At 45.2% G+C, this 57,671-nt stretch carries 57 protein-coding genes and 3 pseudogenes; 27 read left to right on the forward strand and 33 right to left on the reverse strand.

The window, feature by feature from the left end; translation table 11 throughout:
- Positions 1-330: 330 nt before the first annotated feature.
- Both AB4371_RS06680 and AB4371_RS06685 read right to left on the reverse strand, forming a co-directional pair.
- Positions 331-798, reverse strand: a complete 468-nt coding sequence (locus AB4371_RS06680; RefSeq protein ID WP_102393339.1) for a YjiG family protein — start codon at positions 796-798, stop codon at positions 331-333.
- Positions 798-1,535 carry a nucleoside recognition domain-containing protein gene (locus AB4371_RS06685; RefSeq protein WP_017061525.1) on the reverse strand — a complete coding sequence of 246 codons (738 nt, stop codon included), beginning with the start codon at positions 1,533-1,535 and terminating at the stop codon, positions 798-800. The genes AB4371_RS06680 and AB4371_RS06685 overlap by 1 nt, the downstream gene beginning before the upstream one ends.
- A 525-nt stretch (positions 1,536-2,060) precedes the next feature.
- Here AB4371_RS06685 and AB4371_RS06690 point away from each other — a divergent pair.
- Together AB4371_RS06690 and nhaD are read left to right on the forward strand one after the other, a co-directional pair.
- On the forward strand, positions 2,061-2,237 hold the full coding sequence (locus tag AB4371_RS06690; protein WP_017061524.1) for a hypothetical protein: 177 nt from the start codon (positions 2,061-2,063) through the stop codon (positions 2,235-2,237).
- A gap of 254 nt (positions 2,238-2,491) precedes the next feature.
- A complete protein-coding gene (nhaD, locus tag AB4371_RS06695) occupies positions 2,492-3,931 on the forward strand; it encodes a sodium:proton antiporter NhaD (RefSeq protein WP_017061523.1) in 1,440 nt (479 codons plus the stop codon).
- Positions 3,932-3,945: 14 nt separating this feature from the next.
- On the opposite strand, the pseudogene AB4371_RS06700 reads toward nhaD, so the two are convergent.
- From AB4371_RS06700 to AB4371_RS06710, 3 genes and pseudogenes are all read right to left on the reverse strand, one after another.
- Positions 3,946-4,331: pseudogene (locus AB4371_RS06700) on the reverse strand (hypothetical protein).
- Positions 4,332-4,502: 171 nt separating this feature from the next.
- Complete coding sequence (locus AB4371_RS06705; RefSeq protein WP_017061521.1) at positions 4,503-4,985, reverse strand: methylated-DNA--[protein]-cysteine S-methyltransferase; 483 nt, start codon at positions 4,983-4,985, stop codon at positions 4,503-4,505.
- A 25-nt stretch (positions 4,986-5,010) separates the two neighbouring features.
- Positions 5,011-6,376 (reverse strand): annotated as a pseudogene (locus AB4371_RS06710) (AlkA N-terminal domain-containing protein).
- A gap of 236 nt (positions 6,377-6,612) precedes the next feature.
- Here AB4371_RS06710 and AB4371_RS06715 point away from each other — a divergent pair.
- Positions 6,613-6,816: a hypothetical protein gene (locus AB4371_RS06715; RefSeq protein ID WP_017061519.1), complete on the forward strand. Its 204-nt coding sequence runs from the start codon at positions 6,613-6,615 to the stop codon at positions 6,814-6,816.
- 183 nt (positions 6,817-6,999) lie between these two features.
- Here AB4371_RS06715 and AB4371_RS06720 read toward each other — a convergent pair whose 3' ends face one another.
- Positions 7,000-7,890: a LysR family transcriptional regulator gene (locus tag AB4371_RS06720; protein ID WP_372149290.1), complete on the reverse strand. Its 891-nt coding sequence runs from the start codon at positions 7,888-7,890 to the stop codon at positions 7,000-7,002.
- A 154-nt stretch (positions 7,891-8,044) separates the two neighbouring features.
- Between AB4371_RS06720 and AB4371_RS06725 the strand changes: the two genes are divergently transcribed.
- Both AB4371_RS06725 and nagB read left to right on the forward strand, forming a co-directional pair.
- Positions 8,045-8,398, forward strand: coding sequence for a DUF413 domain-containing protein (locus tag AB4371_RS06725; protein WP_017061517.1), 354 nt, complete (start codon positions 8,045-8,047; stop codon positions 8,396-8,398).
- A 606-nt stretch (positions 8,399-9,004) separates the two neighbouring features.
- On the forward strand, positions 9,005-9,805 hold the full coding sequence (nagB, locus tag AB4371_RS06730) for a glucosamine-6-phosphate deaminase (protein WP_017061516.1): 801 nt from the start codon (positions 9,005-9,007) through the stop codon (positions 9,803-9,805).
- Positions 9,806-10,066: 261 nt separating this feature from the next.
- Here nagB and AB4371_RS06735 read toward each other — a convergent pair whose 3' ends face one another.
- From AB4371_RS06735 to AB4371_RS06745, 3 genes are all read right to left on the reverse strand, one after another.
- Entirely contained in the window at positions 10,067-10,603 is a 537-nt protein-coding gene (locus AB4371_RS06735) for an MltR family transcriptional regulator (protein WP_017065079.1), read from the reverse strand.
- 50 nt (positions 10,604-10,653) lie between these two features.
- Positions 10,654-11,802 (reverse strand): mannitol-1-phosphate 5-dehydrogenase, encoded by a 1,149-nt coding sequence (locus AB4371_RS06740; protein ID WP_009846102.1) that lies wholly within the window; start codon positions 11,800-11,802, stop codon positions 10,654-10,656.
- A 183-nt stretch (positions 11,803-11,985) separates the two neighbouring features.
- Positions 11,986-13,878, reverse strand: a complete 1,893-nt coding sequence (locus AB4371_RS06745) for a PTS mannitol transporter subunit IICBA (protein WP_017070220.1) — start codon at positions 13,876-13,878, stop codon at positions 11,986-11,988.
- Positions 13,879-14,449: 571 nt separating this feature from the next.
- Here AB4371_RS06745 and AB4371_RS06750 point away from each other — a divergent pair.
- Together AB4371_RS06750 and AB4371_RS06755 are read left to right on the forward strand one after the other, a co-directional pair.
- Complete coding sequence (locus AB4371_RS06750) at positions 14,450-15,316, forward strand: glycerol kinase (RefSeq protein ID WP_372149293.1); 867 nt, start codon at positions 14,450-14,452, stop codon at positions 15,314-15,316.
- A gap of 291 nt (positions 15,317-15,607) precedes the next feature.
- Positions 15,608-16,264 (forward strand): NAD(P)H-dependent oxidoreductase, encoded by a 657-nt coding sequence (locus AB4371_RS06755; protein WP_017061511.1) that lies wholly within the window; start codon positions 15,608-15,610, stop codon positions 16,262-16,264.
- 147 nt (positions 16,265-16,411) lie between these two features.
- On the opposite strand, the gene gltS is transcribed toward AB4371_RS06755, so the two are convergent.
- A complete protein-coding gene (gltS, locus tag AB4371_RS06760; protein ID WP_017060972.1) occupies positions 16,412-17,638 on the reverse strand; it encodes a sodium/glutamate symporter in 1,227 nt (408 codons plus the stop codon).
- A gap of 315 nt (positions 17,639-17,953) precedes the next feature.
- Positions 17,954-18,310: a YibL family ribosome-associated protein gene (locus AB4371_RS06765; protein ID WP_017060971.1), complete on the reverse strand. Its 357-nt coding sequence runs from the start codon at positions 18,308-18,310 to the stop codon at positions 17,954-17,956.
- A 326-nt stretch (positions 18,311-18,636) separates the two neighbouring features.
- Here AB4371_RS06765 and AB4371_RS06770 point away from each other — a divergent pair, with 326 nt between their 5' ends.
- Positions 18,637-19,434: a DUF4344 domain-containing metallopeptidase gene (locus AB4371_RS06770; RefSeq protein WP_017060970.1), complete on the forward strand. Its 798-nt coding sequence runs from the start codon at positions 18,637-18,639 to the stop codon at positions 19,432-19,434.
- A 143-nt stretch (positions 19,435-19,577) separates the two neighbouring features.
- On the opposite strand, the gene AB4371_RS06775 is transcribed toward AB4371_RS06770, so the two are convergent.
- The gene (locus AB4371_RS06775; protein ID WP_017070218.1) at positions 19,578-19,964 is read right to left on the reverse strand and encodes a tautomerase family protein; all 387 of its coding nucleotides are present in this window, start codon (positions 19,962-19,964) and stop codon (positions 19,578-19,580) included.
- A gap of 252 nt (positions 19,965-20,216) precedes the next feature.
- On the opposite strand from AB4371_RS06775, the gene AB4371_RS06780 reads away from it, so the two are divergent.
- The 16 genes from AB4371_RS06780 to AB4371_RS06855 all read left to right on the forward strand — a co-directional run bounded on the left by AB4371_RS06780 (position 20,217) and on the right by AB4371_RS06855 (position 32,873).
- Positions 20,217-20,837 carry an LON peptidase substrate-binding domain-containing protein gene (locus AB4371_RS06780; RefSeq protein WP_372083731.1) on the forward strand — a complete coding sequence of 207 codons (621 nt, stop codon included), beginning with the start codon at positions 20,217-20,219 and terminating at the stop codon, positions 20,835-20,837.
- 110 nt (positions 20,838-20,947) lie between these two features.
- A complete protein-coding gene (locus AB4371_RS06785; protein ID WP_017060967.1) occupies positions 20,948-21,595 on the forward strand; it encodes a sigma-70 family RNA polymerase sigma factor in 648 nt (215 codons plus the stop codon).
- Positions 21,588-22,268, forward strand: a complete 681-nt coding sequence (locus tag AB4371_RS06790) for a ChrR family anti-sigma-E factor (RefSeq protein WP_102320406.1) — start codon at positions 21,588-21,590, stop codon at positions 22,266-22,268. Before AB4371_RS06785 ends, AB4371_RS06790 begins: the two co-directional genes overlap by 8 nt.
- A gap of 174 nt (positions 22,269-22,442) precedes the next feature.
- A complete protein-coding gene (locus AB4371_RS06795) occupies positions 22,443-23,390 on the forward strand; it encodes a YbgA family protein (RefSeq protein WP_372149296.1) in 948 nt (315 codons plus the stop codon).
- The gene (gene phrB, locus AB4371_RS06800; RefSeq protein ID WP_372149299.1) at positions 23,387-24,802 is read left to right on the forward strand and encodes a deoxyribodipyrimidine photo-lyase; all 1,416 of its coding nucleotides are present in this window, start codon (positions 23,387-23,389) and stop codon (positions 24,800-24,802) included. The genes AB4371_RS06795 and phrB overlap by 4 nt, the downstream gene beginning before the upstream one ends.
- 14 nt (positions 24,803-24,816) lie before the next feature.
- On the forward strand, positions 24,817-25,248 hold the full coding sequence (locus AB4371_RS06805; protein ID WP_050647550.1) for a nuclear transport factor 2 family protein: 432 nt from the start codon (positions 24,817-24,819) through the stop codon (positions 25,246-25,248).
- Positions 25,248-25,979 carry an SDR family NAD(P)-dependent oxidoreductase gene (locus AB4371_RS06810; protein WP_017061282.1) on the forward strand — a complete coding sequence of 244 codons (732 nt, stop codon included), beginning with the start codon at positions 25,248-25,250 and terminating at the stop codon, positions 25,977-25,979. Before AB4371_RS06805 ends, AB4371_RS06810 begins: the two co-directional genes overlap by 1 nt.
- Positions 25,980-25,981: 2 nt before the next feature.
- The gene (locus AB4371_RS06815) at positions 25,982-27,253 is read left to right on the forward strand and encodes an NAD(P)/FAD-dependent oxidoreductase (protein ID WP_102428126.1); all 1,272 of its coding nucleotides are present in this window, start codon (positions 25,982-25,984) and stop codon (positions 27,251-27,253) included.
- On the forward strand, positions 27,250-28,056 hold the full coding sequence (locus AB4371_RS06820) for a DUF1365 domain-containing protein (protein WP_017061280.1): 807 nt from the start codon (positions 27,250-27,252) through the stop codon (positions 28,054-28,056). Before AB4371_RS06815 ends, AB4371_RS06820 begins: the two co-directional genes overlap by 4 nt.
- Positions 28,057-28,161: 105 nt before the next feature.
- A complete protein-coding gene (locus tag AB4371_RS06825; RefSeq protein ID WP_017061279.1) occupies positions 28,162-29,442 on the forward strand; it encodes a cyclopropane-fatty-acyl-phospholipid synthase family protein in 1,281 nt (426 codons plus the stop codon).
- Positions 29,420-29,941 carry a DUF2878 domain-containing protein gene (locus AB4371_RS06830; RefSeq protein WP_102320402.1) on the forward strand — a complete coding sequence of 174 codons (522 nt, stop codon included), beginning with the start codon at positions 29,420-29,422 and terminating at the stop codon, positions 29,939-29,941. The genes AB4371_RS06825 and AB4371_RS06830 overlap by 23 nt, the downstream gene beginning before the upstream one ends.
- Positions 29,942-29,944: 3 nt before the next feature.
- Positions 29,945-30,520, forward strand: a complete 576-nt coding sequence (locus AB4371_RS06835) for a chalcone isomerase family protein (RefSeq protein WP_017061277.1) — start codon at positions 29,945-29,947, stop codon at positions 30,518-30,520.
- Entirely contained in the window at positions 30,517-31,059 is a 543-nt protein-coding gene (locus AB4371_RS06840; protein ID WP_372149302.1) for a DUF3833 domain-containing protein, read from the forward strand. Before AB4371_RS06835 ends, AB4371_RS06840 begins: the two co-directional genes overlap by 4 nt.
- A 246-nt stretch (positions 31,060-31,305) precedes the next feature.
- On the forward strand, positions 31,306-31,569 hold the full coding sequence (locus AB4371_RS06845; protein WP_017061275.1) for a hypothetical protein: 264 nt from the start codon (positions 31,306-31,308) through the stop codon (positions 31,567-31,569).
- A 264-nt stretch (positions 31,570-31,833) separates the two neighbouring features.
- A complete protein-coding gene (locus AB4371_RS06850; protein WP_372149305.1) occupies positions 31,834-32,502 on the forward strand; it encodes an SDR family NAD(P)-dependent oxidoreductase in 669 nt (222 codons plus the stop codon).
- A gap of 131 nt (positions 32,503-32,633) precedes the next feature.
- Complete coding sequence (locus tag AB4371_RS06855) at positions 32,634-32,873, forward strand: RNA-binding protein (protein ID WP_017061273.1); 240 nt, start codon at positions 32,634-32,636, stop codon at positions 32,871-32,873.
- Positions 32,874-33,017: 144 nt separating this feature from the next.
- Here AB4371_RS06855 and AB4371_RS06860 read toward each other — a convergent pair whose 3' ends face one another.
- From AB4371_RS06860 to AB4371_RS06875, 4 genes are all read right to left on the reverse strand, one after another.
- On the reverse strand, positions 33,018-33,362 hold the full coding sequence (locus tag AB4371_RS06860; protein ID WP_017061272.1) for a ribosome recycling factor family protein: 345 nt from the start codon (positions 33,360-33,362) through the stop codon (positions 33,018-33,020).
- Between the two features lie 169 nt (positions 33,363-33,531).
- Positions 33,532-33,999 carry an OsmC family protein gene (locus AB4371_RS06865; protein ID WP_017065091.1) on the reverse strand — a complete coding sequence of 156 codons (468 nt, stop codon included), beginning with the start codon at positions 33,997-33,999 and terminating at the stop codon, positions 33,532-33,534.
- Positions 34,000-34,027: 28 nt separating this feature from the next.
- Positions 34,028-34,420, reverse strand: a complete 393-nt coding sequence (locus tag AB4371_RS06870) for a GFA family protein (protein ID WP_017061270.1) — start codon at positions 34,418-34,420, stop codon at positions 34,028-34,030.
- 113 nt (positions 34,421-34,533) lie between these two features.
- Positions 34,534-35,463, reverse strand: coding sequence for a LysR family transcriptional regulator (locus AB4371_RS06875; RefSeq protein WP_102320399.1), 930 nt, complete (start codon positions 35,461-35,463; stop codon positions 34,534-34,536).
- 173 nt (positions 35,464-35,636) lie between these two features.
- On the opposite strand from AB4371_RS06875, the gene AB4371_RS06880 reads away from it, so the two are divergent.
- The 3 genes from AB4371_RS06880 (at position 35,637) to AB4371_RS06890 (ending at position 38,749) form a co-directional block, all read left to right on the forward strand.
- Complete coding sequence (locus tag AB4371_RS06880; protein ID WP_017070207.1) at positions 35,637-36,320, forward strand: SDR family oxidoreductase; 684 nt, start codon at positions 35,637-35,639, stop codon at positions 36,318-36,320.
- Between the two features lie 83 nt (positions 36,321-36,403).
- Positions 36,404-37,612, forward strand: coding sequence for an MFS transporter (locus tag AB4371_RS06885; protein WP_372149307.1), 1,209 nt, complete (start codon positions 36,404-36,406; stop codon positions 37,610-37,612).
- Positions 37,613-37,660: 48 nt separating this feature from the next.
- The gene (locus tag AB4371_RS06890; RefSeq protein ID WP_372054499.1) at positions 37,661-38,749 is read left to right on the forward strand and encodes an alkene reductase; all 1,089 of its coding nucleotides are present in this window, start codon (positions 37,661-37,663) and stop codon (positions 38,747-38,749) included.
- A gap of 297 nt (positions 38,750-39,046) precedes the next feature.
- Here the strand turns inward: AB4371_RS06890 and rlmJ are convergent, their stop codons facing one another.
- From rlmJ to AB4371_RS06975, 17 genes and pseudogenes are all read right to left on the reverse strand, one after another.
- Positions 39,047-39,913, reverse strand: a complete 867-nt coding sequence (gene rlmJ / locus AB4371_RS06895; protein WP_102428121.1) for a 23S rRNA (adenine(2030)-N(6))-methyltransferase RlmJ — start codon at positions 39,911-39,913, stop codon at positions 39,047-39,049.
- A 236-nt stretch (positions 39,914-40,149) separates the two neighbouring features.
- Positions 40,150-41,103 carry a protein translocase subunit SecF gene (gene secF / locus AB4371_RS06900; protein ID WP_017061264.1) on the reverse strand — a complete coding sequence of 318 codons (954 nt, stop codon included), beginning with the start codon at positions 41,101-41,103 and terminating at the stop codon, positions 40,150-40,152.
- A 2-nt stretch (positions 41,104-41,105) separates the two neighbouring features.
- Positions 41,106-42,905, reverse strand: a complete 1,800-nt coding sequence (gene secD / locus AB4371_RS06905; protein WP_372149309.1) for a protein translocase subunit SecD — start codon at positions 42,903-42,905, stop codon at positions 41,106-41,108.
- Between the two features lie 276 nt (positions 42,906-43,181).
- Positions 43,182-43,646 (reverse strand): hypothetical protein, encoded by a 465-nt coding sequence (locus AB4371_RS06910; protein ID WP_017072340.1) that lies wholly within the window; start codon positions 43,644-43,646, stop codon positions 43,182-43,184.
- A 292-nt stretch (positions 43,647-43,938) separates the two neighbouring features.
- Positions 43,939-46,713, reverse strand: a complete 2,775-nt coding sequence (locus AB4371_RS06915; protein WP_372149310.1) for a M16 family metallopeptidase — start codon at positions 46,711-46,713, stop codon at positions 43,939-43,941.
- A 239-nt stretch (positions 46,714-46,952) separates the two neighbouring features.
- Positions 46,953-47,801, reverse strand: coding sequence for a LytR/AlgR family response regulator transcription factor (locus AB4371_RS06920; protein WP_372149312.1), 849 nt, complete (start codon positions 47,799-47,801; stop codon positions 46,953-46,955).
- Between the two features lie 72 nt (positions 47,802-47,873).
- Entirely contained in the window at positions 47,874-48,908 is a 1,035-nt protein-coding gene (locus AB4371_RS06925) for a sensor histidine kinase (protein WP_372149314.1), read from the reverse strand.
- The gene (locus tag AB4371_RS06930; protein ID WP_372149317.1) at positions 48,908-50,200 is read right to left on the reverse strand and encodes a hypothetical protein; all 1,293 of its coding nucleotides are present in this window, start codon (positions 50,198-50,200) and stop codon (positions 48,908-48,910) included. The genes AB4371_RS06925 and AB4371_RS06930 overlap by 1 nt, the downstream gene beginning before the upstream one ends.
- A gap of 9 nt (positions 50,201-50,209) precedes the next feature.
- Entirely contained in the window at positions 50,210-50,986 is a 777-nt protein-coding gene (locus AB4371_RS06935) for an outer membrane lipoprotein-sorting protein (protein WP_372054487.1), read from the reverse strand.
- Positions 50,979-52,277 (reverse strand): ABC transporter permease, encoded by a 1,299-nt coding sequence (locus AB4371_RS06940; protein WP_372149320.1) that lies wholly within the window; start codon positions 52,275-52,277, stop codon positions 50,979-50,981. Before AB4371_RS06940 ends, AB4371_RS06935 begins: the two co-directional genes overlap by 8 nt.
- Positions 52,265-52,963 (reverse strand): ABC transporter ATP-binding protein, encoded by a 699-nt coding sequence (locus tag AB4371_RS06945; protein WP_017067011.1) that lies wholly within the window; start codon positions 52,961-52,963, stop codon positions 52,265-52,267. Before AB4371_RS06945 ends, AB4371_RS06940 begins: the two co-directional genes overlap by 13 nt.
- Positions 52,964-53,009: 46 nt before the next feature.
- Positions 53,010-53,690: a hypothetical protein gene (locus tag AB4371_RS06950; protein WP_017065104.1), complete on the reverse strand. Its 681-nt coding sequence runs from the start codon at positions 53,688-53,690 to the stop codon at positions 53,010-53,012.
- A gap of 460 nt (positions 53,691-54,150) precedes the next feature.
- On the reverse strand, positions 54,151-55,026 hold the full coding sequence (locus tag AB4371_RS06955; RefSeq protein WP_017070192.1) for an NAD(P)-dependent oxidoreductase: 876 nt from the start codon (positions 55,024-55,026) through the stop codon (positions 54,151-54,153).
- A 12-nt stretch (positions 55,027-55,038) separates the two neighbouring features.
- Positions 55,039-55,203, reverse strand: a pseudogene (locus AB4371_RS06960) (LysR family transcriptional regulator); the annotation flags it as partial.
- 161 nt (positions 55,204-55,364) lie between these two features.
- Complete coding sequence (locus AB4371_RS06965) at positions 55,365-56,081, reverse strand: YebC/PmpR family DNA-binding transcriptional regulator (protein ID WP_017057670.1); 717 nt, start codon at positions 56,079-56,081, stop codon at positions 55,365-55,367.
- 96 nt (positions 56,082-56,177) lie between these two features.
- Positions 56,178-56,387 (reverse strand): DUF3283 family protein, encoded by a 210-nt coding sequence (locus AB4371_RS06970; protein WP_008216860.1) that lies wholly within the window; start codon positions 56,385-56,387, stop codon positions 56,178-56,180.
- A gap of 363 nt (positions 56,388-56,750) precedes the next feature.
- Positions 56,751-57,434 carry a DUF2971 domain-containing protein gene (locus AB4371_RS06975; protein WP_372149322.1) on the reverse strand — a complete coding sequence of 228 codons (684 nt, stop codon included), beginning with the start codon at positions 57,432-57,434 and terminating at the stop codon, positions 56,751-56,753.
- Between the last annotated feature and the right edge of the window lie 237 nt (positions 57,435-57,671).

Here is a 57,671-nt window from a genome sequence, read left to right on the forward strand (position 1 = left end):
GTGTCGTCTACTCGACAAAAATGAGTTTAGTGGTTAGTGTATGATTGTGTGAACAGGTGAAATCGAACCACGATTTTGTCAGACTGAGTATGAACCAGTACATATAAAGTTAGATAAAAATATAGTAGAGACCACCAATTTTTGGTGATCTAATTTTTTCATTTAGCACCTGAACTCTTACAGAAAAATTAGATCTACATGTAAAAGTTAGATAAATGGCTTCTAGCCCTCGTTGTGTAAGGGGTTTCTAACTTTTAAGTCTAACTTTAAGTTAAGTGTGCTTTTTTGTAACGTCTGAAAGCTGTTCGCAGCTAACCGTTCAAAGTCACGTTACAAAATAATGTTCATCAAGAACATTGCACCTAACGCATTCAATACCGAAATCGCGATCATCACCGGGATGTAGCGACCTTCAGTACCAATTGGTCCCATAATACGGCCCATGTATTGCACCTGAGAGCCCATCAAGTAGATAGCTGGCGCCAAGATAGCTATATGGTTGCCGTTCAGAATACCTTGGTCAAACAGCGTGATAACCACGCCCACCGCGCCACCCATCGACATCCACGCACCGATCAATACCGCTGCCGCTTCGCCAGGTAAACCAAATACCGCCATAATTGGAGCAAATACACTGCCCATCAAATCCAGCGCACCCGTTATCTGCAATGCCTTGATGATCACAAACGCCATCAGAACATTCGGTACCGTAGAGGTAGTCGCAATAACCCAGCCTTTCTTAGCACCTTCAACGAAAATATCAGTAACCATTGGTTTCTTTGCTTTAACTTCGCTCATTATGCTACTTCCTCTTCCAGTTTTTGTTCTTTGTCTGATTTTGGTTTGTCTTCTTTGCCTTCAGTAATGTTGAGGTAAATACGGAACAGATTCGCGCCGACAAACTTAAAGATAAACATCACAGCGACAGCCAAACCAATTGACGATGTCACCGCTAAAGAGCCGTCCATCGCGGTTAGAGTGAACAGCACCGCACCTGAAGAGAAAAAGTTAACGATCGCCGCACCCGCCGTAAACTGGAACATGGTGAACACATCGGTTTCACGCTTAGTCAGATGTCCTTCGTCTTTCAGCTGACGTGTCATCGCTGCGCCAGCATCGGTACTTTGCAAAGAAGCGATCAGTGCCAAGCCTGAGTTACCCGGAATACCCATCAGAGGGCGAAGCAGAGGTGTCAGTAGTTTACGAGCCGCATCCAGTGCACCGTAGTGCTCAAGTACGTTGATCATACCCAGTGCAAACATCACGGTCGGAATAAGTGTCAAAGCAAAAATGAAACCGTCGCGAGCACCACTACCGCCTTTACCACGCAGTGACGTCGTTGCCGCTTGAATACCATCGGCCGTTTCACTCACATCGTAAGCGACCTTACCGAATGAACCGTTGAGCGTTGTAAAATCGAACACTCCATACCATTCATTGGACTGCATTAAGCCTGAAAAGAACACCATCGCGAACGCGAGTGCGATATAGCTGCCGATCGTGACTTTACGATCGGTTTTGGTTGGATTAGTCATAAGGACCTCTATACATCTCGTTTATGTGGAACAGAACACGTATAGATAGTGCAAACTAATGAGCGAAAGGTTAATGACCAAAATCAAATAGCGTATCGGTTTAAATAAAAGAAGCACAGCAACATATAAAACTGTGATTTGGATTTAAAAGCAGGACCATACGCTAAATAAATTAGAATATTTCACATACAAAACTAAAAAATCTTGCTTCAACAGCGCAACCAAAAACGCACACAATCGCCACACAAGTCTGGCTTCTAGTGAGAAGTTTTTACCTAGTGCGATCTCTGATAATGCTGTAAGAGATCTCTTACATTGTTTTTCTGGTCAATTTTAATTCGATTATAATACAGAGACTTAAAAAGTGATTTTGCTTCCAGAACGCAACCGTTTTCCCTTAGTTGATTGAGTTTTGAGCCAAGCGCAAACAGTGAGCCATTTTATAAAGAATTTGAGCTTAATTCGAAATTTCAGCCCTCAGAGGTGCTATAGACTTCGCGCAGCCAATATAGAAGGAGAACGGTGATGACTATGGAAATGAGAACGCTTAAATATCAAGTAATGGGCAAAGGCATGTGGATCACTGCAACAGTATCTCGCGTAGTAGCGGACAAACTTGCGCTTGAATACCAATCCTATGGCTGGCCTGTTGAAGTATGTGCAGCAGAACAAACACTGACGTTTGATCTCAATGCTGCATAATGTTGGCAATTTCGAATAAGCTCTATCGGCACTGAGTCCGGTAGGGCTTTTTCTTTGGTCTTTAGTCTTTAGTCTTTAACTTAAGTGTGGAAGACAGTAATTTTGAGTATGTAAGACCGTATTTCGTTCACATCACAGTCTATTCCTTTCATTATAATCTATTGAATTATTAAGATATCTATCACACTGCACATGGTTATTTAGGTCTACTCTTTTACCCGTGTTAATAACTTATTAACTTCGGAGCGTAATCCATGTTAGGTATCCAGCTTTCTGCTGTTCTCTCTTTGTTACTCTTTTCTTCGGTAGCAGGTGCTGCCACTTCTCAGTTGGGAGAACCACTCAAGCTCACCAACTCATTCGCTGGCTACCTATCCCTGACCATTTTCGTTGTCGCCTACATCGTGGTGATGATGGAAGAGTACCTAAAGCTCCGAAAATCTAAGCCAGTGTTACTTGCAGCAGGACTGATCTGGATAATCATTGGTTTTATCTACCAAGAACACAACCTTGTTGAAGTCGCTAAGCAAGCACTCGAACACAACTTACTGGAATACGCTGAGCTGTTACTTTTCCTACTCGTCGCCATGACCTACATCAGCGCCATGGAAGAGAGAAGACTGTTTGATGCGCTGCAAGCGTGGATGGTGGGCAAAGGCTTTAATTTCCGCTCTCTGTTCTGGCTAACCGGTATTCTGGCCTTCTTTATCTCACCGATCGCCGACAACCTCACCACAGCTCTATTGATGTGCGCCGTGGTTCTGAAAGTCGCAGGATCTAACCCTAAATTCGTTAACCTAGCCTGTGTGAATATCGTGATAGCCGCTAACGCTGGCGGCGCGTTCAGCCCATTCGGTGACATCACAACGTTGATGGTGTGGCAGGCTGGTTATGTGAGCTTCAGTGAATTCATTCCCTTATTTATTCCTTCAGTGATGAATTACCTCGTCCCTGCAATGATCATGTCTTACTTTGTTCCCACAACCCAACCCGACACGGTGCATCAGCACGTTGAATTAAAACGCGGTGCAAGACGCATCGTGTTGTTGTTCATCATGACCATCGGCACTGCGGTTGCTTTCCATGCCGTACTCCACTTCCCTCCAGTAATGGGCATGATGATGGGGCTGGCGTATCTACAGTTCTTTGGTTATTTCTTGCGTAAGACCTTACCAAATTCACTGGCGAAGAAAAAAGCGGTGGCGATTGCCAACAATGATGGGGGGGCATTGAAGCGACTCGGTTCAGTCGTGCCCTTTGATGTATTTCGAAGAGTGTCCCATGCCGAATGGGACACTCTGCTGTTCTTCTACGGCGTGGTAATGTGTGTCGGTGGCTTGAGTCTACTGGGATACTTGGAGCTTGCCTCTGGCGTGATGTATAGCCAATGGGATCCAATTTGGGCCAACATCATGGTGGGGATCTTATCTGCGATTGTCGATAACATTCCGGTGATGTTTGCCGTGTTATCGATGGAACCTCAAATGTCGATGGGTAACTGGCTACTGATCACCTTAACCGCAGGCGTTGGCGGCAGCTTGTTATCTATTGGTAGTGCGGCAGGTGTGGCGTTAATGGGCGCGGCGCATGGCAAATACACCTTCTTTGGCCACTTGAAATGGATGCCAGTGATCATGATTGGCTATGCCGTCAGTATCGCTGCACACCTATGGCTTAATGGCGATCTTTTTTAATTCGGAGATCTTTTCTAGTTCGAACTGTCTTTCACAGGCTTATCTACAAGTGTCCAGACGTTACTCAATTGTATCGCTGGACATTGTTTGCAAGTTAGCATCTCGCCCTTCTGTTGAATGCGCATCACTAGTCTAGAGTCAGTTCGGCTGCTTCCAGAATTGAATTCAATGGTGATCAGTCATCATCAACACGATAGGTTCGAGTCACGGAATTATCCGTTGTTTGATAAGTCACTTGCCCGGATTCAAAAAGTAGATAACTGTCATTATCTGCGTTCTCATACATACCTTTGAACAGAGCAAGCTGTGGAACCTCGAAAGGTCGGCTGGTATCAGTTAAACAACCTGTCAGCAATAATGCAGAGCTGCAGCCAGATATTAGTAAGGGGAATCTATTCATTTGGGCATCCTTGCATAGAGAACATAGTCAAAGAATATGCAACCAAATCGATATTTCCCAGAAAGCGTTGATTTTAATGCAAAGTCATATTTTAAGAACCACTCGCCTTCACCATTAAGTAGTACGAGATATTCAGCCAGCATCTCGACAGGCTCATGGCTAAATCGCTTGCTAGTCTTGCTCTCTTCCCTCTATCACCAATAAGTGCTGTTTACGTTCTACGCCACCTGCATAACCCGTCAGTTTGCCGTTTTTACCAATCACACGGTGACACGGCACAATCACTGAAACCGGATTTTTGCCATTCGCCAAACCCACAGCACGAACGGCTTTCGGATTGCCTATCGCATCGGCCAGTTGTGCATAGCTCCAAGTCTCTCCATAAGGAATGGTCGTCAGCGCCTGCCAAACCGACTGCTGAAATGGCGTGCCCTTGGCTGCAATCGGCACAGAAAACTGAATAGCTTCGCCCGAGAAATAGCGATTAAGCTGCTCGATAGCCAATGCAAAGATCGGAAAGCTATCATCTTGAACACCCAACGGTTCCGGCTTGGTGGTATGTGTCTCGAACCAAAGGCCGAGCAAGCCTTCATCGTTCGCCTGTAACGTCACAGTTCCCAATGGGCTCTCATAATAAGTAAATCGGTTGTCCATGATATCTCCTAACTTAGTATTCCGATTAAGATTGATTCCAACAATGGAACGTTGCGTAGCTTCCCCAAGGCGAAACACTCTCTGCATTGATGGCGGGGCGATGCTCAATGAACTTCTTCACCACCAAGTCACCAACCAACAGATGATTAGGTTCGCTTAACCCGCGAAGCAGTGCATATTGAATCGTCCAAGGTCCAATCCCTTTTAGCTCAATCCATTTAGAAGGATGCTCAGCTTCATTGTCGACCATGTATTCGGCAAAACGCTTTAGGGTCTCTTTGCGGCTTCCCGGCATTCTCAAGAAGCTAACATCAGCGTCCGCTATCTGTTTTGGTGTTGGGAAGCTGGCTTTCTCATGTTCATCAGAAAGCTCTTTGACCAATAAGTTAAGCTGACCAATCGCCGCGGTTACCGAAACTTGCTGTCCTAGAATCGCTCTCACGCCTGCCTCCCAAGCACTCCACACGCCAGGAATACGGATACCACTCTTAGCCACCAAGTTAGGATCGATAGTCGTAAAGAACGTCTCAACCTTGGCAATATCGACATCAAGATCAAACATACGGCGGATATTCGCAATCAAGCTTCTTAATTGGCTTATATCGTCCAACTCAAATTCAATATCCAAGCGGTTTTCTTTATCTAACGTCGCCTTGAACCAACCCTTTGACCCGTTCACATTTACCGTGCGCTGATAATAATCTTCGCCAACGTCTTCTAAACCCTCAATCATTCGTCGTCGATAAAACCCCAACAAGTGGTTCCAATCTAATGGTCCATGAAAACCAAGCTGAATATGATTACTCAGAGTGTCACTTGGCTTCGCCCGCCTAATTTTGCTTGGCGAAAGCTGCAGCTCTTTTTGGAAGGCATCATTAAAACGGCGCGTGCTATTGAAGCCACTAGCAAAGCCGACATCAGTAATGCTCATGCTGCTACTGCTTGGCGAACATCAGTTGGCTGTACAGGCTATATTGCTTGGGTGACACACCGATGTAATTGTCGAATAAGGTTCGCAAGTAACGATCGGAAATACCTAACCGCGTTGCCAGGTCGACGATAGATCCTGAATTCAGTGCGCCATTATCAATCAGCTGCATCGCACGCAAGAAAGTGGTTTCGACGCCCTTCCAAGCCGGCGAAAAAGGCGCGCTGTCTGGTCGGCAACGTAAACAAGGACGATACCCCGCTTTCAATGCTTGAGCTTGATGGGAAAAATATTCGACGTTTTCTTCTTTGGGCGGACTTGCTGGGCAAATCGGGCGACAAAAAATTCCTGTCGTTTTCACCGCTGTAAAAAACATCCCATCAAAGCGAGCATCTCGCGCATATCGAGCCAAATGGCACTGCTCACTGGTTAAGCTGCTGTTGTGATTGATCTTTTTCGACATGCCGTACTCTTCCCACTTACCATAGCGTTTGATCCGATACCTAAAAGTTTACCGTGAACCACCATTGTCGCTAGCCACTTTCGGAAGCGAAGGTCAGATAAATCACAAAAAAGGGTTTTAATTTTATTCAATTCGACTAAATTTAACCTAGAGAGAACATTCTTCTCACAACGTCAACGATCGGTACTTAGCACGCCAAGATGCAGAGACCTATCGAATATAAAAAGGAAAAGGCTATGGTTCTACACACATGTCGTATTGTTTTATCAAATCAACAGGTTCTCACCAGTCAATCAGTCGAGCAGTCTCTAAGCTTTCTTGAAGACAAAGCGGACAACGGGATTTCTATGATCGAGATTGACGCAACGGATGGCAATCAAATCCATTCGTACATGTCACACTCTCTTGAAGAGTCTATTGAGAATCTAATGAACCTATAGGGCTTTTAATAAAGGCTACACATACCAGGCCTAAACGATATTTATGGAATTAGAAACGATCTCTAGTTCCGAAAAGAAGTACATTTCTGGTTTAAAACAAAAATGGCTCCCAACTATACAATTAGTTGGGAGACATTTTTTATTGAATCTAATCAGCAAAGCCACTGCTTACCGCGAATGCCGTTACTCCGGTGCTTGTTCAGCGGCTTGCTGCAATGTGTAAGCCGTCGATGGGTCAATCTCATTAACCAACTTCTCAACCTGCATGATCGCATCAACCGAGGTACTGCTTTTACGGTAGCTCAGATAAATTGGGAGATACCAGTCTTCAACCCCTTTCACCTTGTGCAGCTGACCCGAATCGATAAAAAGTTCGACTAGAGACACCGGAAGATACGCACTGCCGCCTTTCTCTAAAATGAAATCGAGGGCGATACGGGCTGTAGAGGTACGTAGGTACGGTGCTGGCACTTTAGGGTGACGTTCTGCGTGTTCAGAACCAAAGCGCGTTCCCCAATCCACATAAACATACTTATGTTGAAATACAGATTCCAGATCATCTTGCTGCGTTGATACCAACACCAAAACCAAGTCAGCGACTTTTTTACAGTTCAGCTCTTCTGCTTTGATCTGATCGAACGCGAAAGCCATATCTAAGGTTCGTTCTAACAAATTACGGTTCAGTTGCTCGCGCCCCATCACCTCTGCCATAAAGCCGTAACCACCAAAAGAGTCGGTTACCACACTTAAACAGTTTTGCAGATACGCATCCCAAATATTCGGCGTGCCGCCCAGCGTTAACTGCAAGGCTTTACCACTCTCTAACGACAGCTCAAATTTGGCTTGTTGTAGGGTGGACACCATCACTTCGGCATAACCAATCAAACGTTCACCGGAAGATGTGAGTTTGATGTTATTGCGGTCACGAATGAAGAGCTGAGTATCAAAATAGCCTTCAAGCTGTTTGATCCGCGCACTCACCGCCGCTTGTGTTAAATACAAGTTTTCAGCTGCACGCCCAAAATGGCGCACCCTTGCAACCTCAAGAAAGGTTCTAAATACTTTCACATCCATCAAATACATCTCTGTAATAAATCTGCTAACTAGCCGATCTAGGATTGTTTATCGTAAAGGCAAAAACATTTTGTTTCCTATTTTAGCCTTTTAACAATATTTTCGCGTGAGCAATAAACACTAATTTCTATCTAACCACATTACTGAGGCTGATATGTCTGAGACCGAATTCCGACACGGAAAAAAACGTTTTTATGACACCATTAAATTCCCGAGAGGGTTCGCTAAGTCGGGTGATTTTACTCTTTCAGAAGAGGAAATCCTAACCTTGTTTGGTGACACTATGCTTGCACTTGAAACTGGTGAACTAGCACCAATCAATGCAGAAGAAAAACACTTCATTAAAGTGTTGTCTCACCCTCATAAGGCAAAGTCCAAGTTAGAGCGTGTTTGGTTGAAGTACATTCAACTGGCTCGTGGACGCCGTCGCTTTCACACCCTAAACGGCTGCAAACGCGGCGACGTATCTAGGGAAGAATACGAAAGTGAGTTAGTGTTAGAAGATTAGTAAAATCGCTCAAAGTGATACCTCATCACTTTGGGCTTTTTTTTGCCTTCAAACACACATCTTCTTTGTAATTGGTAAGTTTAGCCAACCTATCCATTTTTACCAATATTTATATACAATTCATAGCGATAGCGTGACTAAAACACAGCTCTCGTTCAATCTTATGGGTATTCATCCCACTGAGATTCATCGTTCTTCATCCTGCCCCTGTCTTTTATCACGATAGCGCTCCATTGCCATCATTATTTTTCTAGTTTCAACTATACGCTCAACGCTTGTTTATACTCGAAACACGTTAATGCACCAAAATTCGTCAATGGTTCGAGCGATGCCATTATTGCAATAATCGTATCAAGGTATAAAAACACACCAACCCTTTCAGGTTCTGAATTAGATCAACATTGCTGTATATGACAAACGTATTAATCTTGTTTAACGCCACCAAATATCCATACAATAATCGTGCAATTTTGAGAGTTCCAGTCACAGTTACGACGAAAAAAGCAAAAACTTGACCTAAAACAATAGCGGAACTGGATAACTTATTTTATAATGCGAATTAATGTTTCAGAACACTATAAAATTTTATTTCTAGGGGCAAAATCAATGAGACTTATTCCATTAAGCAACAAAGCTAAAGTAGGTAAATGGGCTGCTCGTCATATCGCAGATTCAATCAACAAGTTCGCTCCAACGGCTGAGCGTCCATTTGTACTAGGTCTTCCTACTGGTAGCACACCTCTAACTACTTACGCTGAGCTAATTGAACTTTACAAAGCTGGCGAAGTTAGCTTCAAGCACGTTGTAACATTCAACATGGATGAGTACGTTGGCATCGACCCTAACCACCCAGAGTCTTACCGCACATTCATGCACGAGAACTTCTTCAACCACGTTGATATCCAAGCAGAAAACATCAACCTGCTAGACGGCAAAGCTGAAGATATCAATGCTCACTGTGCAGCATACGAAGAGAAAATCCGTTCATACGGCAAAATCAACCTGTTCATGGGCGGCGTAGGCATCGACGGTCACATCGCATTCAACGAACCAGGTTCTTCTCTATCTTCACGCACTCGTATCAAAACGTTGACTGAAGACACTCGTATCGCGAACTCTCGTTTCTTCGATGGCGACATCAACCAAGTTCCTAAATACGCACTAACTATCGGTGTTGCGACTCTTCTAGATGCAGAAGAAGTGATGATCCTTTCTCTAGGCCACAATAAAGCTCAAGCGCTTCAAATGGCTATCGAAGGTTCTGTAAACCACATGTGGACTGTTACAGCTCTACAGATGCACCGTAAAGCTATCATCGTTGCTGATGAGCCAGCTCAACAAGAGCTAAAAGTTAAGACTCTACGCTACTTCCAAGAGCTAGAAGCTGAGAACATCCAAGACCTATAATTCCTATAGTCTTGAATAGCAGGGCGTTTTTATAAAGAGAGCGTCTTGAATAGAAAAAGCCACTGAATGTGGCTTTTTTTGTGCCTGCTGCTTTTGTATTTAATGGGAAGATATTTCGGATATTTTTTAGAAGCACAAAAACAACAAAGCGATTTCTCCAACGAGAGAAACCGCCATCATTTTAATCTTTGTATTGAAACGAACCAACAACTACAAGATATGTAGGGTGTGAAACAAGATAAGCAGGGCTGCAAACTAGAGCTAAGAGCTCAGCGCGTTATCTCGGCACAAGGTAGTGATAATGTCAGTGATAGCTAATACGATCGTCGACTTCACCTTTTGATTATGTCGCCCCAAGAACATTTCAAGCATTGGGCCAGACATGGTTTCCACCATCTCCGCGTCATATTCGATAGGCATAATACGCTGAATCGCGTGCACCTTGTTGAGCTCAAATATCACATCAACTTCTGTAAAGCTGGTGTCTTCACCCTGTATTTTCGCCCACTCTTTCAAGGTAACGAAAACCTCTAGATCGTCGTAGAGTTCTTTACTGATCACGCCAAGTCCGAGTAGCAACTTAGCACGAATCATGATCTCGCCTAACGGCCCACCACTGTTGAGAAGTGGCTCGACAACGAACTTAATTGCAGTGTCGTCTTTCTTAAAGATGTTTTTTAATACGGCATCTACCGTGTCGTCCAATGCATCATAAGCAGCCATTAGGCAGGCGCCAGCACTCTCAGCTTCCGAAAGGGCTTCGAGTAATTCAGTTTCATGGCTTGTTTGTATTGGCATAACGGCTCGACAATAAGAAAGTGCCACTGGTGTGGCACTTTGATGGTTTATCATTTCAATGCTAGATAAGCTTCTTCCGCTAGTTTAACAACTTCTGAGTCACTATTCAGCTCAGAATAATGCGCTAATGTCTCAGCAAAGCCTTTTTCTGCGAACATTGCTTGAAGTTCAACCGCTTGAGGGTCGTCTTCGTTCTTGTAATGGAACGCAGCAGCGATTGCTTTTACTAGGTGAGCATTTGGTAGGCCGTACTCTAATGTACCGTTTAGAGGCTTAACTAGGCGGTCTTGCGGGCTCAGTTTACGAATTGGCTGACGACCAACGCGGTCTACTTCATCACGTAGGAACGGGTTAGCAAAACGACCTAGAATCTTTTGGATGTAGGCAGCGTGTGCTTCTGGATCAAAGCCGTAACGCTTAATCAGAACCGCACCACTCTCTTCCATCGTCGCTGTTACTTCAGCGCGGATTACGTCATCTTCGATAGAGTCTTTAATAGTCTCATGACCTGCAAGCACACCAAGGTATGCCGTTACCAAGTGACCTGTGTTTAGCGTGAACAGTTTACGCTCAACGAAAGCCATTAGGTTATCAGTGCATTCCATTCCTGGGATGTTTGGAATCTCACCTTTGAATTGTGTTTGATCTACGATCCACTCGCTGAACGTTTCAACCGTTACCGCTAGAGGATCTGTTTCGCCCGCTTCTGCCGGTGGAACAATACGGTCAACCGCAGAATCAACAAAGCCAATGTGCTCTTCAGTGAACGCTTTCATTTCATCAGAAAGGTGCTCTAACACGGCTGCTTTTAATTGGCTAGTACCGCGAACCATGTTCTCTGCCGCGATGATGTTCATTGGTGCAGTGTTGTTTGCTGCTGCACGCTTTTCAATGCCTTGAGCGATAGACTTAGAGATGATTTTAAGAACCGTAGGGCCCACTGCAGTCGTCACAAGATCAGACTCAGCAATGCAATCTACTACTGCGCTTGTCGCTGAGTTTACTGCTGTCACGTTCTTAACAACTTCGACAACACACTCTTCGCCAACAATCTTAACTGGGTATTCTTGGCGTTCAATTAACGCATTTACAACCGTTTCATTTACGTCAGCAAACGTAACCTTCATACCAGCATCAGAAAGAAGCTTACCAATGAAACCACGACCGATATTACCTGCACCAAAATGTAACGCTTTCATAATTTTGACCTTATAAATATTTGAATCTAGATAGCTAACTGCTCAACAACATGCCTTGATGATGTGCCCTAGGCATTAAGCAGTAAGCTATTCAGACTGAATCTTGTTAGAAAGATTAAGACCGAAAATGAGGCCAGTAGGGGGATACCGGCCTCCTTCACTCAGGAGCTTGACTAGAGCTTTTTAGTTTCCGTTGAGAATACGTAGAACATCAGCAGGGTTTGTTGTGTTCTGTAGGCATTCCACAGCTTCTTCATCATCGAGTGAATTGGTAATCGCCATCAGCACCATGTTGTGCTCATCGCCTTGTGCGGCAATACCGATAACCATCTTCGCGATATCATCTTCATCTTCGCCCCACTGAATACCTTCAGGGTACTGACAGAAAACGATGCCGGTTTTTTGTACGTACTGTTTCGCTTCGATTGTGCCGTGTGGTACTGCGATAGACTCACCTAGGTAAGTAGACACAAGCTCTTCACGAGCAAACATGCCATCTACGTATTCTGGTGATACGTTGCCAAGTTTTACTAATTGTTCGCCAGCAAACTTGATTGCGTCTTCTTTTTGAGTCGCTTTAAGGCCAAGGAAGATGCTGTCGTCAGTCAGTGCAAGCTTGTTGCCTTCTTGCGCTGGAGCTGCTGCTGGAGCCGGAGCTTCTACTTTCGCTTCACCACTTTGAGCATCGACAAGCTCGGCAACTAGTTGGTCGTATACGCCGCCGTCTAGGAAGTTGTTTAGAGACATATGCATCGCACCTGGCACAGTGCTACGAGCACGGTCTGTTAGGTCTTTATGCGTAATAACGATTTGCGAATCAGCCGGTAGGTTGTTGATTGCGTAGTTGGTTACTTCAATGTCTAGGCCAGCTGTTGCTACTTTCTTACGTAGTAGACCTGCACCCATTGCACTTGAACCCATACCCGCATCACACGCTACATAAACTGCTTTTACATCCGCTAGGTTTACGTTTGCTTCTGCTGCTGCACCTTTAGAAGACGCTTTCATGTCTTTCATTTGTGCAGAAGCTTTTTCTAGAGAGTCTTCGTCGTCATCTTGAGCTGAAGTTTTAAGCAGAATTGAAGCCACTAAGAAAGACACTGCTGTTGCTGCGATAACTGACAATACAACACCGATGTAAGAGCCTTTTGGCGTCATCAGTAAGATTGCGAAGATAGAGCCTGGTGATGCTGGAGAGATAAGGCCAGAATCGAACATTACGTTAGTGAATACACCCGCCATACCACCTGCGATTACCGCAAGAATTAGACGTGGGTTCATTAGAACGTAAGGGAAGTAAATTTCGTGGATACCCCCTAGGAAGTGGATGATAGATGCACCAGCAGCAGATTGCTTCGCGCTACCTTTACCAAACACCATGTAAGCAAGTAGAAGACCAAAACCAGGACCTGGGTTTGCTTCGATTAGGAAGAAGATAGAGCGACCCATCTCTTCAGATTGCTGGATACCTAGTGGAGAGAAGATACCGTGGTTGATTGCGTTATTTAGGAATAGAATTTTCGCAGGTTCAACAAAAATAGATGCTAGAGGTAGTGCACCCGCTTCTACCATTGCGTTTACGCCAGCCGCAAGTCCGCCAGACAGAATCTTAACCGCAGGACCAATCACGATGAACGCGATGATCGCACAGATCATGCCGATGATACCCGCAGAGAAGTTGTTCACTAGCATTTCGAAACCACTCTTCACTTTACCGTGAACAGCTTCATCGAATTTCTTAATTGCGATACCACCTAGTGGACCTACAATCATTGCACCCATGAACATTGGGATATCAGTACCAACGATAACACCCATTGTTGTGATAGCGCCCACTACCGCACCGCGGTCACCACCAACCATTTTACCACCGGTGTAACCAATCAATAGTGGCAGTAGGTATGTAATCATAGGACCAACCATTGATGCTAACGTTTCGTTAGGCCACCAACCCGTTGGGATGAATAGTGCAGTAATGAAACCCCACGCAATAAATGCGCCGATGTTTGGCATTACCATATTGGATAAGAAACGACCAAAGTTTTGAACCTTAATCTTTGCTTCTGGTGATAACATAGGTAGAACCCCGTAATGTATTGGTTGGTCAAATGACCGAAAGTGTGTACTCAAAAGTCGATTAAAATGTATCACAACATTTCCAAAATGCACCTTAGCCCAACTTTCGTGATAGCCATCACACACGAAAAGCACTTTCGGGTTAACAAGCACACCTTAGATCACAAAAACACCATGAATTTAAATTACAAAGCCAAATTAATGAGAATAGATATCATCAACACACGATCTAGATCACATTTTATTTTGTAATACTTAAAAATAAATAGTGATTAAGGTCACATTTAATAAAATATAGCATCTAAGATCTATATAAACCGTATAAAAGAACATCGTGTCACGTATATAAAATATGCACCCAGATGAGCAAAATCGCGACACCTGTAATTTAATTACAGGTTGAGCTACATTTTGCTAAACATACAAAACGAGACCTAACGCTCTACTAAAAACATAGACCACTGAACTGCAGTTAGCATTGATAGATGTGATATGGTATTTACCAACGCTATCGCATCATATATATATCCAACACCCATCAGCTGATCACTCCGCTATTTGAGAAAAGACTATGCCAGACAAAATTTCCACATCCGCACTCGCTAAACAAAAAGGCATAGAAGCTAAAGCTTTATTTAGCGATCTAAAAACAGCGGGCTATATAGTGCGTTCACAAGAGCGTTGGATTCTCACAGAACGGGGAGAAAGCTTTGGTGGGGAATATGTCGAACACAAGAAGTTTGGTGTCTTTATTGTCTGGCCAGAGAAACTGCTTATCGATTTGGACTCATTCTCAGGAAAAACACTCACCGCCACCCAGCTTGGCAGTGCCTTTCAACTCAGCGCAAAGAAAATCAACTTACTGCTCAACGAGCTTGGTTGGATAACAAAAGAAGAAGACGGTTGGCATGTCACCTCTACAGGCTTAAAAGCCGGAGGTGAACAAAGAGAAGACAAAGCGACTCAAAACTTATTCGTGGTATGGCACGACTCATTGGTTCGCAATAAGCGTTTAAAGCAGTCTGTTGTTGAATTCCTAGGGCATGATGCTGAAAGCCACTCGACCGATGTGTCATTCTCCAGTTTTCGTCAGAAATTTGAGGCGAAGCACCGAAGCTTAGACGGGCATTATGTTCGATCAAAGGGAGAGCTGATCATTGATAACTGGCTTTATATGGCAGGAGTGGTCCATGCGTACGAGCGTCCGCTTCCGATATCAAAAGAAGTGATCAGCGATTTTTATCTACCAAGTGGCAAAGTATACATCCAGTTCTGGGGAACTGATTCTGCGCCAATCGCCGAAAATAAACGTGAAGCTACGAGAAAAATCTATGAAGAGCATGGTTTTGGTTTAATCGAAATCACGCCAGAAGATATCCCCAACCTAGACAGCGTACTTCCGCCATTATTGCGCCAATATGGTATCAAAGCGTACTAAGCTACTGAATCTAGAGATTCCACCTCCATTAAGATCACACTTATTGAATCATTATGGACATTATTAACCATAGTGATTTGATATGTTCGCTATTTTTCCCGAGTCATTCTTCTATTATCTTACACCCATCGACTTGAGCTACCGCAGATACTCGATTTATTGGGGCATGTTCGATAACTATTTAGACGTTCAATCTATTGAGATTCGTTTAAATTGGTTATCCGTTTATTGTTGACGTAACTGAACATAAAACCCTACAACATTTATTATTGATAGATATTAGGATTCAACATGACTCATCCAATCATTACTGATCTAAACACTCGTTACACAGCTAAAAAATACGATGCAGAAAAGCGCATCTCTGCGGAAGACATGGAAGTAATCAAAGAAGCACTTCGCTTGTCAGCTTCTTCTATCAACTCTCAGCCTTGGAAATTCATCATCATTGAGAGTGACGCAGCAAAACAACGCTTCCACAATACTTTCGAAAACATGTTCCAGTTTAACCAACCACATGCGAAAGAAGCGTCACACACGATCCTGTTTGCTCACGATCCTAAGTACACTAAAGAGAAATTCGCGAAGCGTGCTGATACAGAAGTAAGCTCTGGTCACTTACCAGCTGAAATGTACGAGCAATTCTTAGGTGCTTACGCATTCGCAGAAATGAACACAGACGAAACAGGTTTCAACGGTAACTGGACTAAGTCTCAAGTTTACATCGCACTAGGTAACACACTGCACACACTAGCTCGTCTAGGTATCGCTTCAACACCTATGGAAGGTGTAGATGCAGCTATGATCAGCGAAGAGTTTGCTGACGAACTAGAAGGTCACGTTGTTGATGTAGCTCTAGCTATCGGCTACCACAAAGACGGCGAAGACTACAACTACGGCAAACCAAAAGCGCGCCTAGCTCTTGATGAAGTCGTTACAACACTTTAGGGCGTGTTGATGTGACAGAGCCCTAACCGCAGGGGTATCAGGCAAGAAAACCTCGATAAACAAGAACAAAAAAAGCCAGTCAACAGACTGGCTTTCTTGTATTCATCTTAGTGCGATAAGCACATTGCGTTTAAGTAAAGGCGAACATTAACCGATAAACGAGATGTAACCCTGAAGGATAATCAGGTTAACGATATCGATAAAGAAGGCACCAACAATTGGCACCACCATGAACGCCTGTGGTGAAGGACCAAAACGGTTCACCAAAGAGCCCATGTTCATTACCGCTGTTGGTGTTGCACCTAGGCCGAAACCACAGTGACCACCTGCCATAACCGCTGCGTCGTAGTTAGAACCCATTACTTTGAACGTCACAAAGTAAGAGAAGATACCTAACACAACCGCCTGAACCGCCAGGATAACCAAGAACGGAATCGCAAGGTCAAATATGTTCCAAAGCTTAAGGCTCATTAGCGCCATTGCTAGGAACAGTGACAATGACACCGTACCAAGAATATCGACCGTTTCGCTGTCAGTCTTATGCAGCTTAGTCACTTCAAACACGTTAGTGATGAAAACACCGATAAACAACGCGTAAACGAAGTCAGGAATCATCAACCAAGAAATTTCAAAAGTCGCCACCCACTGCTCTAGGTACTTCGCACCCGTGATACAGATAAGAAGGATGAACAACACTTCAATCACCTTCTTCGCCGTCACTTTGTCTTCTTCATACTCGTTGTAAGTAACAAGTTCAGGGAAGCGTTCATGTGTTTGCGTGCCAGTGCCGTACTCAGATTCAAGCTGGTTTTTATCAATCAGCTTTTGCGCCACTGGGCTACCGATAATACCACCGATGATCAAACCAAAGGTCGCTGAAGCCATCGCGATTTCTAGCGTATTTGCAATGCCAAACGTGTCTGCAAAAGTTTGAGACCAAGCCGCGCCTGTGCCGTGACCGCCCGAAAGGGTGATAGAGCCAGCAATCAAACCCATCAAGGGTTCAAGGCCTAGTGCCGTAGCTAAGGTTACGCCTACACCGTTTTGGATAATGATGTAAACCGACGCTACCCCTAAGAATAGGAATACCTTAGCACCACCTTTTATCAGCTGCGTGTAGTTCGCCGCAAGACCGACCGTTGCAAAGAACATCAACATAAACGTGTTCTGCAGGGGCAAGGAAAACTCAAGATCAAGGCCGTTAAAGTGCAGGGCTGTAATAGCAAAAGCGACAATCAAGCCGCCGACAATGGGCTCTGGAATGTTGTACTTTTTGAGAATCGGAAGCTTTGCATTGACGAAATGACCTAGAAACAAAACACTAATCGCGATTAGGAAGGATTCTAGTGGTCCAATTGAAATTAATTGATTCATATAACCTCTATTTTTTTACGTTCTCATCTTCCCTAATGAGTCTAGTTTTATCTGTAATTATTTGTGCTGCTCTACCTATATTTATACAAACTGGAGAGAAAGTGTGGATTCGAAAAGCGAACACATTACTGCGATCGCTTAGTACCATGTTAGTAGCACGTTAACTTTTATAGGAGATAAAAGGATTTGTGACAACAGTCACCTCCTAAAAGTTGAAAACGGCGTGAGTATCTATGCCGCTGACTCTGCTTTCTTAATACCTAAAAAAGCAAAAGGAGCTATTTCTAGCTCCTCTTTCATCACCATCGCTGGTAATTAGAATTTTTTCGGTGCGTAACCAGTCATAACCTCAATGCGAAGTTCTTTACCGATCTTCGTCATTGGGTGAACAATTACGAGTCCTTTAACAGACTTTTTAAGTTTACCCATATCCGCTTGCTCAGCCTTAGTGATCTCACGGCTAAATGGCATATCAACCAGAGACTTACGCTCTTGGTTCACATCATAGCTTTCTTTGTGTTTAAGCTGGGCAATTTTCTTAGTTAGCTTCTTAATCTCTTCCTCGAACTGACGAACAACAGGACGATCATTACGAGTTTTAGCAGCATCTAACTTGTGGCGACACTTGTCTAGACGGTTGTTAATTTGTTGAAGTTCGTTTTTAACACTCATAATAATTTCCTAAGATTAAACAAGCCAATTCGGATTGGGGCGCGGAGTATAGCACAAGGGTTGTGTTGAACCGAAATTTATCTGTTAATTACCAATAGAAACGAATCACATCGACACCGCTCATTCAGCTTACTTATTCTTTGTGGCGAATCTCTAAGCGGATTATTCATTGATAGGATAGCGCCTACTTCAAAAATTGCAGTCCTCGATGCATCAAAATTCCGTCTAAACTTATACTCTAACGCAATAACTAAATCAGGGTACACAGCTTGGAGTTGTTACCCCCAGCACGACTCTGAATCGCAACGTAATCACAAGGATAGCCGATGACATTATTGAAACGAACATTGACCTGCAGCCTAGCCCTGAGTGCAATGTTTGCCACAACTTATGCATCTAGTGAACAAGCCACCCAAAGTAACCTAATCGTCGAGTACTCTACACCGCAAAATACCGAAGAAGAGCAGCTCAAACGAGAGATTCAAAGCAGTGGCGTTAATGACACCGTGGTCGACCTATCAAACCAACTCTTCATGTTTGAGAAGCCATTAACCATTCAATATGGCGGGGAAGAAGGACCACTCTACGATCCACAAACCCATCAAGTACTGATCCCTTACAGTTTTTACGCTGAGTCACTCAATTACTTTGAGAAGAACCAATACGAAAAAGAGTATGGGAAATCTGCGCAAACCGGCGCTATTGATACCTTGCTGCACACCCTGCTACACGAGACTGGGCATGCGTATATCGAAGATCAGAACATTGCCATATTGGGTAAAGAAGAAGATGCGGTTGATAACCTAGCAACCGTGCTACTGCTTAACTACGTAGAGCATGGGGCCGACGCTGCTATCAGCGCTGCAGACATGTTCGCTTTCGAGTCAGAAGACCGCCCAGAGTATTACGACTTGGGGGAATACATCGACGAGCACAGTTTCGACCTGCAGCGTTACTTCTCCACGTTATGCTTGGTGTATGGCAGCGATCCCGATGCCTATAAGAACTTGCTCGATGAAGTGGAAAACGACTATTTGAAAGACAGAAAAGAGTTCTGCGTTGAGCACTTTGACGTGATCAATGAAAATTGGCATCAGTATTTAAAAAAGAGTGACGATGCTTAGATGCTTAGATGCTTAGATGCTTAAAGGTTAGTGTCGAGAACTAGGAAAACGGCTTTGGCATCAAATTCCAAAGCCGTCACTCGATAGATTGGCTTAAGTCTTACGTGTTAAGAGTTAAGAGTTAAGAGTTAAGAGCTTAAACCCTAGACCTTCACTTTATACTTCAGATCTTGAGCTTCATCGCCGGTCATGCCTCGAAATCCCCAGCAGTGCGATGGCTGTTCCTTAATGGTGATTTCAATATCAATTGGAGAGATAGCTAACTGCTTCTCTATCTCAGAAAATATCTTCTTAATTAAGCGCTTTTTGGTGTTTACCGCTCGACCTTCCATCATGTTGATCTCAATGACGGTATAGGCTTCTGTTCTTCCTTCCGGGTAAAAGAAGTCATCTCGTTCCAATGGCACAAACCGATGTGCTCGCTTGTCATCGGGTAAACCCATTTCACTGTTTAAGCACTGCTGCAACACATTAGAGAGCTGCAACTTAATTGGATTTAAGCACTCTTTGATACCATAAATAACAATCATGACCATTCCTTTGATGCGATGTTAGGTATAGAAGAACGTCAGATAGAAGCATCGCCTGGCGACTACCTATTCGCTTACTATTTGTACACATATTACCTAATGACGCGTATGGGAAAAGGTAAAAACAATGAATTTATGAACAGGTGCAACAAAATACTTATCCCTTTGCCAACATAAGCCGAAGCGAATTGATCGAACACCACCCTCCCCGCGTATATCTTCTCAAATCACATTTGAACTAAGGAGTGCTATGTGCCGAATTCACCTAGGAAGACCACGCGGACAGACGCCGAACCAGAAACACCCGTAGAGTCTTCTCTGAAGCTTGCTGTGTTTCCTCTCCCTATCTTTCTTTTACCGGGAGGCAGGCAAAGACTGCGCATTTTTGAGCCAAAGTATCTCGCGATGGTTGCTCACGCAGCGCAGGGCGATGGTTTCATTATCGCCACTCAAGACAACACTAACTCTGATCATCTCAGTTCTTGGGGAACAAAGGTGACCATCGTAGACTTCAATATGTCGGAAGACCAAATATTAGAAATTGATGTTGAAGGCGAAAAGTTGGTGCAATTGCATGGGTCGTTTCGAGACGATGATGACCTGATTAAAAGTAAGTTCAGATCGTTGCCACACTGGCCTACCGATGAATATAAAGTGCCTAACGTGTTTACCGCTTTTTTGGTTCAGTTGTTTCGCGACCACGATTCGATAAGAACACTCTATCCCACTCCTGATTTTGAGAGCCCACAATGGATCTGTGCGCGATTGCTCGAAATGATGCCTATCCCACTGGAAAAGAAAACAGAATTTACTGAGCCAGCCAGTTTTCCGTCTCTAGTTCCTTTTTTGAATCAAATCATTACGGGGCAATAAGCACTTTTCTTCACTATAATTTTGTATAGTAGAAATTAATTTAAATTAAAGTGATCCCGACTTTCTCCTTTCACGTAGTGCCCATCAAATTCGCATGATGGTTAGTTACTATGCAAGTGGAAAGCAGAAGTTCAGGGAACGGCAAGGAGCATGTCATTATTCCCGATAACAAAGTACCTACAGACAACAAAGTACCGACAGAGCTCTCGAGCTGGCTGGTGTTGGTTGGTACAGACCGAGACAAGCAGGCGTTCACCTGTTTGTTCAAGTTCTTCGCTCCTAAGATCAAGCGTTTTGGTATCAGTAAGTTGGGTGGCGAAGCTGCTGCAAACGAGCTAGTTCAAGACACGATGACTAATGTTTGGAAGAAAGCACATCTCTACAATGTAGATAAAGGCGCTGCGACCACTTGGGTCTACACGGTAATGCGTAATGCAGCATTCGACATGTTGCGCAAAGTGAAAGCGAAAGCCGAACAAACGATAGCCGACGATATCTGGCCAATCGATGCGATGGTAGCCGAGTCTCAAAGCGAAGATTTGCCATTCGGTGACCATTTGATGAGCCGACACGTAATGACTCAAATAGAAAAGTTGCCTCTCGCTCAGAAAACCATCGTCAAAGGCGTTTACTTTCAAGAGCTCTCTCAAGAGCAACTCGCTCAGCAACTTGGCGTCCCACTTGGAACAGTGAAATCACGTCTGAGACTCGCTTTAGCCAAATTAAAAGTTCACATGGGGGAACAAGACCATGATTAAACATCACCCAAACGCGGCAATCTTGAAAGACTTCGTCGATGGCACGTTGGCTGATTCAGTTTCTTTGATTGTTTCTAGCCATGTAGAGCTGTGTGAACACTGCCAACAACAAGTCAAGCAGCTTACAGCTGTAGCAGCGAATAATGCTTTTGACGCAGAGCCAGTATTCTCAAGTGAAGATCTAGACAGCTTCTCAATGGACGACATGGACTTTGATTTTGACGCGATAGAGCAAATCACAGCTGATACTTCTCAGTCTGTTGAAGTGACTCCAGAGGTTCAGAAAGTAACTGTTGCTGACACGACATTCACAATCCCTCGCGCTCTAAACTCAGTAGCGAGAAAGGACTGGATGAACCTAGGCAAAATTTCACGAGCAAGACTCGATTTTGCTGACGAAGCACACCACACCAGCTTGTTGCACATCGACAAAGATGGACAAGTGCCTTGCCACACCCACAAAGGCTTCGAGATCACGCTTCTTCTAGAGGGCAGTTTCGAAGACGAAATGGGCGTTTACAACAAAGGTGACTTCATCTGGTTGGATGGCAATCACACTCATCAACCGGCAACAAAAGAAGGTTGTGTCTGTTTAACCGTTTCAAGTGATGCGCTTTACTTCACAAAAGGTGTGAGCCAGCTATTCAATCCACTTGGAAAATATATCTATTAACCCAGTTGCAAGCTATAAATATACAGGATGGCATGAAGCTATCTTGTATATCGTCAATACATCTGAATAAAAACAACTACGGTGTCAAAGTAAAAATACACCCAGCTCTGTAAGTACGATTAGCAATGTTGAACTATAAGAAAAAGCTCAGAGCAAGAGCAAAGGAGTTGGCCAATGGAAAAGAAAATCAAAATCGGTATCAGTGCATGTGTTGCTGGACACAAAGTACGTTTCGACACAGGTCATAAACGCTCTCGTTTTTGTACAGACGACCTAGCAGACTACGTGGAATTGGAACCTGTTTGCCCAGAGATGGCTGTTGGTCTTCCAACCCCTCGTCCAACCATTCGTCAAACAAGAATGCTAGATGACATCATCCATGTTTCTCGCCCTGATGGCTCAGGTGATGTGACCAACGAACTGATCGAGTTCGGTCAAAACTACTCAAAGAAAAACCAACACATTGCTGGCTTTATTGTGTGTCAAAAAAGCCCAACCTGCGGTATGGAGCGCGTGAAGGTGTACCACCACCATGGTCGCGGCTCTGAATCGACTGGCGTAGGCATGTTCACCCAACAAATTATGGACGGTAACCCGTTACTCCCCGTTGAAGAAAACGGTCGCCTTAACGATCCCATTTTGCGTGAAAACTTCATGACTCGAGTATTCACATACCAAAAATGGCTCGATCTTGTGGATGAAGGTGTGACCAAACACAAACTGATTCAGTTCCACAGCGCCCACAAGTACCTCGTCATGTGTCACCACGTTGAGGGTTACAAAAGCTTAGGCAAACTGCTAGCGGGTAATGACTTAGAAATCGACGAATTGGCGGCTCAATACATCGAGGGCTTGATGACAGCATTGTCACATCACGCGAATCGAGGCAGTCACGCCAATACGCTGCATCATTTGCAGGGTTACTTTAAGAAACAACTGAGTAGCACCCACAAACAAGAGTTGACCAACCAAATTGCAGCTTTTCGAGAAGGTGTTATCCCACTGTTAGTGCCGCTGACACTGATCAATCACTACCTGATGGAATACCCGAACGAATACCTAGAATCACAGGTTTACCTAAACCCGCACCCTCAAGAACTTAAACTGAGATACGGATATTGAGCGACATACTATGGATACGACGAGACCTGCGGATTCTCGATAACCCAGCGCTCGTCTCGGCAGTTGAAAACGGCGTAACAATCGCCGTTTTCATTTCAACTCCTCAAACGTGGCAGCAGCACCACCTTGCGCCAATCAAAGCTGATTTTATCTATCGTCATCTAAAACAACTCGATTCCCAGCTCGCTGAATTAGGGATAACGTTGCTTCACCTAAAAGCGACCGATTTTGACGACCAATCCAATCAACTCATCGATCTATGCCAGCAGCTTGATGCCAAGTGCGTCTACGCTAACTCTGAACCAGAGGTCGATGAACAAGCTCGCGATAAAAAGCTGATTTCAAGCGGCCTAAACCTGAAGATCAGCGATTGTGACGTTATGCTGCCACTCGGTAGCGTTCTCAACAAACAAGGCGAGATGTTCAAAGTCTTTACGCCCTTTAAGAACGCTTGGTTAAAAGAAGTTCAGGTGAAAGGCATCATCTGCAGTCCAGCTCCTGTCGAGTCAGCTGAACGTTCACAAACACAGCTTCCTGACGACTTACAAGCCTTAACCATCTCTGCTGACTATGATTTCGATTTTCCGCGTGTTGATTCGAGTCGCTGGCCATTAAGCCAAGATGTATTGGGCAATGTGATCCCCAATTTCTTAGGCAATAAAGTCAACGACTACGCACGTCTGAGAGATATTCCCTCAGTTAAAGGAACATCGGGGCTATCACCTTATTTAGCGATTGGCGCCGTGAGCCCACGTTGGTTAGCGATTCAATTGATTCAGCAGCAACCCGATCTGTTATTTGATACGCAATTACCGGCCTTTTGTTGGCTCAATGAATTGATTTGGCGAGATTTTTATAAGCATTTGATGTTCCACCACCCTAAACTGGTCAAAGGTGCTAACTTTCAGCAAAAATACAATGGTTTAGATTGGTATCACGATCATCCTAGCTTCAAAGCTTGGTGCGAAGGAAAAACAGGATATCCATTGGTTGATGCCGCAATGCGTCAACTGGTTGAAACGGGCTGGATGCACAACAGACTAAGAATGGTGGTGGCAAGCTTCCTAACCAAGCACCTGCTTATTGACTGGCGTTGGGGCGAGCGTTTCTTTATGTCGCACCTTATCGACGGAGACTTTAGTGCCAACAATGGTGGCTGGCAGTGGGCTTCAAGTACTGGCTGTGATGCTCAACCTTACTTCCGAATTTTCAATCCAATCACTCAGAGTGAAAAGTTTGATCCAAAAGGAATTTTTATTCGTAAGTACATACCAGAGCTGCAAAATATCCCAGATAAGCATGTACATTTCCCACATGACTTTATCGCTAAAAACGGAATAGACAGCGAATACTGGCAACCCATCGTTGAGCATAAAGAAGCACGATTGAGAGCCTTAGCCTTCTTCAAATAATTAGAGTGAATATTATGGATAACTCTCTATGGCTTGATAACTTTCTCAACATGTATCGAGAACTCGGAACCGACAATTTCGACGTGCTTAAGACGGTTTATCACCCTGATATTGAATTCCAAGATCCGCTGCATCATGTCAGCGGTATTTCGGCGCTTACGCACTACTTCGAGAACCTCTACACCCAAGTAACCAGCTGTTACTTTCATATCGAACACACTTTCGAAGCGAACGACGAAGCTTCCGTTTACTGGACGATGCAGTTTGCTCACAAGCAATTAAATGGGCAAAAGCCAATCGAAGTACAAGGACACAGCCATCTCAAGATGCTCGACGGTCAAGTGATTTACCACAGAGACTACCTCGACGTCGGTTCTATGTTGTATGAACACATTCCAGTACTGGGCTGCGCGATAAAATCCATCAAAAAGAGGGCGAGCCGATAATGCGTATTATGATTACAGGCGCGACCTCTGGTATCGGCCAATCCCTAGCTAAAGATTACGCTCAGCAAGGGCATCAGGTGATTGCTTGTGGCCGCAACTCAGACAAGCTGCAAGCCTTAGTTGACTCGCACGAGACAGACGTCGCGCATTCATCAATTTCACCGCTCTGTTTCGACTTGACTGATTACCACAACTTCCCAGAACTCGACCAAGACAAGCCGCTCGACCTGCTGATTTTAAATGCAGGTGATTGTGAGTACATCGACGACCCAGTGAATTTTGATGCCGAGCTTTTTGAGCGTGTCATCAACATAAACCTAATTTCAATTGGCTACGCCCTTAAAGCTTGGTTAAAAAACATCAAGCCCGGCGGCCGTTTGGTTTTAGTCAGCTCCAGCGCCAGCTTTTTACCTTTGCCAAGAGCCGAGGCTTATGGCGCTTCAAAGGCAGCCCTCACCTACTTAGGCAGAACACTTTCGGTTGATCTGGCAACGCACAACATTCATGTCTCAATTGTGCACCCTGGCTTTGTTGAAACGCCATTAACCGAGCGAAATACGTTCTCTATGCCTATGATTATTAGTAGTGAGGCCGCAACTCAGCGAATCGTAAATGGTATCGCTCAAGGAAAGAGTGAAATCGATTTCCCAAGACGATTCATCATGTTGATGAAGCTACTAAGAATGCTCCCAACTCCAGTTTGGCAAAAACTCGCTTCAAGGATGGTATAACAATGAAGAAAATCGCCATTATTGGTTCAGGTATCTCTGGACTCACTTGCGCGCATATATTAGATAAGCACCACGACGTAACAGTATTCGAAAAGAATGATTACGTTGGGGGGCACACCGCGACCGTTGATATTGAACATCAAGGCTCGGCGTTTTCGATAGATACAGGTTTCATCGTATTCAACGATCGAACCTACCCGAATTTCAATCAGCTTCTAGAACAACTCGATGTCGAAAGGCAACCGACTGAGATGAGCTTCAGCGTCCACAACACGACGACCAAGTTTGAATACAACGGCCACAGCATTAATTCGTTATTCGCGCAGAGGAGCAACATCTTCAAACCTCAGTTCTGGTCTTTAGTGTCTGACATTCTCAAGTTCAACAAGCTGTGTAAGGCTCAGTTTGAAAGCAATGAATTCACACCAGACGTTACCCTTGGCAGTTTCCTACGAGATAATCAATTTTCCGACTTTTTCAGCCAGCACTACATCTTACCGATGGGCGCGGCGATTTGGTCGACAAGCTTGGAAGAAATGGAAGAGTTTGAGCTCAAGTTCTTCATTCAGTTTTTCTACAACCATGGATTGCTCGATATCGCGAACCGTCCTCAGTGGTATGTGATTCCAAAGGGATCGCGTTCTTATGTTGAAATCATCCTTTCACGCCTAAGTAAGACTGTTGCACTGAATACATCGATTAAACAAGTGACTCGCCAAGAAACAGGCGTCACGATTGAATTTGAAGATGGCAGCGCACAAGGTTTCGACGAAGTAATATTTGCCTGCCACTCAGACCAAGCCTTACGCTTGCTTGGTGATGCAACAGAACAAGAGCAACAGGTACTGGGCGAGATCCCATACAGCCGCAATGAAGTGGTTCTGCACACCGATACTCGCTTGTTACCAGACAGAAAACTGGCTTGGGCAAGCTGGAACTACATGTTGGATGGCGACAGTAAACGACCTGCCTGTGTCACGTACAACATGAACATTCTGCAAGGCATCGAAAGCCAAGACACCTTCTGTGTCACCTTGAATCAAAGCGAAGCCATCGACCCAGAAAAAATTATTCGCAGCTTTGTTTATCATCACCCGGTACTTAATTCGAACACGGTCGAAGCTCAGCACAAGCGTGAGCAAATCTGTGGCAAAAACCAGACGCACTTTGCTGGCGCTTATTGGTATAACGGCTTCCATGAAGACGGTGTCCACAGTGCACTCGATGTGACCAAACGCTTCGGTTTAGATTTGAGTACGAGTTCCGCGCTATGAACAGTCAAACCCTGACACCCGAGATGGGGATCGCATCCGAAAAGAGTGAAGAGCTCAGCGGTATCTATTGGGGTAACGTCAGACATCGCCGCTTTGGCGACATCACTCATGAGTTCAGCTATCAGCTGTATATGATGGGGTTAGATCTTGATGAGCTGCCCCAAACCACAGCGCGCAGTGCGCTGTTCGGAACTCGTTGGTACAACCCGATTCGCTTTGTCGAATCGGATTATCTCGCTGAAAAAAAAGAAAATGTCACCACGGATGAACCAAAATCACTTAAGCAACGTATAGCTTCCAAAGTGCAACAACTTGGTGGGGTTTGGTCTGATTCAAACCGTGTGACGATGCTGGCTCAGTGCCGCTGTTTAGGCATCTACTTCAGCCCAATCAACTGTTTCTTCTGTTATGACGAGACTGGAGATTGTAAGTACATGTTGGCTGAGGTGAGTAACACGCCTTGGCGAGAAAGACACTACTATCTCATCGACATGCACCAAGAATTGAAGGTAAAAAAAGAGTTTCACGTTTCGCCGTTCATGGATTTGAACATGACTTATTTTTGGAAGATTAAGCCACCAGCGAAACGCACGTTAGTTCACATCGAAAGCCGCCGAGACGACAAGCTTTTCGATGCGACACTAGCCCTGACGAAGCAGTCAGTAACCAAGACAAACATTAGACGAACGGTATTCAAGATTCCGGCGATGACGATCAAAGTCGTGATGGGAATTTATTATCAGGCTCTCAAATTATTCCTGAAAAAAGTACCGTTTGTGGCGCATCCAGACTCAACATCTTAAGCGCTTAAAACAGAAATCATTTCTAGCTTGGGTTCGCTCCAATCAAGGAGCTGAACTCAGCTTAGTTGGCACAAAATATTAGAATGAGTTATCAGCGAGGTTTACATGGAACAGCTTGCCAAACAAAACAACAATATTGAACAACAAGCTAAAGCCGTTGCTGTTTCAAGCAACTGTAAATATCGAGCTTTAATCTTCAAGGTGTTAGAAAGCCTGCAATTCGCGACGCTCGAGATCATTGAGCGCGACCAGCATTCGGTGTTCGGTGATCGAGAAGCAGACTTGAAAGGTCGAATCGTGATTCATGATGCGACCTTTTTTAGAGATGTGGTCATCAATGGCAGCATTGGGGCATCTGAAGCCTATATCGATGGTAAATGGACCAGCCCAAACCTCACGCGTGTGATTCAAATCATGGCTCGTAACCAAGCCCAATTGGATGAGCTTGATGACAAGACACAATGGATTTCTCGCATCAAAAACCTATTGCTGCGCCGTAAGAATGCCAACACCGAGCAAGGCTCTAAGCGAAATATTCTCGCCCACTACGATATTGGCAACGAGCTGTATGAGCGCTTCTTAGATAGCTCGATGCAGTACTCTTCCGCAATCTACAGCGAAGACGCAGAAACCTTGTCGAAGGCTCAACAAAACAAAATGAAAACCATCTGTGAGCGACTAGAACTGTCTGAGAAAGATAGCGTGGTCGAGATAGGCACAGGGTGGGGCGGCTTAGCCATCTTCATGGCGCAACACTACGGTTGCCACGTCACCACTACCACGATCTCAGATGCCCAACATGCACTTGCTGAACAGAGAGTAAAAGCGCTTGGTTTAACCGACAAAATCACCCTGCTCAAAGAGGATTATCGCAATCTCACTGGTGAGTATGACAAGTTGGTTTCGATCGAGATGATAGAGGCGGTCGGACATGAGTATCTACAAACCTTCTTTGAAAAATGTTCCTCGCTACTTAAGCCCTCAGGCAAGATGCTGATTCAAGCAATTACTATTGCTGACAGCCGTTACGACAAATACCGCAAAGGTGTCGACTTTATTCAGAAGTACATCTTCCCCGGCGGTTGCCTACCTTCTGTTTCAGTGATGACCCAACACCTTGCGACCAGCACCGACCTTGTGGTTCAAGAAATTGATGACATTGGCCTGCACTACGCTCGAACGCTGAATGATTGGAACATCGCCTTTGAAAATAGTTGGGAAGAGCTAGAGTCTCTCGGCTATTCAGAAGAGTTTAAACGCTTATGGACCTTCTACTTCTGCTACTGTGAAGGCGCATTCAAAGAGCGCGTGATCAGCACTCACCATGTAGTCGCAAGAAAACCTCGTTACTTTGGAGAAAAAGATGAAGCGGTTTTGGATTATTAATCTCGTACTGTTTCAAGCGACCTGGGTTTGCAGTGCTTTCTTTACCGCGCAAGCCCCGTTCGTCACACCACTGATTGTAGTGGTTCACTTCCTTCTATCACCGACTCGCAGTAGCGATTTGAAGATACTCATTTTATTACCATTGGGGCTATTGCTTGATAGCCTCTTACTCCACTTCGGCGTGTTTGCCGTCGACTTTGAAATTGCGAATCAATCGTGGTTCCCGGTGTGGCTTGTCTGCCTGTGGATCATGTTCTTAATCAGTTTTAACCACAGCCTAAATTGGCTTTTAAAATGCTCGAAAGTGATCTTGTTTGTCATAGGGTTCGTAGCAGGTACTAGTAGTTATTGGGGAGGCATCAAAGCAGGTGCTCTTCTTACTACTTGGCCAGATGCATCGGTAGTTGCTGCCCTTGCAATAAGTTGGGGGATTTTGTTGCCCTTACTGGTGGCCGCCTACTCCAACTTAATACAACCTAAAATGGCAATAACGAGGTGACTTATGGCTTATCCACGCAACCCGACACAAACGTTCAAACCTGAGCGAGGTATTGTTCGCGCTCATCAGCAAGCAAAAAACACACTTCTAAGCTTTATTACTCTCCCGTTAATCTTTGCTGCGCTGTTATTTGCCGGACACGCTAGAGCCTCTGCTGTCGATGATCTGAACAAACGTGGTGAGGGTGAAATGAGTTACCTGTTTTGGACTCTCTACTCGGCAGAATTCTACGCGACTCCAACCAACTCCGAACGAGCTTTGAAGCTTGAGTATTACCGCTCTATCGATAGCAAAGACCTCGTAGACGCTACCGAAGATCAGTGGAACAAGCTTGGCTACTCTGACAGCAACATTCAACGTTGGTTGAAACCCTTGTACGCGATGTGGCCGAACGTGGAAGAAGGAAGCACACTCACGATTCGTGTCGCTGAAGATAACGTAAGTCGTTTTTATTTCGATGAACAACCGATCGGCACCATCCAAGACAAGCAATTTGGTGAAGCCTTTCTAGCGATTTGGTTGTCTGAAAACACCTCTGAACCCGGTCTTCGTAAACAACTTTTAGGTTTGAACAAATGAATCCAAAAACAACAATAATAAAATTTGCTCTGGCATTTTTTTCACTCACTTGGCTAGTGGGCTGTGGCTCTGCAAGTTTAGAAGACCATGTCGACACAACGCCAGAGCTCAAGCTTGAAACCTTTTTTAATGGCGAGCTAATGGCCTACGGCATGGTGCTAGACCGCTCTGGTAACTTACTGCGCCGCTTTGATGCCAAACTGATCGCGACTTGGGACGGTGACAACGGAGAAATAAAAGAGTGGTTTTCTTTTGCTGATGGCGAGCGCTCAACTCGCGTTTGGAATCTGATCAAAACGGGCGAAAACACCTATTCTGGGACTGCCAACGATGTCGTTGGAACCGCTTATGGTGAAACCCAAGGTTCTGCGCTGTATTGGAAATATGATCTAGAAATTGAAGTAGACGGCAGCACCTATGAAGTGGTGCTCGATGATTGGATGTTCTTAATGGACGATAAACGCTTGTTCAACAAGACTGAGATGTCTAAGTTTGGCTTTAAAGTCGGAGATGTCATCTTATACATCGAGAAGATTTGATGTAACTGCCGTTTCTGATTCTTAGTTTTAAATCGATGACTACATCTACAGTACGTAACAAAACAGCCCACAACGAAAATTGTGGGCTGTTTTGTTTGATCCCTCGAATAGCATACCTGCATGCTCAAGCCATTGTGCTAAGATGCGCCACCAGCATACAAATGGACTAGACTGACACTAAGCAGTCCCCATTTGTTTCGCTAAGCGTAGATTCCCTACCATGAATAATTGAAAAGGCTTTAAAGCATGAGCAAGTTGACCTCAGCGGAGCGTAAAGCTCGCGACAATGAACGTTTCTCACAACGCGTAAACGACCGCAGAGAAAAAGGTGAAGACGTAGTTGCTTACGCACTGACCAACAAAAAAGCTGTAAAATTCCTGACTAAGTCAGAGAAAAAACGTTTCAACGAAACGAGAGCGACTCTGCAAGAAGAGAAGCGAGTGAAAGAACAAGAAGAGCTTAACCGAATCGAAGACGCGTTCACGATCAAACAGTTCGACGACGAATAATCACTTATGATTACTCAAAAGCGCTGGCTCTATGCCGGCGCTTTTACTTGTTAGTTCTGCTACTTTTTGGCTGTGTTATTTCTGACCAAACCAGTCGATTCTTAACGACTTTCCCCACACTCTTATTCCCCTACGGCTCAACCGATCACCCAAGCTATCAACCAGGCTATCAACCAGGCTATCGATCAACTTTAGCCATAGATCTCAGAAAATCTTAGCCTAGCCCCTTACTATCTCGAATCAACTCTACAAATTGAAGACAGTATGATTTTAATTACCGGATCAAGCAGCGGTTTAGGCGCAGCTCTCGCGAAACAATATGCTAACACCGACGCTCAGCGCGTAGCCATTACAGGTCGCAATGCACAACGTTTAGCAGAAGTGGCGCAAGGCCTACCTGCGAATACCATTAGCCAAGCGTGTGATCTCTGTGACCCGCACTCAGTGAGCGAGTTATTGGATGCGTTACCTGAAATGCCGAAGCTGGTGATCCACAGCGCTGGCAGTGGGTACTTCGGTAAGATAGAACAGCAAGATCCAACCATCATCAGCGACATGCTGAAGAACAATATTGAGTCTTCGATCTTTTTGATTCGCGAGCTTGTACAGCGCTACAAAGATCAATCGGTCACCATCGCTGTGGTGATGTCGACGGCGGCACAAGGTGCTAAAGCTGAAGAGTCCACCTACTGCGCGGCAAAATGGGCCGTGAAAGGCTTTATCGAATCGGTAAGGTTAGAGCTAAAAGGTCACCCGATGAAAATCGTGGCGGTTTACCCTGGAGGAATGGCGACCGAGTTTTGGAATACAAGCGGTAAAGGCATGGATACCTCGAGCTTTATGACCGCGCAAGAAGCCGCTCAGATGCTACAACAGGCGTTGACCAGCACAGAGCATGGATTCGTGTCAGATATCACGATAAACCGCGGCTAGCAGGTAAACAGCTCGCTTAATCGGTAAATAGAGCGACACATTACCAAAGAAATGATTAGAGTAATTATTTGTGAGGGTGAGCATGAAAGTGTGCGACAATGCTCGGCGTAAATTCATATTCAAGGTTTATTATGAAACTTCTAGTTCGTAACCTATCGCGCTCTACCTCTGAGCAAGACATCCGTGTGCTATTTTCTGAGTTTGGCTCAGTAAAAGAGTGCAGCCTAGTTTTAGACCAAGAAACTGGCGACTCAAAAGGCTTCGCTTTTGTTGAAATGCCAGAGCAAGAAGAAGCTAAAGCGGCACTAAACAAGCTGAACTTGTCAAAGCTTGGCAAAAACACGATTCGTGTAAAAGTAGCGAACTCTTAATCGATTCAATGCTTCATCAGCCGCATGGCTTAGCTTAACAGCAGCACAGATGATAAAGCCCGTAACGATATGACGTTTTCCAGCGCAATATCGTTACGGGCTTTTTGCTGCTCGCAATTCTCTTTTCACACGATTTGAATACGCCTACAGACCTTCATGTTCATCAATAGCACGTCTTGCTTCGGCCATTGAACATCCAGATTCCATCACCAGCTGAGCCACAGTCATTGAAGGTGTAGCGGCCAACAGAGATGCCAAACACACCACGGGTTTAGGCAGCACTTTGTCGATTGCAATTGCTATCCAACCGTCTTTTTCATGGGTTAACATCGTTTTAAATTCAACGAGTTGATACTCTTGAGCGACCAACAGCCAATTACGCGAACGACGAACTCGTTTCAACTGACATCCACATTCCGCAGCATTCACCATCACTTGGCTTTTATCACTCACACGATGTACAAAACTATTCAATGGGACGCTAAACATAACTCTCTGCTAATCAATCTATTCCTACCATTCAAGAGCTCTCTACCTATCTCTCAAAACTTTCTAACTGTCACTCAATTAAAACCGTACGTAGGATTACACAGACACAAAAAAACCGCCAGTGATGCACTAAGCAACCTCGCGGTTTTTGGATGTTAACGTGTGTGGTTTACGCTTTAGTTTCTACCACAATGTCCGTTTTTACCGAGTTCGCGATAAAGCAGTTTTTGTGCGCCAAGTGGTGCAGTTTGTCGAGCTGCTTGGCGGTGGGCTTTTTGGTACCTAAAAACACAATTTTAGGGCGCAGAGTCACCTTAGTGACCGATGAGCGGCCAGATTCATCTTCTTCCAGCACACCAATCGCATCATCGACATAGGAGTCGATCACGTACTTCTGCTTTGCGGCAATGCCCAAAAACGTCAGCATATGGCAGCTAGAAAGTGCCGCGATAAACGCTTCTTCTGGATCAACATTCGCTTCCACCGAAAACGGCAGTGGCACAACATGTGGAGAGGACGAAGCAGGCACAGTGACACCACCATCGAACTCCCACGTATGACCTCGACTGTATTGATTGTCGCTAAAGACTTCATCTTCTGCTTTTTTCCAGCGAATGATCGCTCCGTATTCAGACATAATTCCTTCCTTTTTTATGCTCAATAAATTAACGATCAGCTGGATGATTGACACCATCGTTGGTCACCACATCACCAATATCAAAAGGGTTTACCCCTTCCAAACAGCCGATGTTAAAACCGTATTCATTTGGGCTAGAACGGCGTTGATGATGGGTATAGATGCCGCAGTTTGAGCAGAAATAATGCTTTGCGGTGTTGGTATTGAATTGATAAAGCTTGAGATGCTCCGCACCTTTGAGGATCTTGATGCCGTCCAGTGCAACAGAGCCCACAATCGCTCCCCTGCGACGACAGATAGAGCAATCACAGCGGCGTGGTTTTTCTATCCCGTTAGGTAAGCTGAACTCTAGTTCAACCGCACCGCAATGGCAGGTTGCCTTGTGAAAAGGTTGGATAACCGTATCTCCGACGACTTTCATTTTTCTCTCCAATCACATCCTTATGTTGGTCGTATCATAACCAGTTCAATGTTCTCTGTCCGTACCCGGGTGTTGAGTTCGAGAGATCTGTCATGCGCTGCTTCTCGGCTAATCTAACTAGACTTTTCAACCAAATCGCCAAACCGCTCAAACAAGAAATCAAGAAACAACCGGATACGCTTGGGCTGATATTTCTTGCTGATGTACACCACATTCAAATCGGCACTCGACACCGACATCGCGGTGTTGAAGTTCTTCATGTAGCCATTAAGCAGCGTCACAAGGCGCTGGTTATTGATGTCGCCTTGCACATCCAGTACCGATTTAAGAGCAATGCCCTCGCCTTTTAATGCCCAGTAGCGAATCACTTCGCCATCGTCTGAAAATCGCTTTGGAACAACAGTAATCGACTTCTTCATATCATGATCTTGGAAGTGCCATGTCTTGAGCTCTTCATTGCTGCGCAGCATGGCTAAACAATCGTGATCTACCAAATCTTGTGGTGTTAACGGTGTTCCATGCTTGGCAAGATATTCAGGAGAAGCACACAGCACACGTCGGCTTGGTGACAAGCGTCTGGATATCAAACTGCTGTCGACCAATTCACCATAACGGACCACGATATCCATGCCAGATTCAGCAATGTTCGAGAGGTTATCGTTCAAGTAGAGGTAAGGGATCACGTCGGGATATTGCTGACAGAACTCAGAGAGAATCGGAAGAATGTACTGCTTTCCGATGTCTTTCGGCGCGGCGATTTTGAGTGGACCTTTGACCTCTTTGACGCCATTTTGGATCAGGTTTTCGGCCTCACTGACATTATCCAATATCTCCAGACACGCCTTGTGATACAGCTCGCCAGAGTCGGTTAAAGACACATGGCGCGTACTTCGATTCAACAACTTCACACCATATCGCTCTTCCAGCGCTTGAAGCCTTGCTGTCATGGTCGCAGGTGATAAACCCAGTTCGCGCCCAGCCGCCGCTAACCCGTGATGCTTAACAATACTGACGAACATCGCCATATCTGAAAACTTATCCATACGATTCTCGCTTCCGTCTCTTCGTCTTACTTCTCGATCTTAATGCTCGATCTCAACACTTAGCCACACTATTCAGATTATCCGAATAATGAATTTATATTTTAGACAATTATCAAATTTAGTCGAATACATATAATGACAAACATCAACAGAACAACGCAGGAATTCAGAGCATGACTAACGAATCGACTAATCAAGAGCAGCGCACTTTCGTCATCATTGGTGGCACATCAGGCATCGGTAAAGCACTCGCGATGAAATTGAGAAACGAAAACAACACAGTGCACGTCGCTAGCCGACATACAGGCCTTAATATCAGCAATGAAAAGTCAATTTGTGAATACTTCGAATCGATTGGCGTGTTTGATCACTTAATCGTAACGGCTGGCTCATCCGCTCCCGCAGGAAAAGTAACAGACGTAGCAACCGCAGACGCTAAGACAGCTTTTGACACTAAGTTTTGGGGCAGCTTAAACGTAGCAAAACATGCCTCACGCTACATGACGCCAAACGGCTCTATCACGCTCACGACAGGCATGTTGTCTCGCAAAGTAGTGGCTGGCACTTACGTAAAAACCGCCATCAACGCCGCGCTAGAAAGCGTAACCAAAATACTGGCGAAAGAGCTATCACCCATTCGCGTCAATGCCGTTAGCCCCGGCCTGACCATGACGGAAGCCTACAAAAACATGGACGACTCTGCTCGTGCAAGCATGTACGACAACGCCAAAAAGAATCTACCCGCAGGTAAGGTTGGCGAGCCTTCAGAGGTGGCTATGGGTTACCTATTCGCGATTAACAACCCATACGTAACAGGGTCAATCATCGACATCGACGGCGGCGCTCTACTCGGCTAACACCCCGCAAAAACATAAAGAACAATCGTTAGGGTGTTTATCTCAACGTCCTAACAAACAAGAATTTACATAGGTAACTCATTATGAAATCAAAAGCCATGACACAAGAAAAGATGCCATTCCAAGTTTGGATACTGACACTCGCAGCATTTGCAATTGGCACCGCTGAGTTTGTTATTGCAGGCATCCTTCCACAAATTGCCACATCCCTTTCGATCACCGAAGGTCAAGCCGGATACCTAATCAGTGCTTACGCATTGGCTATCGTTATCGGCGGCCCGATCTTAACAATCTACCTTGCGCGCTTTAATAAGAAGATAGTGCTGATTGGCTTAATGGCACTGTTCATCATCGGTAATGTCTTATCAGCCCTTGCTCCTAGCTACCCACTTCTACTTGCCAGCCGTGTTATCGCAGGCTTAGTGCAAGGCCCTTTTTATGGTATCGGTGCGGTTGTTGCAACCAACTTAGTGTCTGAAAAAATGGCAGGTCGTGCCGTTGGCCAAATGTTCGCAGGCTTAACACTCGCTAACGTTCTTGGCGTTCCAGCGGGTACTTGGGTTAGCTTGCAATTCGGCTGGCACACCACTTTCTTTACCGTGGCTGCACTTGGCACGATTGCGATGATTTCTATTCTAACGTCAATCAAATCGACTGGTCACAGTGAAGCAAAAGACATCAAAACTCAGCTGTTAGCGTTCAAAAACCCAATGCTGCTGATCAGCTTGGCAATCACTGCTTTTGCTTGGTCTGGCTTCATGACGCTATACGGATACCTTGCGCCAATCGCTATGCACATCACCGGCTACGGTCACGAGTCTGTTACTTGGATCTTAGTGATTGTGGGTGTCGGCTTAATCATCGGTAACACCTTGGGCGGACGCTCTTCAGATAAAAACCTAGGCAAAGCTTCAATGTTTTGGGCCGTTGCAATGATCGTGTCATTGGTTGTAGTTGGCCTTGTGGTAGACAACAAAATCCTATTCGTTGCAGCGGTATTTGTCTTTGGTATTGCATCATTTGCGAACGTTCCAGCAATGCAACTTCGAGTGATGAACAACGGTGGCGAAGGGCAAGAGCTAGCAGCAACCGCGAATATCTCAGCGTTTAATTTAGCCAATGCCTTTGGTGGATTCCTTGGCGGCATGGTACTCGACAGCCAACTAGGCGCAGGCATGATTCCATTCGCAGCCGTTGTTGTCCCTGTTATTGGTTTGCTGCTTATTGCGAAAGCCAACCGAGCGGGGAGGCCACAAAGCAACTCTATTTTCAGCCCAGCAGAAAGCAAATAAGCCCCAATAAAAAACGAAAGATCACAGCATTAAAACAAGGTAGAAACCATGAACAAATTATTCGAAGCATCAGAACTGAAAGGCCTAGCACTACAAAACCGCGTGGTTATGGCACCCATGACACGCGCTCGTACTAGCCAACCTGGAAACGTGCCAAACGACATGATGGCAACCTATTACCAACAACGCGCAAGTGCAGGGCTAATCATAACCGAAGCAACGCAGATATCAGACGACTCTCAAGGCTACTCATTCACTCCCGGAGTTTACACCGATGCACAAATCGAAGGTTGGAAGTCAGTCACCACAGCAGCTAAAGCACAAGGTGCCGCGATATTCTGCCAGCTATGGCACGTAGGCCGCGTGTCTCACCCTACCTTTCAAAAAGGCGAACTGCCGATAGCACCGTCCGCTTTGGCTCCAATAGAAACTCAGGTTTGGATCTCTGATGAGAATGGAAACGGCAACATGGTGGATTGCATCCAGCCAAGAGAAATGACCCAAGCAGACATCGATCGAGTGGTTCAAGATTTTGCTAACTCAGCGAAAAAAGCAGTCGAGGCAGGGTTCAACGGAGTGGAAATACACGGTGGCAATGGCTACCTGATTGATCAGTTCCTAAGAACCAATTCAAACAAACGCACCGACAACTACGGTGGAAGCCGTGAGAACCGCCTTCGCTTCCTGATTGAAGTGGTTGATGCTGTGATTGAAGAGATAGGTGCCGATAAAGTAGGTGTGCGCTTGGCGCCGTTCATCACCTTCAAAGACATGAACTGCCCAGATATCGTACCAACGATTTTAGAGGCATCGAAGGCACTTCAAGATCGAGACATAGCTTACCTGCACCTATCAGAAGCCGACTGGGATGATGCACCGGTTATCCCTGAAAGCTTCCGAATAGAGCTAAGGGAGCAATTCTCCAACACTATCATCGTCGCAGGCAACTACACACCACAACGCGCCGAAGAAGTGTTAAGCAAAGGCTATGCTGATCTCGTGGCATTTGGTCGCCCATTCGTAGCCAACCCAGATCTCGTATCACGCCTACAAAACGGCAGCGAACTATCAGAACTTGATGGCGCCACTCTGTTCGGCGGCAACGAAAAAGGCTACATCGATTATCCAGTGTTGTAGTGAATCTTAAATTGATAGAACTGCCTTAGATTTTCCTTCAGGCAAAAGAAAGGCTCGCGTGACTAGTGCGAGCCTTATGCAGTTTAGGGGGTAAACCACAATCTGATATTAATTAGGGGTAATTATTTAACTTATGAGCCATTATGCACTTGTGCGCATTGATATTCTATTTTTAAATGATTCACTGCAATTAATCAATCGATAAAAGTTAGCGTTTGGTCAATTTAAACCACATAGGTAACAGTGATTTAGTGAGTGATGTCTAGAAAACCATCATAAAACCCATAAAAATCAGATCTATAAACTTCTCATTTGCCAGTAACCTTCACCATTAGTCGCGAGTTGGCTGTGTAAATAATCGAGCGTATCTGCGACCGTTCCCGCAATGCCTTGGGGAGGATTGAACAACAGTAAACCACTACCGATCAGGCGATCATCACCCTTAGGATCTCGAAGGCGAAGCTCCGACTTAATCGGACTTGGCAGCAAACCATCTTTCACTGCGGTCACACAATGGTTCAAAATCAGTGAGCTCTTGTCATCCGTGTAGAGCGGGTACCAAATTAGTGCAGATACCTTCTCAGATTGCTGATACGCCTTAACCAAGGCATCAATCACCGCGAGATATTCTGAATCGGTTTCATAGGGTGGGTCGATAACAATCAGATGGTGGTTGTCATGTTTAGCAACGTCATCAGGTAACGCTTTAAGCCCATCACCTGCGCTAATCGTAAGCTTGCTTGAAATATCTAGGTTACATTGTAACTTCTCAATATTGGTTTGCAGTAAATCAGCTTCATCTTGCTGAATGTCTGAAAAATAGAAACTATCTTGGCTGCGACCTTGTTGGTAAGTGATGGCGGCAGAACCCGGATACAAAGAGATAAGTTGATTCGGATTGTAGTATTCCAGTACCGACATAAAAGAAGCGAATGCCGGAGGAAGATAAGCCTTATTGCGCCACAAGTACCCGACCCCTTCAGCAAACTCACCGGCGTGATTACTTGGTGCGGTGGTGAGGTCATAACACCCTGTACCTGAGTGCGTGTCGATAACATTGAGGCGTGAATGCTGCTGCATTAATGACTGAACAAGTGCACTCAATACTGGATGCTTCAGTGCATCACCATGGTCGCCTACATGACATTGATGTCGATATTTCATTCCCTTGCCTCATTTCTACTAACGTCATCTAAACATACTTCATATCATGAGGGCTTGCCTGCTCAATCCATCGTTTTTTGAAATAGGCTCACTTTTCTCTAACCAGTTGACTCTTATAAAAAAATAAAGCCCCTGAGCTTACTTAGGGGGCTAAGTGAGTTCAGGGGCTTTCATTATTGGTTTCGGTTAATAGCGTAAGTAAATCGGCCTACCGTGCATAAGCTAGCTTAGCTTGACTAAGGGTACTCACCCTCAACTTCTACCGGCGCTTTCACTTGGTAGTGACAAGGCTGTAGACCAAGTAACTTAGGCAGTGTGATACCTACTGAAACTGAAGACCACGTACCGCTGACAATACCTACAACCAGTGCAATCGCGAAACCTTGCAGCGCAGCGCCACCAAGTAGCCAAAGCGCAGATACGGTGATTAGGGTTGTACCTGAGGTCACCATGGTGCGTGAGAAGGTCGCTTTAACCGATTCGTTAAGCAGGTTATCAGTGTCACCATTTGGATTACCACGCAGCATTTCACGAACACGGTCGGCAATGATGATCGAGTCATTCAATGAATAACCTAAAATCGCCAACACAGCCGCTAACACAGTCAGGTTGAACTCGAACTGAGTAAAAGCGAACAGACCCAAGATAAGCGTCACGTCATAGATGATTGCGGCTAGGGCGCCGAGTGCTAAACGCCATTCAAAACGTACACTCAGGTACAGCATGATCATTAGGAAACACACCAATACCGCTAAGCCACCTTGGTCAACCATGTCTTGACCAACTTGAGGGCCAACCACGCTGCTGTTAAGCACTTTTACTTGGTCGCTAACAGAAGACAAAGCATCCACTAAGTTTGGCTGTGGAGCGTCTGTCAGTTGGCTATAACGGATTGTCCAGCGATCCTGTTCTGCCATACCAACCACTTGCACGTCTTGTTGGAAAGCTGTATCAAGTTTTGTTTTTAACGCATCTTTGGTGACTTGATCAGAGAGCTGAACCTCGGCAACCACACCACCTGTGAAGTCCAAGCCCCAGTTAAAACCTTTCACCGCCACCAGCATCACAGAGCTCATGAACAGCACAATAGATATCGCAGACATCACCTTACGAAGGCGAGTCATATTCTTATCCGAAATATAGCTATTTGAAAAATAGCGGTCTGAAATAGTCATTTTTGAAGTACTCATGCTTAAATCCTTACATCGTGGCGTTGGTCACGCCCCCAAACCAAATTGATGATCGCTCGTGAAGCAAAAATGCCCGTAAACATACTGGTTAGAAGACCTAAGCCCAGTGTCAGAGCGAAGCCCTGAATCGGTCCATTACCAATGGTATATAGAGCCACAGCAACGATCATGGTAGTGACGTTAGCATCGAAAATTGACGAGAATGCGCTATCGAAACCACGGTCGATAGAGCTAGCAAAGCTGCGCCCTTCTTTCATCTTGTCTCGAATACGCTCGAAGATAAGCACGTTAGTGTCTACCGCCATACCGACGGTCAGTACCAAGCCCGCAATACCCGGCAGAGTTAACACCGCACCCGGTAGCAAGGCAATCAAACCAAACAACGTGGTCATGTTAACTACCAATGCACAGTTCGCGACCCAACCAAGGCGGCGGTACCATAGCGCCATAAACGTGAGAGTCAGACCAAGGCCAAGAGCCAAAGCAGCAAAGCCATTCGTTACGTTTTCAGCACCCAGAGATGGGCCAATGGTACGCTCTTCAATGATGGTAACAGGCGTAGTTAATGAACCTGCACGTAGCAGTAGAGCAAGCTCTTGTGCTTCTGCCATGCTGCCTGCACCTGTGATTCTGAAACGGCTACCCAGTTGAGATTGGATGTTCGCCACACTGATCACTTCACTGGTTTTTTCGCTGTTACCGGCTCTGTCACGGCTGTATTCGCTGTAAACGGTCGCCATTGGCTTGCCGATGTTATGGCGAGAAAACTCAGACATTTTCTTACCACCAGAAGAATCAAGCGTGATGTTTACTTCTGCACTGCCCATTTCACCAATGCCACTGCGTGCATCGATAATGTGTTCACCGCTCAGCACTGCTTTGCGAGCAACCACTACGCGATTACCATCTGAATCTTTCAGAGTTTGAGTATTGCGCGTTGCGTTGTCGTACACAGAGTAGAACGCTAATGAAGCCGTAGCACCAATCACGTCTTTCGCAGCTGCAGGGTCTTGTACACCCGGTAATTCGATACGGATACGGCTTTCACCTTGGCGTTGAATCGATGCCTCAGTGATGCCTAGCTCTTCAATACGGCTGCGCATGATCTGCAGGTTTTGTTGAACCGTTAGATTACGTAGCGTTCTTTGCTCTTCTTCAGACTGAGTTAACGTTAGCGATTTATCTGAACGGTCACGTTGCCATTGTGGGAACTCTTCGCGAATCAGTTTCTGTGCTTTCTCGAAATCGGCATCAGTACGGAAGTTAAACTCAACTTGGTTGTTCACCACTTTACCGCGTGCATAACGCACTTGGCTGGTGATTTCATCGACTACAGATTGCGCTTGTGCGTGGTAAACCGGTTCCATGTCTACTTCTAACAGGAACTGCACACCACCACGTAAATCAAGGCCTAGCTGAATCGGTGCGAAGCCCATGTCAGTCAGCCATTTCGGAGCTGCTGGCTCCATCGCTAGTGCAACCGTCGCGTTATCCAATAGGCGCTCATTCAGCACCTCTTTAGCCTTCGCTTGTTGTTCTGCGTCTTCCAAGATCACGACTAAACGTTGGTCTTTTTGAAATGCCGATTTGGCTTGAATGCCTTCGCTCGCAAGGTATTGGATAATTTGGCTAGCATCGATGGTCTGTTCAGAACGGTTGTTAATTTGAACCGACGCATTCTCGCCATACCAAGAAGGTAAAGCACTCAGAACCATGATGATAATGGTGGCGATAAGCACCGCGTATTTCCACTTTGAGTAGTGGTTAATTTGTTTTCTTTGAATGCGTTTTTTCACAGTCAAGATCTCTTCTTTCTACCAATCACCGTAAATACGTGCTCAAAAATAGCACCAGAAAAAAGCAGTGATCGAGCATTTTAACCAGCTAGGGTGACCAGTTATTTACTACGATTGGTATGTCTAATATTTTGCGAACACGAGCGATGGCTAATCACGACCAGAACAAGCTGATTGAAAGATAGTGATGCTAAAGCTGATGTCGCTATGTTTGTCTTGGTTAACTGGCGAGTTCAATGGGCACTAGGCGACCATCGATACGACCAATTTAGGGTCAAACGATTAGCTAAGAAGTTCTCGGAAATGCGAGTATTGGATGTTGCCCTCTTTCCACCCCGAAAGCCGGGAAGACGGAGAACTCACAATGCTGGTCCAGTGCAGCTTGGAATCCAACAACGGCGTGTTGAAGAGCAGGGAAGCCAGTATTGAGGGGGGAGAGAAGTCAATCAGTAGATGATAAGCAGGCTCAAGATCGGCCACGCTTTCTTGCTCGTTACTGAGCATACGTCTGAAGTTTGCTGCTTGAAGGCTTGATTCGGTGTCGTGATAGTTAGAACTGTCACCAGAAGGCACGGTGCCAAACTGAGCCTTATCGCACTCTAAGTAGCTCGACGGATTATCCGTATCAGCTTGTTTACAAAGATCATTCTGTGAAGATTGCTCTTGAGCCGAGTATATTTGAAATGGCTTAGAAGGAAACGAATAGCCGTTAGAATTCACTAAGCCAAAGCTCAGTAAAAACAACATTAAGACTAATCGGGTACCCAGTTTAAGCAATCTAATATCCAAACAACATTCTCGTAGATCGTCAATCTACAATACAAATGAAACGCTGTCTTGATTTAAAACATTTTTTTAGAAAATGATACGATGCAACCGATTAAGCGATCTCAAAATTTAGATTTACATAGATCTAAAACGGCTTAACAACAGGTGAGGCATAGACGTTATAAATGGTGGGAAAACAAGAAAGCCAAGCGGTGCTCGCTTGGCTTTGAGTTGTCTCTTTCTGTTGGTTTCAAGCTTTAGGCTTTAGGCTTTAGGCTTTAGGACGCATGATGTTCTTAACCTTGCGGCTATCTTCACCAAAGATGCGTTGGACAAGTTGATTCATGTCTTCCGCAGTAATCGACCTCGCCACTCGCTCAACTTGAGACAAAGCTTCGATATCGTAACCATGAAGTAAATAACGAGACAGGTACCATGCTTGGTCAATAGAGCTCATCTCGAGAGGTGTGAAGTCCGCTTCAAACTGTTTCACGACTGCGTGCATTTCCTTTTCAGAGACGCCTTGTAAAAGGTCTGCAATCACTTTATCGATCGCCACTTCGACTTGGTCAACGTTCTCCGGCGCTACCATCGCCCCGATAACCCACTCACCACTCAGCTCACTATCTGCGGATGATGAATACGTATATGGCGAGTAATCTAAGCTCAACTCTTCACGAATATAAGCATCTAAACGAGCCGCCAGCAGTCGTTCTAGCAAGTTTTCCGTGAAGATATCTTTTGCCGTTACGCCTTGGTCGGTTTCGGCTTCAGGTTCAGAGATGACTCGTAAGATGTACTCTGCACTATTCACATTGTTGATCGCTAAATCAATGCGTGATTCAGATGGCTGCTTGTAAGCCACCTTAAATTCAGGAACCTCAGCTTTTTCTAATGGAATCGAAGCCAAGTATTGCTCAACCAAAGGCTTTAATTCACTTGGGTCGATGTCACCCACGATCACCAATTGGTTATGCCTCATTTGACCAAACAATTGCTGATGAAGATTAGCGACGTCTTCCACAGAAACCGCTTCAACACGTTCTTTATCAACAAAGAGGTGGCCACTGTCTTGACGATAGATATTCTGGTTTCTTGCGCGCTCAAACTGACCGACAGGGCTGCTCAAGAAAGATTCTTGACCTTGTACAAACTCCTGTTTCACTGCCTCTAACTGCTCGGGAACAATTTTAGGCGCAGTTATGAAGGTATAAAGCGCAGCAAACGTATCTTTAAGTCCGTCTTTATTGATATTAAATTCAATACCATGACGAGTATTACCAATGAAAGAATCGGCGCTAATATTTTCACGATCAAAGTACGCTAAAAGCTCAGAGCCCGTAAACTCACCGACACCACTTCGAGCGAAGGTAGGTAACGCAACCTCAACAGCTGGGTACAAGCTCGGATCCAAAGCGGCTTTTCCGCCGAGGCTCATGTACATCACCCCAACATCATCACCTGCCTCATAATCACGCAGGTACCACATGTCGATGCCATTGCTTAACGTCCACTTTTGGATGTATGGGTCAATAGACATTTGTTCAGCAAGTACAACCTCGCCTTGCGAGCTAGGTACAGCAAAAGCACTGGCTGTTCCTATCGCAAGCGGCGGAATTCCCGCCTCGCTATACGTGGCTTTTAAGCTATCTAGAGAGTTAATGACCGCTGTTCTGTCTTCATTGTCATCCATCCCAATAACAATAAAGTAATCATCAGAAAGTAGATTCTTGATGTTGTCGTTAATCACTTCAAGGCTCAAGTTAGCGATGAAAGCTTCCAAGCTTGCTTGATAATCTTTCTGTGATTGGACTATTCGATCATTGACTAACGCACTCACTTTGTAATTCGCGTGTTCAACACTGTCCATTTTATCCCAGTTATGCTCGATGTTATCCAGCAAGTCTTGATAGTAGTACAGTTCGCCAGCAATATCCGTTTCCGAAACACCAAAATCACGCAATGATGCCAATGTAGAAAGCAGATCTTGTTGGATAACTTCACGGTCTCCAGCCGGAAACCCAACACTTATTGACGAATAGTAAAAAGCGCCCATTCGATAACTATCAGATGCAATCCATTGAGTCGGGAACGCGGCATCATTGAACACCGCTTCTAATCGTCGTTGAATCAATTGCTGAGCGGTTTCATCTAACCTGCGTTGATTCTGCTGAGCATGATTTTCAACTATATTTGAACCGCGGTTAAACGTCAGAGTGATGCTTGGCGCTTCTCTTCCTGCGTACTCAACATAATCATCTTCATTGAATGAGGTCGTTTTCTGTTTCTCTGGTCTCGGCGTATCGCCACGCTCCCAGCTAGAAAACTTTTCTTCAATAAGTGGAATCACAGTTTTGATGTCCACATCACCAGAAACGACCAGCTCAACTATTTGAGGTTGATACCAAGTCTGATAAAAGTTGCTGATGCCTTGAGGAGTAGCATTCACGATCGACGATTTAGTCCCTAATGCATCTTGCGATTCGTACGGGCCGCCTTCAACGAAGTAATCATAATATATATCTCCGAATGACTTATCATCGAGGCGAGCCATACGGAACTCACCAAGAACCACGCCTTTTTCTTTTTCGACTTCTGAACTTGATAGATCCAGGCCATCACCAATGTCACGCATCCACGTCAAAGCAGACTGCAATTGGATGTTATCTGGCAAATCTAACTGGTAGACCGTCTCTTCATAAGAAGTGTAGGCATTAATATCAGCACCAAAGCTAGCGCCTGCGTCTTCGAATAGACGAATCACATCGTTCTGAGAGAAGTTTTTACTGCCATTGAATGCCATGTGTTCCAAGAAGTGCGCGTAGCCTTCTTGTTGAGAAGTCTCTTGAATCGAACCGGCGTGCACGACTAAACGAACAGATACGGATTCTTCATGATCTGGATAAACATGATAAGTAAGGCCATTTTCTAGTTGGCCTGAAGTCCATGCCGGATCCGGCTGGATTGGCGTTTCGGTAGTTTTTGATGTTGAGCTACAGCCAACTAAGGTGAGGCATAGAGCCGTCGCTAAATAATATGTTTTCATAACAACCTCTTAATGTCATTCATCGACAATATACAGATTGAGCTAACGATTATTATTTAATATTGAACCTGATGAGTATCTTTGTGATCTGGATCTTTATTTTATAAATCACCAATCGTTATGTAAGATCGCTGTGCTCATTTAAATAGGCATTTAGATAAGAGCCTATTAAATCGATTTTAGACTCGCTAACTACATCTATTTAAAATCAATAAGCTACATAAATTTCAGCCAGTTCTCTACATACCCTTAAACAACGCTTGCGAGGCACGGCTGATCGGTAGCTTTTCCCCTGACACATATGCCGACATCTGACCAGAAAGGCCTTTCTTCACCTTATCAATAGCGGAGACTTTCACCACCACTGAACGGTGGATCTGCCAAAACTCATCAGGATTGAGTTGGGCAATCAACTCTTTTAGCGACACGCGAAGAATAAACTCTTCTAATGCACCCTCTTGACCCTTCTTAAATATAGACACGTACTTGTCTTCGGCTTTGAAATACGCCACATCATCGACGGCAATCAGGTGGATATCTTCCCCAAGGCTGGCTTTGAGCCATGTGAGGTGCTTTTGCTGCGGTCGATAAGGAGGCTGCGTTTGCTGAGAAGTCGATTGTGATAACTGTTGAAGCTGACTCATTAGTGCCGCGATGTCGGGCTGTTCTGGTGTACTACCTGATTGCGTTTGGTTGCTCGACAAGCGTGTTTGAACCTTCTGACATGTGGCAAGTAAACGCTCTTCATTGATTGGTTTTAGCAAATAATCCATCGCATTGTGTTCAAAGGCTTTAACTGCGTATTCGTCATAAGCCGTAATAAACACAATCAATGGCGGTGAATCTAGCTTGTTGAGTTGCTTCGCCAGCGAGATTCCATCCAGCTCTGGCATACGAATATCGAGAAAAGCCACGTCGGGCTTAAGCTGCTGAATACTTTGCATCGCCTCCAAACCGTTTTGTGCCTTACTGACGATCTCCAGCTCAGGCCAAACCTCAGCAAGGCTCTTGTCTAAGTGATGCCTTAACAGTGCTTCATCGTCTGCGATAATCGCCGTTACGCTCGGCTGTATTGCTGGGTTATTCATGGTTAGTCCTTTAAATTCACACTGTAAATCGTCTATTTTTCGTCACTGTTCTGTGCTTTCTGGTCTGCAATTCTAGACAACTGCATCAGTCAGCGGTAACAAGATAGTCGACACGACCCCGCCTTCAGCGTGTTCAGTAATCGTTAGGCTCGCCTTATCACCATAAAGGGTTTCGATTCTTTGACGAATATTGCTTAACCCAACACCGTGACCCGTATTCGCAGAAGGCGTTTTCAGCCCTGCGCCATTATCAGCCACTTCAATTTTTAGCTGCTCGGCTTGTTGAGTAATACGAATATTCACTTGGCCACCCGCCGCTTTGGGTTCGATACCGTGCGTAAGTGCATTCTCGACCAAAGGTTGAATCAAGAACGGTGGAATCACCTGCAAATCGCTAATCTCGTGTGTTTCAATCGAGAACGCTAAGCGCTCCCCCAAGCGTATCTTCTGAATATTAAGATAAGCGTCTAACAAGTCGACCTCTTGTGCGATGGTCGATTGCTCGGTGCGGCTGTTTTTCAGAGTTACACGTAATAAGTCAGTCAGTTTTTCGAGCATCAACTTGGCTTTCGCGCTGTCACTCTCAATCAATACATTGATGGTCGCAAGCGTGTTGAACAAGAAGTGCGGTTCAATTTGGCTTTGCAGTTGTTTAAGCTGGCTTAGCACCACCACCTTTTCTTGGTCGGCCTGACGACGCTTGGCCACTTCCAATTCGTTATCGGCACGTAACTGCTGCTCCCGAGTATAGAAATAGTAATAGCAAACCGAACAGAAGATCACACCGAGCAAGACTACAGATTTAAGGTCCGAGATATTAGCCCCGAAATACCCGTTCAACCAATAGTGTGCGTTCAAGGTACCAAAGGTCATCGCAATCACCATTGAGATACCCACCTCAAGCGTTCGAGATGTCCTCTTAAACAACTTCACCAAGATGAAAGAAGAACCCACGGCGCTGTAGCCAAAGCCAAAACTGATTGCCAGGTTAACCGTTAATCCGCCGCCCCAAATCGTATGGGTTGTAACCGCAATAAGAACACAAAATAGCGTGGTGAACGCGAAACTCTTAATCCATGAAAATCGACTGTTTGAAGAAGTGTCCATTAAAATCGTCCTTTGATATTTAAGAGAATCATATGACTATCGGGTAAACTGGCGTAAGCAGAATCACTTTTACCACCTAGAAAGCGTGCAGCAAGTTCCAAATCCAACGATGAATTGCCATTATCTAAAGCCTGATAATTGAGCCACTGAGTCGCAATAAAACCGCCATCTTGAGGAGACAACATGACATCGAATGTTGGCGTGATATCTTCAAGCCAGCCATGTGTCGAGTCCAAAGACCAGTGAAACATGAGGTTGTGTTGAACCAAATTGGCGTGTTGATAGCCTTGAGCGTAAGAGCCCGCCAACGATATTGTCATGGGATTAAGAGACAAAGATTCCGCATTCTCTAAAGCGCTTTGCCACTCAGAGTCACTCCAAGCGCGGCTATCAAACCAGTATTCCAGTACCACATTGTGGCCCGTCTCGTTGACCCATATCAGTCCGAGTAAGGCTTGGTAAGCCTCGCCCTGCTCTTCTAGATAAACCGGTTTATGCAGTGAGTTAGGCTGGCTGTAACCCAAACTTTGTCGCTGATAAACCATCGAACCGTGAAACTCCCACGCGAGATTTAATACCGACACCAAGCTCGCTCCAAGCAAGCCGTGGCGTACATCGTCGTAATAAGCGATCCATTGATATTCGTGGTCGCCAACCAGATTGTAACGACGTATCCCAAAGCCTTGTTGCTGATTCTGCTTTTCGAATTCATTTACGTCTTGGGAAGTCCATGACGAATCGCTGTAAAGCAGTGTCCATTCGCCCGTCATATCGAACAGTGACGCCGAGGCAACACCTGCGCCCTCTTCTGCGACAATGCCCACTGGGTTTTGTCGATAAGGTTTGATGATGTCTAACGGTCGATAGCCATAGCCCACGCCCCAATCCAAACGAACCTTGCCAAGCGTGACATCAAGATAGTGGTCACCGAACGCTGAATTAGACAGTTCAACACCACCTTGCCAAAACAGCTCGCGCACAATGAATTCCGATTCAAAGCTCGCCTCATTCCCCTGTGGATCGTTGCTCAAAATATCGTTGGCTTTAACTGCGAACAGACCAAGCCAATTGTTATATCCAACCTCTAGATCCAGCAAGCCATTTAAAGACTGACGATTATCAGACGCTAAAGGGCTAAATGGTGACTCTCTCGATTCAATCACTTCTGCACTGAGTTGCCAATCCCACGCCAAGCTCAGGTCGTCCGCTTGAATCGTGTTACTCACACAAGACAAAGCAAGCAAAGTAGCGATTGAAGGCTTTATGTGGAATCGGCAATTGGAAGCTTTCATGACGCTCACCTACAGCCCAGACACGCTGTTACGCGATAAGTAAGCAGGGTTGTAGTATTTGTCAGCCAAGGCTTGTTCACTCACCTCGCGGTACTCAATCACGGTTTTCTTACTCGGCTGAATCTTATCGAGCAAGGTCATCGACACCACTGTTGGTAATCCATCACGCACGCCTTCAGTAAACCAAGCTTGTTTCGCCAGTTTTCCAGAACGCAGATACAGATCCGCTTTAACTGGGAATGCACGGTCTGCTGTTAACCACAGATCAATCGACTGGTAACTCGCCCCCTTGGTTTTCGCCGTTAGCTTTAGATGATAAGTATCGAGTGTCTCGCCAGTCGACCTCTCAACCTGTTGCTCGGCAACCCACTTACCTTGGTAATCTTCGCTCCAAGTGAGCGTCGAAATGTCCCCTACCGAAGCTTCACCCAAGAGTTTCTGCATTGGTGTGATTCGGATAGGTCGGCGCGATTTCGGCATCAGTAACCAATAGTTGTCCTCTATCATCAGCATCTTTTGACCCGCCTCGACCGCCGACTTGAACACGACCAGCGACTCTCGGTTTGGTCTTGTGTAGACGTTGTATTCGCGGGTTTTGTCTAGTTGCTCGTCTTGATATAGCGCGACCAGAGATACCACTTTTGATGCCTGTTCGCTGTTCAAACGGTAGCTGTCTGCCTTAGCAATCATCTCAGTAACTTGCTGTGAATCGATAGCCCAGCTTGGTGCCGATGCTAGAGCCAACGCAGAACCTAAAATAGTGAGTGAACGAGTAAATTTATACATAAACCAGCGCCTCCGTGATTGGCTTATTTACGCCTTTGCGAGCAGAGAAATAAGCGGCTAGCAAACAGATCGTCAGTACACCCAAGGTGGCGTAACCAACCAATTCCAATGAGAAGTAAATATTGAGTGGGTAACCCTCGGTTCTGCCGGGAGGTGGTGGCATTTGTATATCAACCACCAGCAATAACACCGACACTAAGCCACTCACTAACGCGCCGATCGCGCTACCAATCACAGCCAACAATCCCGCCTCTTTTAAGAAACCTGCGACGATTTCAGAAGGGTAACTGCCGAGTGCCGACAAGGTGCCAATTTCTCGAGTGCGTTCGGTCACCGACATGGTCATGGTGTTAAACAGCGACACGAACACCACCAACGCCATCACTGCGCCCATGATGCCGAAGATCCGGTCGTAAAGATCTTTAACCTTGGTGTAGAAAAACGCACGATCTTGCCATGGGGTGATCTCGATCTCTGTACCTTGTTCGCTTTGGCTCGCGCTATTTCGATCCAAAGCCGTTTGGATACGCTGTTGAACGGTCGAGGTCTTGCTGGTTTCAAAAAGGAATACCGACAAGGTGCTCACTTTGTCTGAAGCCAAAAGCTCTTGAGCGGTCGTGATATGAACATACAGCTGACGCTTATCCAGCTCAGGCACACCCGTCGAATAGATACCCTGCACCTTAAAATCAAACGCGTTCAAAGCACCGTCACTGGTGGTTGCAAGCAGTGTCACCCAATCGCCAACCGCAACTTTGAGGTTACGAGCCAGATCAGTTCCCAGCATGACTTGTGGTTCTTGGCTTTCGTATCTTGGGGATTTCACATCTGACAGGGTTTGCCCGCTGCGCACATCAAGGAATGGACCTTTCATGTCGAACTCACGCTCATTAACACCCGTTCCCATAAAAATGGTCGATTTGCTGCCGTTAGAAACCAAGCCGCTAAAATAGACCCTAGGCTGCACACCACGCACGTCGCTGTCGCCAATAATGCTCTTGGTTAGGGCTTGAACATTGTCTAGACCATTGCTCAGCGGCATGTCTTCATCTTGCTCAAAATATCCCGGCGTACTCAAAGTAAGATGACCAGTATCGCGCGCGGTCGATTCACGCAGAGATTCATAGGTATAAAGCCCATAACCTCCAGCCGAGGTCAGCGCAAATACGGCAATTGCGATGATCAATACCGAAAGCAGACTACGGCGACCGTTTCTCAATAAATTAAGCCACGCCAAACGCACCGAGGTAGGAAGCAAAAAAGTGCTCATTCTTTGTGTTAACTTGCCCATGAGATTGCCTCCATTGCTGTGGCTTGTAGTGCCAGTTGACCATCGATAAGTTCAATGACTCGGTCACAACGCTGCGCCATTCTTGGGTCATGCGTTGCGACAATAAAGGTGGTGCCCATTTCATGGCCGAGCTCTTTCATAATGTCGATCACAAGGTTGGCGGTGTGACTGTCTAAGCTAGCGGTCGGCTCATCGGCAATGACTAAGCTTGGGTTGTGGATTAGCGCTCTGGCTATCGCGACACGTTGCTGCTGGCCGCCTGAAAGATTGTCTGGGCGATGATGTACATATTCGCCTAGCCCAACACGCTCCAACATCTCTTGTGCTCTGGTCTGCTGTTCTTGTTTCGAACATTGGTTCAACATCAATGGGTAGGCCACGTTCTCAAGTGCCGTCATCACTGGAACCAGATTGAAGCGCTGAAATACAAAACCCAACGACTGACGGCGAAAGCGTGCAGCGGCGATTTGCTCTGTCGGATACGGTTGGCCATCAATATTGATCTGTCCTCGATAGCTCATATCCAACAAACCAAGAATATTCAAAAGTGTGCTTTTTCCAGAACCCGACGGGCCACACAACGCCACCATTTCACCGCGCTGGATATGGCCATCGACCCCGTTTAATGCATCAACACGTTGACCGCCTGTGACATATGCTTTGCCGATATCTTTAAATTCAATCATCCCGTTTTCCTCTGATTACTAACCAACTGTTTAGCTTCCATGCCCTTTATTTCGCTTTCGCTATTAGGGCCTTCGCAGTCATCGTTTCGATGTTGTCGGCATCGGCCGTTTCCATTTGCTCTAGCCACGCTTGTGCTTGCGTTAGGTCTTCAGCACGAATCGATGCCTCAATCGCATAACGGTAAATCCACGATGTCACAGCGAAATGCTGTTGCTGGAAAGCATCTTCAGCCAATAGCGAGAGGAACAGGTCATAACCACGATCGAAATGATTAAACATGTCTGGCAGAGAGGTGTAAGTAACGGCGGCCATTGCGCGAGTTAGGTAAGAATCTGGCAGCCCTTGAACACGGGGTTGTTCATGAATTGGTTGGTCTTCGTCTTTCAGCAGCACCAGTGATTTATCAATGGTTGATAAGCCTCTCTCCACATACTTCATCTTGTTCCAAGGTAAGAACGCATCACGCCCCATCAGGGTTTCTGTGCTTCCTAAATAAACTAAAGTCAGTGGCGTAGCGCCGTCTTGTTGCAGCGTGTCATTAAGGCGTTCATAAGCCACCTCAACCAAGTCTTCATTGCCTTGCGCCGCTTGGTTGTAGATATCGAGCACGTCTGAACTCGGGTTCGCTAAAGCTAACGACGGTGCAAACGAAACAAGAGCAATCAGCAATGAACGCTTAAGCACAGAAGTTGTAGAGCCTGAATTAAATGAGTGTGAAGTAGTCATGATTTCTAATCCCTTTCAAATGTTGACGTTGAAAGGTTAACTAGAATTTGTCGTGCAGTTTTACCAATGCGACGAATGGTAATTATAAGGAGTGAATGGTTGAGAGGCGGTGTGAGTGGGGTCTCAACCTTATAGGAACTAGACGAACACTATTCGCATAATTAGCCATAGTTACCTCCCCCTCTAACTCCCCCTCAATCTGGGTTCATCAATATCTCTAGATCTTTAGCAGAGGGGGAGAACTTTCTTTAGCACTGAACATATATCGACACTTTTAACGATCGATGTTCTATTCCTCCCCTCTCCACGATCAGCAAGGGATCTACATATGAATCAAGGGGAGGCTAGGAGGGGATTTATTTTGGATTAACGCACTCGGCAGAGCTCAAACCAAAAAAATAGCCGCTAATCCGCGGCTATTTTTAGTTATCTAAACGAAGTTCCTATTACTTCGATCTTTCTACTTCTTTGTCTCTTCAACCACGGCTTTCATCAATACTGATGTATCCATGCGGCCTTGTCCTTCGGCAGACAGTGCCTTGTAGGCGTTGTTGGTCTTTTCAGTCAGTGGAAGCTGGATGCCTTGGCGCTCAGCTTCATCTAGACAGAAACCTAAGTCCTTGATCATCCAATCAATTGCAAAGCCAAAATCGAACTTGTCTTGTGCCATTGTGGTAGCACGGTTTTCCATCTGCCATGAGCCAGCAGCGCCGTTTTTAAGGCAATCAACCAGAGTTGGGATATCCAAACCTGATTTTTCAGCAAGCACTAAGCCTTCAGATAAGCCATTCAACACTCCTGCAATGCAGATCTGGTTAACCATTTTCGCGCGTTGGCCTTGGCCGACTTTACCCATAAGAACTGACGACTTACCGTAAGCTTCGAACACAGGTTGAAGGTCGTTGAAAAGCGCTTGTTCGCCACCACACATGATGGTTAGCACGCCATTTTCTGCGCCCGCTTGGCCACCAGATACAGGTGCATCCATAAAGCGAATACCGGCTTGCTTCGCTGCCACTTCAAGCTCTTCAGACAGAACTGCAGACGTTGTAGTGTGATCGACAAGAATCGCGTTTGGCTTCATCGCTGCCAATGCGCCTGTTTCGCTGGTTGTCATGCTGCGTACGTCGTCATCGTTGCCCACACAAACCAATACCACGTCAGCTTCCGCTACACATTCAGCCACAGATTCTGCCGCTTTACCTTGGTGTTTATCAGCCCAGTCTAGCGCTTTACTGTGAGTGCGGTTAAATACCGTTACTTCAAAACCGGCTTTGACTAGATGGCCTGCCATTGGGAAACCCATAACGCCTAGCCCGATAAAACTTACTTTCATTTCTTTCTCCTTTTATTTGACCAAACCATCGCTATGAAAAGATCGAACACTCTCAATCAGTGCATCAATAAGCAGGGTCAAAGCCTTTGGCTGATATTTTCTTTCTTTGTACACTAAATACGCTTGGCGATCACCCCGATGATACTCAGGGAGCACTTGAATCAGATTCATGTCGGGATAAGACGAACAATATAATGAAGTTCAGCGATAAATCGCGACCAGAGAACGCTTTGTCAGCCGTACATTATGGAACGATGATCAAGGCTTGATCAATACTCAAAGCATAAAAAAACCGAGCACTAGGCTCGGTTTTTTAATAACTTTTGTTACTGTAAAGATTACAGCTCAGCGTTGTGGTAAACCTGCTGAACGTCATCACAGTCGTCAAGCATGTCTAAGAACTTCTGGAATTTCTCAGAATCTTCTTCAGCTACTGGCGTAGTTGTTTGAGGAACGAAAGTGATTTCCTCAACGTCTAGCGTTAGCTCTGGGAACGCAGTGTTTAGTGCAGTCTTCGTTTTGAAGAACTCAGTCGTTGGAGCGAATACAGTGATAACACCGTCTTCTAGCTCAACGTCAGTCACGTCTACGTCTTCCATCATTAGCGTTTCTAGGATGATCTCGTCGTCTTCGCCTTTAAACTGGAATACAGCTTGGTGAGCGAACATGTGAGAAACAGTACCTTCAACACCGATTTTCGCACCAGTCTTAACGAAACATTGGCGAACGTCTTGGAAAGTACGGTTGCCGTTGTCAGTTAGACAGTCAACGATTACGCTTGTGCCACCTGGGCCAAAACCTTCGTAACGAGCTGGTTGGAAGTCTTCACCGCCGCCGCCGTTCGCTTTATCGATCGCTTTGTCGATAACGTGAGCTGGTACTTGGTCTTTCTTCGCTTTAGCAATCAGGTGCTTAAGAGGTAGGTTCATGTCTGGGTCAGAGCTGCCGTTCTTAGCCAGTACGTAAATCTCTTTACCGTATTTAGAATAAACTTTAATTTTTGCGCCTGCAGTTTTCGCCATTGAGGCCTTGCGCACTTCAAAACTTCTTCCCATCGGGATCTTCTCTCTGATTCAATTAACGGTGCAAATTCTAGCAAATTACTGTGTCATTTCAATTCTACAGCACTGCTGGGCAAGGTTTGTCTGCGTTTATGCGACACCCATTACCCGTTTGTATTTTTCTACAGACTGTTCAAACCACACCTTTTCATCTGGGTCACCTAGCTTCATTGCTTCTTCAACAATGGCTTCAGGGCCACATTTCGCTTGCTTCAGTTTCCATACAAGAAACGATGCTTGCTTATCCAGTTCGATTTTATTTTTCTCGCTGGGTGGAAGGAGTGAAAGGTTGATAGACATTGCTAGCCTTCGTCTGTAATACACTTGGCCGAGAAATATATCATAGAGCAGCCTCATAAAACCAATACTATGAGTAACAGAAAGGGTTTATGAGACCCGAAACCAAGCAAGTCACTGATGCAGGTCAAGCTAAGGGGAGTTGGGAAAAGTGTTACCGCGAGTTATTTGCCAATAAAAGGCTCACAGTAAGCCCCGGAACATTTTAAATACTGTATCAATTTATCAAATCTTTAAGCTCAACTTCCGAAAAATCTACTTTGTATTCAGTTTCAGACAAATCACCTAAATAAATTTTGCAATCTAAATTATTTGTTCTGATTGCGAGTTGAATTTTTCTCTTAATTTCGGAAGATGCTCTAGCTCCTATATAAACGCTATGAATTGCCTCAGGGGGATTGGGTAGAGGTAGACGCTATTACCAAAATTGTCTTTATGTTCTGTCTTGAACTCATCATCCATTAGTGAAAGGAACAACCTTTCTTCCTGCTCATACGCCCAATCCAATGGCTTATGGCATAGAAGGTCAAGTTTATCACCACTGTGAACATTAAATTGCATTCGAGATTCCGAGTATTTTACAGGTGATGGCTTAGTCGGCTCTCCAAATAAAGTTGGCCTGTGGAAAAATTCGTGGCTTTCATCAAAACCAATGACGTAACCAGTCATGGCACTGGAATAATGTGACCACATCAAAAGATTTTGTTTAGTGCGAGACAAAGACAAGATACCAAACTTGTCTCCGAATAAGCCCATCAACTCAGTCCTTACTTCTGAAGAACCTAATCGATTCGTAATATGCGCCACTAATTCTTGTCTACCATTTGATAATATTTGCCAATTATCTTCAGTTTTTTCTTCATCGGCAGTCCGCTCCCATAATGAGTCTAAACGATCATTCACCTTCAATACTTCTTGCTCTCTCAAACTAGACAAATCGATTGATGGTAATGCTTCATATGGATCATTTAGAGAGTCTAACGGCGAAAATCGGATTCTTAAATCGCTTATAACATCTACTCTGTCATAGGGTAAGAACTTATAGAGCATGTGACCTCTGATGTAAGACATAAAATCAAAATACAGCCTACATATTAAAGTGATTGATGAAACATTCAAAGCAAGTTAAATAAAATCAATTAGTTAAACATCACCTCTATTGGGTTAATGGTTAAGTCTAATTACCTCTATGACTCACTGTATAAAATTATGAAATTGGAAACCTAAAAAGCTGTCAACATTCACTCTGAACGTTAGCAGCTTTTAAGTATAGAAATGAATATGGGT

The organism is Vibrio sp. 10N.261.51.A3, from assembly GCF_041471965.1.
Lineage (GTDB): Bacteria > Pseudomonadota > Gammaproteobacteria > Enterobacterales > Vibrionaceae > Vibrio > Vibrio crassostreae_C.

Bases quoted from the DNA above. Each gene is read 5' to 3' on its own strand.
- AB4371_RS06680 (WP_102393339.1), bottom strand. From the start codon at position 798: ATGAGCGAAGTTAAAGCAAAGAAACCAATGGTTACTGATATTTTCGTT.
- AB4371_RS06685 (WP_017061525.1), bottom strand. From the start codon at position 1,535: ATGACTAATCCAACCAAAACCGATCGTAAAGTCACGATCGGCAGCTAT.
- AB4371_RS06690 (WP_017061524.1), top strand. From the start codon at position 2,061: ATGACTATGGAAATGAGAACGCTTAAATATCAAGTAATGGGCAAAGGC.
- nhaD (WP_017061523.1), top strand. From the start codon at position 2,492: ATGTTAGGTATCCAGCTTTCTGCTGTTCTCTCTTTGTTACTCTTTTCT.
- AB4371_RS06705 (WP_017061521.1), bottom strand. From the start codon at position 4,985: ATGGACAACCGATTTACTTATTATGAGAGCCCATTGGGAACTGTGACG.
- AB4371_RS06715 (WP_017061519.1), top strand. From the start codon at position 6,613: ATGGTTCTACACACATGTCGTATTGTTTTATCAAATCAACAGGTTCTC.
- AB4371_RS06720 (WP_372149290.1), bottom strand. From the start codon at position 7,890: ATGGATGTGAAAGTATTTAGAACCTTTCTTGAGGTTGCAAGGGTGCGC.
- AB4371_RS06725 (WP_017061517.1), top strand. From the start codon at position 8,045: ATGTCTGAGACCGAATTCCGACACGGAAAAAAACGTTTTTATGACACC.
- nagB (WP_017061516.1), top strand. From the start codon at position 9,005: ATGAGACTTATTCCATTAAGCAACAAAGCTAAAGTAGGTAAATGGGCT.
- AB4371_RS06735 (WP_017065079.1), bottom strand. From the start codon at position 10,603: ATGCCAATACAAACAAGCCATGAAACTGAATTACTCGAAGCCCTTTCG.
- AB4371_RS06740 (WP_009846102.1), bottom strand. From the start codon at position 11,802: ATGAAAGCGTTACATTTTGGTGCAGGTAATATCGGTCGTGGTTTCATT.
- AB4371_RS06745 (WP_017070220.1), bottom strand. From the start codon at position 13,878: ATGTTATCACCAGAAGCAAAGATTAAGGTTCAAAACTTTGGTCGTTTC.
- AB4371_RS06750 (WP_372149293.1), top strand. From the start codon at position 14,450: ATGCCAGACAAAATTTCCACATCCGCACTCGCTAAACAAAAAGGCATA.
- AB4371_RS06755 (WP_017061511.1), top strand. From the start codon at position 15,608: ATGACTCATCCAATCATTACTGATCTAAACACTCGTTACACAGCTAAA.
- gltS (WP_017060972.1), bottom strand. From the start codon at position 17,638: ATGAATCAATTAATTTCAATTGGACCACTAGAATCCTTCCTAATCGCG.
- AB4371_RS06765 (WP_017060971.1), bottom strand. From the start codon at position 18,310: ATGAGTGTTAAAAACGAACTTCAACAAATTAACAACCGTCTAGACAAG.
- AB4371_RS06770 (WP_017060970.1), top strand. From the start codon at position 18,637: ATGACATTATTGAAACGAACATTGACCTGCAGCCTAGCCCTGAGTGCA.
- AB4371_RS06775 (WP_017070218.1), bottom strand. From the start codon at position 19,964: ATGATTGTTATTTATGGTATCAAAGAGTGCTTAAATCCAATTAAGTTG.
- AB4371_RS06785 (WP_017060967.1), top strand. From the start codon at position 20,948: ATGCAAGTGGAAAGCAGAAGTTCAGGGAACGGCAAGGAGCATGTCATT.
- AB4371_RS06790 (WP_102320406.1), top strand. From the start codon at position 21,588: ATGATTAAACATCACCCAAACGCGGCAATCTTGAAAGACTTCGTCGAT.
- AB4371_RS06795 (WP_372149296.1), top strand. From the start codon at position 22,443: ATGGAAAAGAAAATCAAAATCGGTATCAGTGCATGTGTTGCTGGACAC.
- AB4371_RS06805 (WP_050647550.1), top strand. From the start codon at position 24,817: ATGGATAACTCTCTATGGCTTGATAACTTTCTCAACATGTATCGAGAA.
- AB4371_RS06810 (WP_017061282.1), top strand. From the start codon at position 25,248: ATGCGTATTATGATTACAGGCGCGACCTCTGGTATCGGCCAATCCCTA.
- AB4371_RS06815 (WP_102428126.1), top strand. From the start codon at position 25,982: ATGAAGAAAATCGCCATTATTGGTTCAGGTATCTCTGGACTCACTTGC.
- AB4371_RS06820 (WP_017061280.1), top strand. From the start codon at position 27,250: ATGAACAGTCAAACCCTGACACCCGAGATGGGGATCGCATCCGAAAAG.
- AB4371_RS06825 (WP_017061279.1), top strand. From the start codon at position 28,162: ATGGAACAGCTTGCCAAACAAAACAACAATATTGAACAACAAGCTAAA.
- AB4371_RS06830 (WP_102320402.1), top strand. From the start codon at position 29,420: ATGAAGCGGTTTTGGATTATTAATCTCGTACTGTTTCAAGCGACCTGG.
- AB4371_RS06835 (WP_017061277.1), top strand. From the start codon at position 29,945: ATGGCTTATCCACGCAACCCGACACAAACGTTCAAACCTGAGCGAGGT.
- AB4371_RS06840 (WP_372149302.1), top strand. From the start codon at position 30,517: ATGAATCCAAAAACAACAATAATAAAATTTGCTCTGGCATTTTTTTCA.
- AB4371_RS06845 (WP_017061275.1), top strand. From the start codon at position 31,306: ATGAGCAAGTTGACCTCAGCGGAGCGTAAAGCTCGCGACAATGAACGT.
- AB4371_RS06850 (WP_372149305.1), top strand. From the start codon at position 31,834: ATGATTTTAATTACCGGATCAAGCAGCGGTTTAGGCGCAGCTCTCGCG.
- AB4371_RS06855 (WP_017061273.1), top strand. From the start codon at position 32,634: ATGAAACTTCTAGTTCGTAACCTATCGCGCTCTACCTCTGAGCAAGAC.
- AB4371_RS06860 (WP_017061272.1), bottom strand. From the start codon at position 33,362: ATGTTTAGCGTCCCATTGAATAGTTTTGTACATCGTGTGAGTGATAAA.
- AB4371_RS06865 (WP_017065091.1), bottom strand. From the start codon at position 33,999: ATGTCTGAATACGGAGCGATCATTCGCTGGAAAAAAGCAGAAGATGAA.
- AB4371_RS06870 (WP_017061270.1), bottom strand. From the start codon at position 34,420: ATGAAAGTCGTCGGAGATACGGTTATCCAACCTTTTCACAAGGCAACC.
- AB4371_RS06875 (WP_102320399.1), bottom strand. From the start codon at position 35,463: ATGGATAAGTTTTCAGATATGGCGATGTTCGTCAGTATTGTTAAGCAT.
- AB4371_RS06880 (WP_017070207.1), top strand. From the start codon at position 35,637: ATGACTAACGAATCGACTAATCAAGAGCAGCGCACTTTCGTCATCATT.
- AB4371_RS06885 (WP_372149307.1), top strand. From the start codon at position 36,404: ATGAAATCAAAAGCCATGACACAAGAAAAGATGCCATTCCAAGTTTGG.
- AB4371_RS06890 (WP_372054499.1), top strand. From the start codon at position 37,661: ATGAACAAATTATTCGAAGCATCAGAACTGAAAGGCCTAGCACTACAA.
- rlmJ (WP_102428121.1), bottom strand. From the start codon at position 39,913: ATGAAATATCGACATCAATGTCATGTAGGCGACCATGGTGATGCACTG.
- secF (WP_017061264.1), bottom strand. From the start codon at position 41,103: ATGAGTACTTCAAAAATGACTATTTCAGACCGCTATTTTTCAAATAGC.
- AB4371_RS06910 (WP_017072340.1), bottom strand. From the start codon at position 43,646: ATGTTGTTTTTACTGAGCTTTGGCTTAGTGAATTCTAACGGCTATTCG.
- AB4371_RS06915 (WP_372149310.1), bottom strand. From the start codon at position 46,713: ATGAAAACATATTATTTAGCGACGGCTCTATGCCTCACCTTAGTTGGC.
- AB4371_RS06920 (WP_372149312.1), bottom strand. From the start codon at position 47,801: ATGAATAACCCAGCAATACAGCCGAGCGTAACGGCGATTATCGCAGAC.
- AB4371_RS06925 (WP_372149314.1), bottom strand. From the start codon at position 48,908: ATGGACACTTCTTCAAACAGTCGATTTTCATGGATTAAGAGTTTCGCG.
- AB4371_RS06930 (WP_372149317.1), bottom strand. From the start codon at position 50,200: ATGAAAGCTTCCAATTGCCGATTCCACATAAAGCCTTCAATCGCTACT.
- AB4371_RS06935 (WP_372054487.1), bottom strand. From the start codon at position 50,986: ATGTATAAATTTACTCGTTCACTCACTATTTTAGGTTCTGCGTTGGCT.
- AB4371_RS06940 (WP_372149320.1), bottom strand. From the start codon at position 52,277: ATGGGCAAGTTAACACAAAGAATGAGCACTTTTTTGCTTCCTACCTCG.
- AB4371_RS06945 (WP_017067011.1), bottom strand. From the start codon at position 52,963: ATGATTGAATTTAAAGATATCGGCAAAGCATATGTCACAGGCGGTCAA.
- AB4371_RS06950 (WP_017065104.1), bottom strand. From the start codon at position 53,690: ATGACTACTTCACACTCATTTAATTCAGGCTCTACAACTTCTGTGCTT.
- AB4371_RS06955 (WP_017070192.1), bottom strand. From the start codon at position 55,026: ATGAAAGTAAGTTTTATCGGGCTAGGCGTTATGGGTTTCCCAATGGCA.
- AB4371_RS06965 (WP_017057670.1), bottom strand. From the start codon at position 56,081: ATGGGAAGAAGTTTTGAAGTGCGCAAGGCCTCAATGGCGAAAACTGCA.
- AB4371_RS06970 (WP_008216860.1), bottom strand. From the start codon at position 56,387: ATGTCTATCAACCTTTCACTCCTTCCACCCAGCGAGAAAAATAAAATC.
- AB4371_RS06975 (WP_372149322.1), bottom strand. From the start codon at position 57,434: ATGCTCTATAAGTTCTTACCCTATGACAGAGTAGATGTTATAAGCGAT.